The 56,631-nt window shown below is 69.1% G+C and carries 57 protein-coding genes and 2 pseudogenes (1 of these 59 only partly in view); 30 read left to right on the top strand and 29 right to left on the bottom strand.

Annotated features, from left to right (window positions below):
* The 5 genes from A5712_RS01010 to A5712_RS00990 all read left to right on the top strand — a co-directional run.
* Positions 1-725 carry the 3' portion of an RND family transporter gene (locus A5712_RS01010; RefSeq protein ID WP_068100262.1) on the top strand. It extends 2,140 nt beyond the left edge of the window, so only the last 725 of its 2,865 coding nucleotides appear in the window; its start codon lies off the left edge, out of view; its stop codon occupies positions 723-725.
* A 134-nt stretch (positions 726-859) separates the two neighbouring features.
* Positions 860-1,774 carry an NADP-dependent oxidoreductase gene (locus A5712_RS01005; protein ID WP_068100260.1) on the top strand — a complete coding sequence of 305 codons (915 nt, stop codon included), beginning with the start codon at positions 860-862 and terminating at the stop codon, positions 1,772-1,774.
* Positions 1,771-2,763 (top strand): AraC family transcriptional regulator, encoded by a 993-nt coding sequence (locus A5712_RS01000; protein WP_068100258.1) that lies wholly within the window; start codon positions 1,771-1,773, stop codon positions 2,761-2,763. The genes A5712_RS01005 and A5712_RS01000 overlap by 4 nt, the downstream gene beginning before the upstream one ends.
* Positions 2,764-2,835: 72 nt before the next feature.
* Positions 2,836-3,573, top strand: coding sequence for a TetR/AcrR family transcriptional regulator (locus A5712_RS00995; protein WP_156766343.1), 738 nt, complete (start codon positions 2,836-2,838; stop codon positions 3,571-3,573).
* 117 nt (positions 3,574-3,690) lie between these two features.
* Entirely contained in the window at positions 3,691-5,232 is a 1,542-nt protein-coding gene (locus A5712_RS00990) for an NAD(P)/FAD-dependent oxidoreductase (protein WP_156766349.1), read from the top strand.
* On the opposite strand, the gene A5712_RS00985 is transcribed toward A5712_RS00990, so the two are convergent.
* A complete protein-coding gene (locus tag A5712_RS00985) occupies positions 5,194-6,102 on the bottom strand; it encodes an SDR family NAD(P)-dependent oxidoreductase (protein WP_068100252.1) in 909 nt (302 codons plus the stop codon). The genes A5712_RS00990 and A5712_RS00985 overlap by 39 nt on opposite strands.
* Before the next feature lie 100 nt (positions 6,103-6,202).
* On the opposite strand from A5712_RS00985, the gene A5712_RS00980 reads away from it, so the two are divergent.
* On the top strand, positions 6,203-6,775 hold the full coding sequence (locus tag A5712_RS00980) for a TetR/AcrR family transcriptional regulator (protein WP_068100250.1): 573 nt from the start codon (positions 6,203-6,205) through the stop codon (positions 6,773-6,775).
* Here A5712_RS00980 and A5712_RS00975 read toward each other — a convergent pair.
* From A5712_RS00975 to A5712_RS00965, 3 genes are read right to left on the bottom strand one after another with little or no spacing between them, the layout of a single operon-like run.
* Entirely contained in the window at positions 6,747-7,295 is a 549-nt protein-coding gene (locus tag A5712_RS00975) for a TetR/AcrR family transcriptional regulator (RefSeq protein WP_068100248.1), read from the bottom strand. The two genes, A5712_RS00980 and A5712_RS00975, sit on opposite strands and share 29 nt — an antisense overlap.
* Positions 7,279-7,725 (bottom strand): SRPBCC family protein, encoded by a 447-nt coding sequence (locus A5712_RS00970; RefSeq protein WP_068100246.1) that lies wholly within the window; start codon positions 7,723-7,725, stop codon positions 7,279-7,281. Before A5712_RS00970 ends, A5712_RS00975 begins: the two co-directional genes overlap by 17 nt.
* 33 nt (positions 7,726-7,758) lie before the next feature.
* Positions 7,759-9,339: an NAD(P)/FAD-dependent oxidoreductase gene (locus A5712_RS00965; protein ID WP_068100244.1), complete on the bottom strand. Its 1,581-nt coding sequence runs from the start codon at positions 9,337-9,339 to the stop codon at positions 7,759-7,761.
* A gap of 95 nt (positions 9,340-9,434) precedes the next feature.
* On the opposite strand from A5712_RS00965, the gene A5712_RS00960 reads away from it, so the two are divergent.
* The 4 genes from A5712_RS00960 to A5712_RS00945 all read left to right on the top strand — a co-directional run bounded on the left by A5712_RS00960 (position 9,435) and on the right by A5712_RS00945 (position 13,028).
* Positions 9,435-10,076, top strand: coding sequence for a TetR/AcrR family transcriptional regulator (locus A5712_RS00960; protein ID WP_197519262.1), 642 nt, complete (start codon positions 9,435-9,437; stop codon positions 10,074-10,076).
* A 112-nt stretch (positions 10,077-10,188) separates the two neighbouring features.
* On the top strand, positions 10,189-11,163 hold the full coding sequence (gene nrdF / locus A5712_RS00955; protein ID WP_197519261.1) for a class 1b ribonucleoside-diphosphate reductase subunit beta: 975 nt from the start codon (positions 10,189-10,191) through the stop codon (positions 11,161-11,163).
* Positions 11,164-11,501: 338 nt separating this feature from the next.
* The gene (locus tag A5712_RS00950; protein WP_231981896.1) at positions 11,502-12,497 is read left to right on the top strand and encodes a GGDEF domain-containing protein; all 996 of its coding nucleotides are present in this window, start codon (positions 11,502-11,504) and stop codon (positions 12,495-12,497) included.
* A 39-nt stretch (positions 12,498-12,536) separates the two neighbouring features.
* Positions 12,537-13,028, top strand: coding sequence for a hypothetical protein (locus tag A5712_RS00945; protein WP_068100238.1), 492 nt, complete (start codon positions 12,537-12,539; stop codon positions 13,026-13,028).
* A gap of 119 nt (positions 13,029-13,147) precedes the next feature.
* Here the strand turns inward: A5712_RS00945 and A5712_RS00940 are convergent, their stop codons facing one another.
* On the bottom strand, positions 13,148-13,384 hold the full coding sequence (locus tag A5712_RS00940) for an ANTAR domain-containing protein (protein ID WP_068100236.1): 237 nt from the start codon (positions 13,382-13,384) through the stop codon (positions 13,148-13,150).
* Between the two features lie 151 nt (positions 13,385-13,535).
* Between A5712_RS00940 and A5712_RS00935 the strand changes: the two genes are divergently transcribed.
* Positions 13,536-13,748, top strand: coding sequence for a CsbD family protein (locus A5712_RS00935; protein ID WP_068100234.1), 213 nt, complete (start codon positions 13,536-13,538; stop codon positions 13,746-13,748).
* A gap of 190 nt (positions 13,749-13,938) precedes the next feature.
* Complete coding sequence (locus A5712_RS00930; RefSeq protein WP_068100232.1) at positions 13,939-14,355, top strand: DUF3349 domain-containing protein; 417 nt, start codon at positions 13,939-13,941, stop codon at positions 14,353-14,355.
* Here the strand turns inward: A5712_RS00930 and A5712_RS00925 are convergent.
* Positions 14,344-15,384 (bottom strand): NAD(P)-dependent alcohol dehydrogenase, encoded by a 1,041-nt coding sequence (locus A5712_RS00925; RefSeq protein ID WP_068100230.1) that lies wholly within the window; start codon positions 15,382-15,384, stop codon positions 14,344-14,346. The genes A5712_RS00930 and A5712_RS00925 overlap by 12 nt on opposite strands.
* Positions 15,385-15,462: 78 nt before the next feature.
* Entirely contained in the window at positions 15,463-16,590 is a 1,128-nt protein-coding gene (locus A5712_RS00920) for an iron-siderophore ABC transporter substrate-binding protein (protein ID WP_082973199.1), read from the bottom strand.
* 107 nt (positions 16,591-16,697) lie between these two features.
* Between A5712_RS00920 and ctaD the strand changes: the two genes are divergently transcribed.
* From ctaD to A5712_RS00880, 8 genes and pseudogenes are all read left to right on the top strand, one after another.
* The gene (gene ctaD / locus A5712_RS00915; RefSeq protein WP_068100335.1) at positions 16,698-18,458 is read left to right on the top strand and encodes a cytochrome c oxidase subunit I; all 1,761 of its coding nucleotides are present in this window, start codon (positions 16,698-16,700) and stop codon (positions 18,456-18,458) included.
* Between the two features lie 15 nt (positions 18,459-18,473).
* Positions 18,474-19,709, top strand: a complete 1,236-nt coding sequence (serB, locus tag A5712_RS00910) for a phosphoserine phosphatase SerB (protein WP_068100226.1) — start codon at positions 18,474-18,476, stop codon at positions 19,707-19,709.
* Between the two features lie 52 nt (positions 19,710-19,761).
* Positions 19,762-20,637: an ABC transporter ATP-binding protein gene (locus A5712_RS00905; RefSeq protein WP_068100224.1), complete on the top strand. Its 876-nt coding sequence runs from the start codon at positions 19,762-19,764 to the stop codon at positions 20,635-20,637.
* A complete protein-coding gene (locus A5712_RS00900; protein WP_068100222.1) occupies positions 20,634-21,467 on the top strand; it encodes an NUDIX hydrolase in 834 nt (277 codons plus the stop codon). Before A5712_RS00905 ends, A5712_RS00900 begins: the two co-directional genes overlap by 4 nt.
* Positions 21,464-22,135: pseudogene (locus tag A5712_RS00895) on the top strand (enoyl-CoA hydratase); the annotation flags it as partial. The gene A5712_RS00900 and the pseudogene A5712_RS00895, both read left to right, overlap by 4 nt.
* Before the next feature lie 22 nt (positions 22,136-22,157).
* Entirely contained in the window at positions 22,158-23,141 is a 984-nt protein-coding gene (locus tag A5712_RS00890) for a class I SAM-dependent methyltransferase (RefSeq protein WP_068100220.1), read from the top strand.
* Between the two features lie 39 nt (positions 23,142-23,180).
* The gene (locus A5712_RS00885) at positions 23,181-24,377 is read left to right on the top strand and encodes a class I SAM-dependent methyltransferase (protein ID WP_231981895.1); all 1,197 of its coding nucleotides are present in this window, start codon (positions 23,181-23,183) and stop codon (positions 24,375-24,377) included.
* A gap of 58 nt (positions 24,378-24,435) precedes the next feature.
* Complete coding sequence (locus A5712_RS00880) at positions 24,436-25,119, top strand: esterase (RefSeq protein WP_068100218.1); 684 nt, start codon at positions 24,436-24,438, stop codon at positions 25,117-25,119.
* A gap of 82 nt (positions 25,120-25,201) precedes the next feature.
* On the opposite strand, the gene A5712_RS00875 is transcribed toward A5712_RS00880, so the two are convergent.
* The gene (locus A5712_RS00875; RefSeq protein ID WP_068100216.1) at positions 25,202-25,540 is read right to left on the bottom strand and encodes a hypothetical protein; all 339 of its coding nucleotides are present in this window, start codon (positions 25,538-25,540) and stop codon (positions 25,202-25,204) included.
* Positions 25,537-26,907, bottom strand: a complete 1,371-nt coding sequence (locus A5712_RS00870; RefSeq protein WP_369830340.1) for a PQQ-binding-like beta-propeller repeat protein — start codon at positions 26,905-26,907, stop codon at positions 25,537-25,539. The genes A5712_RS00875 and A5712_RS00870 overlap by 4 nt, the downstream gene beginning before the upstream one ends.
* Positions 26,908-26,947: 40 nt before the next feature.
* Between A5712_RS00870 and A5712_RS00865 the strand changes: the two genes are divergently transcribed.
* Complete coding sequence (locus tag A5712_RS00865) at positions 26,948-27,685, top strand: acyltransferase (RefSeq protein ID WP_068100214.1); 738 nt, start codon at positions 26,948-26,950, stop codon at positions 27,683-27,685.
* Between the two features lie 6 nt (positions 27,686-27,691).
* Here the strand turns inward: A5712_RS00865 and A5712_RS00860 are convergent, their stop codons facing one another.
* From A5712_RS00860 to A5712_RS00845, 4 genes are all read right to left on the bottom strand, one after another.
* On the bottom strand, positions 27,692-28,234 hold the full coding sequence (locus tag A5712_RS00860) for a DUF4333 domain-containing protein (RefSeq protein WP_068100212.1): 543 nt from the start codon (positions 28,232-28,234) through the stop codon (positions 27,692-27,694).
* An 83-nt stretch (positions 28,235-28,317) separates the two neighbouring features.
* Positions 28,318-29,649, bottom strand: coding sequence for a deoxyribodipyrimidine photo-lyase (locus A5712_RS00855; protein WP_068100210.1), 1,332 nt, complete (start codon positions 29,647-29,649; stop codon positions 28,318-28,320).
* Between the two features lie 3 nt (positions 29,650-29,652).
* The gene (locus A5712_RS00850; protein WP_068100208.1) at positions 29,653-30,132 is read right to left on the bottom strand and encodes a TspO/MBR family protein; all 480 of its coding nucleotides are present in this window, start codon (positions 30,130-30,132) and stop codon (positions 29,653-29,655) included.
* The gene (locus tag A5712_RS00845; protein WP_068100328.1) at positions 30,129-32,192 is read right to left on the bottom strand and encodes an MMPL family transporter; all 2,064 of its coding nucleotides are present in this window, start codon (positions 32,190-32,192) and stop codon (positions 30,129-30,131) included. Before A5712_RS00845 ends, A5712_RS00850 begins: the two co-directional genes overlap by 4 nt.
* Before the next feature lie 75 nt (positions 32,193-32,267).
* Between A5712_RS00845 and A5712_RS00840 the strand changes: the two genes are divergently transcribed.
* Complete coding sequence (locus A5712_RS00840; protein ID WP_068100207.1) at positions 32,268-32,741, top strand: MarR family winged helix-turn-helix transcriptional regulator; 474 nt, start codon at positions 32,268-32,270, stop codon at positions 32,739-32,741.
* On the opposite strand, the gene A5712_RS00835 is transcribed toward A5712_RS00840, so the two are convergent.
* The gene (locus tag A5712_RS00835) at positions 32,692-34,935 is read right to left on the bottom strand and encodes an MMPL family transporter (protein WP_068100205.1); all 2,244 of its coding nucleotides are present in this window, start codon (positions 34,933-34,935) and stop codon (positions 32,692-32,694) included. The genes A5712_RS00840 and A5712_RS00835 overlap by 50 nt on opposite strands.
* Before the next feature lie 192 nt (positions 34,936-35,127).
* On the opposite strand from A5712_RS00835, the gene A5712_RS00830 reads away from it, so the two are divergent.
* The 4 genes from A5712_RS00830 to A5712_RS00815 are packed head-to-tail and all read left to right on the top strand — an operon-like array spanning position 35,128 to position 38,541.
* Positions 35,128-35,718 (top strand): heme-binding protein, encoded by a 591-nt coding sequence (locus A5712_RS00830; RefSeq protein WP_156766346.1) that lies wholly within the window; start codon positions 35,128-35,130, stop codon positions 35,716-35,718.
* 2 nt (positions 35,719-35,720) lie between these two features.
* Positions 35,721-36,224 (top strand): TspO/MBR family protein, encoded by a 504-nt coding sequence (locus tag A5712_RS00825; RefSeq protein ID WP_068100201.1) that lies wholly within the window; start codon positions 35,721-35,723, stop codon positions 36,222-36,224.
* 17 nt (positions 36,225-36,241) lie between these two features.
* Complete coding sequence (gene fni / locus A5712_RS00820) at positions 36,242-37,267, top strand: type 2 isopentenyl-diphosphate Delta-isomerase (protein ID WP_197519265.1); 1,026 nt, start codon at positions 36,242-36,244, stop codon at positions 37,265-37,267.
* A gap of 11 nt (positions 37,268-37,278) precedes the next feature.
* Positions 37,279-38,541, top strand: a complete 1,263-nt coding sequence (locus A5712_RS00815; RefSeq protein WP_068100196.1) for a glycosyltransferase — start codon at positions 37,279-37,281, stop codon at positions 38,539-38,541.
* Here A5712_RS00815 and A5712_RS00810 read toward each other — a convergent pair.
* The 11 genes and pseudogenes from A5712_RS00810 to A5712_RS00760 all read right to left on the bottom strand — a co-directional run bounded on the left by A5712_RS00810 (position 38,506) and on the right by A5712_RS00760 (position 47,632).
* The gene (locus tag A5712_RS00810) at positions 38,506-39,045 is read right to left on the bottom strand and encodes a MarR family winged helix-turn-helix transcriptional regulator (RefSeq protein ID WP_068100195.1); all 540 of its coding nucleotides are present in this window, start codon (positions 39,043-39,045) and stop codon (positions 38,506-38,508) included. The genes A5712_RS00815 and A5712_RS00810 overlap by 36 nt on opposite strands.
* 52 nt (positions 39,046-39,097) lie before the next feature.
* A pseudogene (locus tag A5712_RS00805) lies at positions 39,098-39,528 on the bottom strand (DUF2784 domain-containing protein).
* A 47-nt stretch (positions 39,529-39,575) separates the two neighbouring features.
* Entirely contained in the window at positions 39,576-40,568 is a 993-nt protein-coding gene (locus A5712_RS00800; protein ID WP_068100193.1) for a DUF5914 domain-containing protein, read from the bottom strand.
* Positions 40,565-42,073: an FAD-dependent oxidoreductase gene (locus tag A5712_RS00795; RefSeq protein WP_068100191.1), complete on the bottom strand. Its 1,509-nt coding sequence runs from the start codon at positions 42,071-42,073 to the stop codon at positions 40,565-40,567. Before A5712_RS00795 ends, A5712_RS00800 begins: the two co-directional genes overlap by 4 nt.
* The gene (locus tag A5712_RS00790) at positions 42,070-42,795 is read right to left on the bottom strand and encodes a trans-aconitate 2-methyltransferase (RefSeq protein ID WP_068100189.1); all 726 of its coding nucleotides are present in this window, start codon (positions 42,793-42,795) and stop codon (positions 42,070-42,072) included. Before A5712_RS00790 ends, A5712_RS00795 begins: the two co-directional genes overlap by 4 nt.
* Entirely contained in the window at positions 42,782-43,093 is a 312-nt protein-coding gene (locus A5712_RS00785) for a lycopene cyclase domain-containing protein (protein ID WP_068100187.1), read from the bottom strand. The genes A5712_RS00790 and A5712_RS00785 overlap by 14 nt, the downstream gene beginning before the upstream one ends.
* Positions 43,090-43,413: a lycopene cyclase domain-containing protein gene (locus A5712_RS00780; protein ID WP_068100326.1), complete on the bottom strand. Its 324-nt coding sequence runs from the start codon at positions 43,411-43,413 to the stop codon at positions 43,090-43,092. Before A5712_RS00780 ends, A5712_RS00785 begins: the two co-directional genes overlap by 4 nt.
* Complete coding sequence (locus A5712_RS00775) at positions 43,410-44,351, bottom strand: phytoene/squalene synthase family protein (RefSeq protein ID WP_068100185.1); 942 nt, start codon at positions 44,349-44,351, stop codon at positions 43,410-43,412. Before A5712_RS00775 ends, A5712_RS00780 begins: the two co-directional genes overlap by 4 nt.
* Complete coding sequence (gene crtI, locus A5712_RS00770; protein WP_068100320.1) at positions 44,348-45,877, bottom strand: phytoene desaturase family protein; 1,530 nt, start codon at positions 45,875-45,877, stop codon at positions 44,348-44,350. Before crtI ends, A5712_RS00775 begins: the two co-directional genes overlap by 4 nt.
* On the bottom strand, positions 45,874-46,950 hold the full coding sequence (locus tag A5712_RS00765; protein ID WP_068100321.1) for a polyprenyl synthetase family protein: 1,077 nt from the start codon (positions 46,948-46,950) through the stop codon (positions 45,874-45,876). Before A5712_RS00765 ends, crtI begins: the two co-directional genes overlap by 4 nt.
* A 244-nt stretch (positions 46,951-47,194) precedes the next feature.
* Positions 47,195-47,632, bottom strand: a complete 438-nt coding sequence (locus tag A5712_RS00760; RefSeq protein ID WP_068100319.1) for an STAS domain-containing protein — start codon at positions 47,630-47,632, stop codon at positions 47,195-47,197.
* Between the two features lie 351 nt (positions 47,633-47,983).
* Here A5712_RS00760 and A5712_RS00755 point away from each other — a divergent pair, with 351 nt between their 5' ends.
* Positions 47,984-48,658 carry a phosphodiesterase gene (locus tag A5712_RS00755; protein ID WP_068100183.1) on the top strand — a complete coding sequence of 225 codons (675 nt, stop codon included), beginning with the start codon at positions 47,984-47,986 and terminating at the stop codon, positions 48,656-48,658.
* Between the two features lie 9 nt (positions 48,659-48,667).
* Here A5712_RS00755 and A5712_RS00750 read toward each other — a convergent pair whose 3' ends face one another.
* From A5712_RS00750 to A5712_RS00735, 4 genes are all read right to left on the bottom strand, one after another.
* The gene (locus tag A5712_RS00750; RefSeq protein ID WP_068100181.1) at positions 48,668-50,023 is read right to left on the bottom strand and encodes a TIGR01777 family oxidoreductase; all 1,356 of its coding nucleotides are present in this window, start codon (positions 50,021-50,023) and stop codon (positions 48,668-48,670) included.
* Between the two features lie 10 nt (positions 50,024-50,033).
* Entirely contained in the window at positions 50,034-51,278 is a 1,245-nt protein-coding gene (locus A5712_RS00745) for a glycosyltransferase family 4 protein (protein WP_068100179.1), read from the bottom strand.
* Positions 51,279-51,372: 94 nt separating this feature from the next.
* Positions 51,373-52,935 carry a glycoside hydrolase family 57 protein gene (locus tag A5712_RS00740; RefSeq protein ID WP_068100177.1) on the bottom strand — a complete coding sequence of 521 codons (1,563 nt, stop codon included), beginning with the start codon at positions 52,933-52,935 and terminating at the stop codon, positions 51,373-51,375.
* 20 nt (positions 52,936-52,955) lie between these two features.
* A complete protein-coding gene (locus A5712_RS00735) occupies positions 52,956-53,774 on the bottom strand; it encodes a bifunctional 2-polyprenyl-6-hydroxyphenol methylase/3-demethylubiquinol 3-O-methyltransferase UbiG (RefSeq protein WP_068100175.1) in 819 nt (272 codons plus the stop codon).
* Positions 53,775-54,002: 228 nt separating this feature from the next.
* On the opposite strand from A5712_RS00735, the gene A5712_RS00730 reads away from it, so the two are divergent.
* The 3 genes from A5712_RS00730 to A5712_RS00720 all read left to right on the top strand — a co-directional run.
* Positions 54,003-54,803 carry an electron transfer flavoprotein subunit beta/FixA family protein gene (locus tag A5712_RS00730; protein WP_068100173.1) on the top strand — a complete coding sequence of 267 codons (801 nt, stop codon included), beginning with the start codon at positions 54,003-54,005 and terminating at the stop codon, positions 54,801-54,803.
* A gap of 40 nt (positions 54,804-54,843) precedes the next feature.
* Entirely contained in the window at positions 54,844-55,800 is a 957-nt protein-coding gene (locus A5712_RS00725) for an electron transfer flavoprotein subunit alpha/FixB family protein (protein ID WP_068100171.1), read from the top strand.
* Between the two features lie 246 nt (positions 55,801-56,046).
* Positions 56,047-56,631, top strand: a 585-nt coding sequence (locus A5712_RS00720; protein WP_156766342.1) for a GNAT family N-acetyltransferase, incomplete at its 3' end; no start/stop codon positions are given.

Here is a 56,631-nt window from a genome sequence, read left to right as displayed (position 1 = left end):
AGGCGCTCACTGCCGAAGGTATCCGTCACGACCAGACCTATCTACCCGCCGCCGAGGAGGCGCTGAAAGGCACCACGCTCGGCGGGGCACGCGTCTATCTCGGCGGCGCCGCGACGACCTACTGGGACATCCAGGATGCGGCCAAGACCGACCTGATCATCGCGGCCACGGCGGCATTCGCGTTGATTTTCCTGGTAATGCTGCTCATCACCGGGAGCATGATCGCGGCATTGGTGATCATTGGCACCGTAGCGTTCTCTTATTCGGGAGCGTTTGGCCTATCGGTGCTGATCTGGCAGCACATGCTGGGCATCCCGATCAGCTGGCTGGGCCTGCCGCTCACGTTCATCATCTTGGTGGCGGTCGGCTCGGACTACAATTTGCTGCTCATCGCCCGCTACCTGGAAGAAAGCAAGGCGGGTCTCAACACAGGTCTGATCCGAGCGGTGGCCAATTCCGGCAAGGTGGTCACCACCGCCGGGCTCGTCTTCGCCGTCACCATGATGGCAATGGTTTCCGGCAAATTGGTGTCGGTCGGCGAAATGGGATCCACAATCGGCATTGGCCTGCTGCTCGACACGTTGATCGTGCGTTCGTTCATCACACCCGCCATCGCCCGGTTGCTCGGACCGTTCTTCTGGTGGCCCCGGCTGATCTGGTCCAGACCGCCGCGCACGACCACCGCACGACGCGTTGCCGCGACCGAATACGCGGACATCCGTTGACCCGCACGTGTCGCATTTTGTGGACAAGACGGCTCAATGGCCATGGGTGAACTGCGCCGCGGCCGTGCAGGCTTGGTGACGTTGTCCGGACGGGCCGTGGCTGAGCGTCCGTCGGCATTGGGGGTGAGACTGCCATGCAAGCGATTACCGCGCGTGACCGCGCCGCCGGTTTCCGCGGGCTTTCCCTGGTCGAGATGCCCTATCCGCTTGCCGCGGAAAACGACGTCATCGTGCGGGTCCACGCCGCCAGCTTCACGCCGGGGGAACTCGACTGGCCGGCGACGTGGACCGACCGCGCCGGGCACGATCGCGCGCCCAGCATCCCGGGGCATGAAGTCTCGGGGGTCGTCGCCGAGTTGGGCTACGGGACAACCGGTTTGATTGTGGGCCAGCGGGTCTTCGGGATCACCGACTGGGCCCGCAACGGCTCCCTCGCGGAATACGTCGCGGTGGAGGCCCGCAATCTTGCGCCATTGTCGGCAAGCATCGAGCACACGGTGGCCGCCGCGGTGGCGCTCCCAGGACTGACCGCGTGGCAGGGGCTGTTCCTGCACGCACAGCTCGGCACGGGCCAGACCGTTCTGGTGCACGGCGCCGCCGGCGCCGTCGGCAGTATGGCGGTGCAACTTGCCCGCGATGCCGGGGCTCGCGTGATCGGCAGTGGCCGCGGCAAGCACCGGGAGACCGTGCTGGGCCTGGGCGCCGACGCTTTCGTGGACCTGCAATCCGATCGGCTGGAGGATGTCGGCTCGGTCGACGTGGTATTCGACGTGATCGGCGGTGAAATCCTCAAGCGTTCAGCGGCATTGGTGCGGCCCGGCGGTTCGCTGATCACCATCGCCGAACCGCCGGAGGTTGAACCGGAGCACGCGCGCTCGATCTTCTTCGTCGTCGAACCCGACCGGGCGGGCTTGGCCGCGCTGGAACGGATGCTGCGCGACGGAAGGCTGCACCCGATCGTCGGAACGGTATGTTCACTGGCCGAAGCACCCCGCGCGTTCGACCCCGCGTGCCGCGGCCACGGCAAGACGATCGTCGCAGTCACATGAGCCCTGGCCTGGCGATCGAGGGTCTGCGCATCCGAACCGATACCAAAGATCCGGAAGAGGCGCGAACCCAAATCGCGTCCGTCTACTGTCCCCACCGCCTCACCGTCCGCGGCAGCTTGTCGGCGTTCCGTGCGCGGCATGCCGAGGGAGGCACCCACGGCCTGGGCGTCTACTCCCTGTCGTATGGATCGGGCATCACGCTTCTGGAATCGTCGACGTTCGACGACTTCTTCCTGGTATCCCAGCAGATCAGCGGGCGGTTCGCGGCCCGCGCCGCAAGTGGGGAACGGCTCCTTTCGCCCGGCGAACACCTGGTGCTGGACGCGCACACGGCGTATCGGCTGCGCTGGGAAGAAAACTGCAACCTCTTCCATGTGCGAATCCCCCGCACCGATTTCGAGACGACCGCTGCCGAGTTCACCGGCGCGAGCCGGCCGGCGGCCATCCGATTCCCGCTGAGCTGGCACCCGTCCAAACCGGCATCGAAGGCCGTAGCGAAGGTGATGCAAATCCTGCTCCAAAACGCCGGACCGGACGGGCTCTTGGCATCCGGGCCTCTGCTGACCGCGCAGATGCGGCGGATGTTGATAGCAAGCCTCGTGGAGGCCTATCCCGGGATTCTCCACACGGCCGGCGGGGGCCCGAGCGGTGGCGTCAAGTCGCCGGCCGTTCGGCGCGCGATCGCCTACCTTGAGGAATCCGCAGCCGAGGACGTCCGGATCGGTGACGTCGCCGCAGCGGTGCGCTTGAGCACCCGTGCCCTGCAGGAGGCCTTCCGGAGGCACCTGGACACGACGCCCATGGCATACCTGAGGGCAATCCGTCTCACTCGGGCGCACGCGGACCTGCGGCGGTCGTCCATCGAGGACGGAACGACCGTCGCGGCCGTCGCGTACCGCTGGGGGTTCGGCAATCTGGGCCGGTTCGCGGCCGACTACCGCCGGGAGTTCGGCCGATCTCCGAGCGAGGTACTGCGCGCGCCACGGTGACGCGTCGGCGCGCCGAGCCGCGGATGGCCGGTCTGCCCAGGTCAGCGGCGCCACCGGGGTAAGGTGCTTGGTGTGGTGAGAGTGCCTCGACCGTCGAGACCGCATCCGAGCGTGAAACCCGGGGTCAAGGTCGACGCGCGCAGTGAACGGTGGCGCGAACACCGCAAGAAGGTGCGCGGCGAAATCGTGGACGCGGCGTTCCGCGCCATTGACCGCCTGGGCCCAGAGCTGAGCGTGCGGGAGATCGCCGAGGAGGCCGGCACCGCCAAGCCCAAGATTTACCGGCACTTCCACGACAAATCCGATCTGTTTCAGGCGATCGGCGAGCGGCTGCGCGACATGCTGTGGGCGGCGATCTTCCCGTCGATCGACCTCAAGACCGATTCGGCCCGCGAGGTGATCCACCGCGCTGTCGAGGAGTACGTCAACCTGGTCGACCAGCATCCCAACGTGCTGCGGGTCTTCATCCAGGGCCGTTCCGCGGCGAGCCCCAAGATCCTGGAGGAGGGCCGCGGGATCACCCTCGCCGTGGCCGACATGTTCGACAACGAGCTGCGGGAAATGGAGCTGGACCACGCGGCGATCGAACTGGCCGGGCACGCCGCCTTCGGATCGGCCGCGTCGGCCACCGAGTGGTGGCTGGGCCCCGAAGCCGACAGCCCGCGGCGCATGCCGCGCGAGCAGTTCGTCGCCCACCTGACGACGATCATGATGGGCGTCCTCGTCGGCACGGCCGACGCGCTGGGCATCGCGATGGACCCCGACCAGCCGATTCACAGCGTGGTGCCCAGCAACCCCGCCGCTAGCTGAGGACCTTTGGCACGTTGACATCGTCCCGGCGATCGTCAACACTCGCCCTATCCGATACCCTGGGTACTGGGTATTTGCGCTAACAAACAGGAAGACCGATCCGCCGTGACCGATGCCATGACACAAGCCGATCCGACACAACAGGCGCAGGAGCCGGTGCACACCCGCGCCCTGATCATCGGGACCGGATTTTCCGGCCTGGGCATGGGCATCAAGCTGCAACAGCAGGGCGTGGACTTCGTCATCCTGGAGAAGGCGGACGACGTCGGCGGCACCTGGCGCGACAACAGCTATCCCGGCTGTGCCTGCGACATCCCCTCGCACCTGTACTCCTTCTCCTTCGAGCCCAAGCCCGACTGGAAGAACCCGTTCTCGTATCAGCCGGAGATCTGGGACTACCTCAAGGGGGTCACCGAGAAATACGGGCTGCGCCGCCACATCGTGTTCAACTCGCTGGTCGACCGGGGCCACTGGGACGACGACGAGAACCGCTGGCACGTCTTCACCACCGACGGGCGCGAGTACGTCGCGCAGTTCCTGATCTCCGGGGCCGGCGCGCTGCACATCCCGTCGTTCCCCGACATCGAGGGCCGCGACGAATTCGCCGGTCCGGCTTTCCATTCCGCGGAGTGGGACCACAGCGTCGACCTGACCGGCAAGCGCGTCGCCGTGATCGGCACGGGCGCCAGCGCGATCCAGATCGTGCCCGAGATCGTCGGGCAGGTCGCCGAACTTCAGCTCTACCAACGCACCCCGCCGTGGGTGGTGCCGCGGTCCAACCCCGAGTTGCCCGTGGCGCTGCGCCGGGCCATGGAGAACGTTCCCGGCCTGCGCGCGGCGGTGCGCCTGGCGATCTACTGGGGCCAGGAGGCGCTGGCCTTCGGCATGACCAAGCGGCCGAACGCGCTGAAGATCATCGAGGCCTATGCGAAATACAACATCCGGCGCTCGGTCAAGGACCGCGAGCTGCGCCGCAAGCTGACCCCGCACTACCGCATCGGTTGCAAGCGAATCCTGAACTCCTCCACGTACTACGGCGCCGTCGCCGACCCCAAGACCGAACTGGTCACCGACGGCATCACCCGGATCACGCGCGACGGGATCGTCACGGCGGACGGCAAAGAGCGCAAGGTGGACGTGATCGTCTACGGCACCGGCTTCCACGTCACCGACTCCTACACCTACGTCCAGATCAAGGGGCGGAACGGCGAGGACCTGGTCGACCGGTGGAACCGGGAGGGCATCGGCGCGCACCGGGGCATCACCGTCGCCGACGTGCCGAACCTGTTCTTCCTGTTGGGGCCGAACACGGGGCTCGGCCACAACTCCGTGGTGTTCATGATCGAATCCCAGATTCATTACGTCGCCGACGCGATCGCGAAATGCGACAAGCTCGGTGCCCAGGCGCTGGCCCCGACCCGCGCCGCGCAGGACCGGTTCAACGACGAACTGCAGCAAAGGCTTTCGCAGTCGGTGTGGAACAGCGGCGGCTGCAGCAGCTGGTACCTCGACGAGCACGGCAAGAACACCGTGCTGTGGGGTGGCTACACCTGGGAATACTGGCGGGCGACCCGCGCGGTGAAGCCGGAGGAATACCAGTTCTTCGGGGTCAACACGGGCTCACGCGCCAACCGCCGCGCGGCGGCCGTGGGGGGCTGAGCTTTTCGCGAAGGACCGAAGGTTCAGGCGCACAATGCGGTCCAGAACCTGGTCCGATACGACACGGCTGATCCGCAGCAGGACCGCGGCGTCCCGGCCGATCGTGTAGCGAGTCCGCGGGCGCGACGCGGTCGCGGCCTTGACGATCACTTTGGCGGCGTGCTCGACCGAAACGCCGTCCTCGCCGAACGATCGGGCTTGGGCGGTGACGGCTGCGGCGAGATCCTCATAGCGTGCGAGCTGGGCGGCGGTCATGCTGGCCATCAGCCCCTCCGCGGTGGCGATCCCACGCTCCGCCATCTCGGTTTTGACGGCGCCGGGTTCGACGACGACGACCTTGATACCGAGCTCGCCGACCTCTCGGCGCAGGGCATCGCTGACCGCCTCCAGCGCGAACTTCGAGCCGGCATATGCGCCGTACGTCGGCAACACGACCTTCCCGCCGATGGAACTGATGTTCACGACGGTGCCCGAGCTGAGCAGCAGCGCCGGCAACAACGCCTGGGTCATCGCGATGTGTCCGAACAGGTTGACCTCAAACTGCTTGCGCCACTCGTCCATTGGCAGCGCTTCCACCGGCGCGTTGATCGCGATCCCGGCGTTGTTGATCAGCGCGCGCAGCGGACGGCGCAGCGGATCGGTCGCGACGCGTTCGGCGATCGCGGCGACGTCCGATTCGACGGTGATGTCCAGGATGCGCGGCTCCAGCCCGTCGGCCGCCAGCGCTACGGCGTCGGCTTCGCGGCGTACGCCGGCGAGCACGTGAAAACCCTTGCGCGCCAGTTCACGAGCCGTCGCCGCGCCCATCCCCGTCGACGCGCCCGTGACGACGATCAGCTCGTTGCGGTCGGCGCGATTCGAGGAATTCATGGCGGCTCCATCCGGTGAATGCATCTGAGTTGACGTTGTCAACTGAAGCTAGGCGTTTGAGTTGACGTTGTCAACTGGTCGTCGGGCTTATGCTCTGCGGGTGACGAGTCGAGCGGAGAGCGCTGCGGCGACACGTCGTTCGCTGCTCGAGGCCGCCGAGGTCTTGCTGGACCTCGGCGGAGTCGAGGCGGTGACGCTGCGCGAGGTCGGTGCGCGCAGCGGCGTGTCGCGTTCGGCGGCGTATCGCCACTTCGCCGACAAGGAGGCTCTGCTCGCGGTGGTCGCGACCAACGCCTTGACCGACCTGGGCGATGCGCTGGAGGCATTGGCCAACAGCGGGGACCCGCCGGAGGAGTCGTTGCGCTCCGGCCTGCTATCGCTGATCGCCATCGGCCGCACCCGGCCTCACTTGTATCGCTTGATGTTCACCCCACCGGCGGGTGATCCGGCCGCGGCGATGCGGTCCGCCGAACGCGCGCAGGATCTGTTCCTCGAAATCATGGGCCGCATTGTCGGCCCACAGCAGGCGCGCCGTTATGGGGCCCTGGTGCTGACCAGCGCCCACGGCATCACGGGCCTGGATCTGAGCGGCCACATGGATTTGGACAAGTGGCACACCAACGCCGAGGAACTCGTCGACACCCTCATCGCGCTGTTGCCAAAAGCTCGATGAACGCTTGCGCGGCCGCGTCGACGCCGGCCTCGTCTTCGGTGGCCACCAGGTCCAACAGCAGCCCACGGGTGACGGCCAGCCCGAGCCTCGCCATCGCGCCGTCGTAGGCAACACCGGCGGCGGCCGATTCCACCTCGCGCAGCCAGCCGTCGACGGCGCCGGGAACCATTCGCGTGAAGGGCTTTTCGCCCTGGGCCGCCCGCGAATAGCACTCGAAGAAGAGGCGCTCCAGTTGGCGCAATTCGGGGCGACGGAGGTCGGCCCACATCGCGGCGAAGCCCTCGGCCGGGTTTTGCGGCAGGTCGGGGACGAGGGCCATCTGGCGACGCTCGGCCTCCTCGACGATCGCGATCAACAGGTCTTCGCGAGAACCGAAGTGGTGCAAGAGCATCCGGTGGCTGGTGCCGACCGCGGCGGCGACATCGCGAAGCGACCGATCGCCGATCCCGTTCGCGGCGAACTCGTCGAAGAGCGCATCCAGTAGTTCGCGGCGCCGCTGACGGTCAGGCGTGCGGGCCATTGGCGCGGCTGACCTGTTCAGACCGGGCCTTGAGGCCCTTGGCCTCCATCTCGAGAAAGCGCTGGGTCCGTTTGACCGTCAACCGCCCGACCAGCGCGCCGAGGAAGCCCCGCTGGTCGAGTTCCTGGCGCACCAGGGTGCGGCCGCCGGGCAGGGCGGTGACGTAGTGGCGCGCGGTCACCTGCACGCCGGGGGAGCGGGTCACCCAGGTCCAGGAGGTGCCGGGATCGATCTCGGCGACCTTCCAGATCAGCTTCTGCAGGCCGGGTTGCTTGATCGCGAACCGCCTGCCGGCGGCCAGGGCAGAACCGTCCCGCCCGGTCAGGGAGGTGACCGACGCGGTCCACTCGGGCCAGCGTTCGACGTCGCTGAAGACGTCCCAAACGACCTGCGGCGGCGCGTCGATCTCGATGCTGTCTTCGGTAAACATGTACCAAATGGTACATCTAAATTTGGGCTTTGCCTATGCCCTTGCGACGCGCGCGTTGAGGTGCTTGAGGGCCGCCTCGGCGCCGTTCCAGCCGGGGATGCCGGTCACCCCCGGGCCGGGGTGCGTGCACTGGCCGCACAGGAAGAGCCCGTCGACCGGGGTGGCGAACTTGTCGGCGCCCTCGACGACGCGGCCGGTCCACAGCTGGTTGGGCTGCAGCAGGCCGTGCGAGTAGTCGCCGGCGTGCGCGCTGAAGGTACTGCCGAAGTAGCGGTTGGAGAACACGACGCGGTTGGTGACGGAGTCCGCGAACCCGGGCGCGAAGCTGTCGAAGATGCGCACGCAGGTGTCGGCGTATTGCTCCTTCCAGCTGCGGTTTTCGTCGGCGTCCAGCCCGGTGGGGAAGTAGGGGGTGAAGATCGTCGCGCTGTGCTTGCCCGCCGGCGCCAGCGACGAGTCGACCATGCTGGGGATGTACAGGTAAGTGGGCGGCGCGTCGGGAAGCTGTCCCTTGCGGTATTGCTCCCACGCGTCGCTGATGTACTCCGGCGACGGGGCGTAGGCGACGGTGGGACACCATTGGCCATTGTCGTGCATGTAGGGCTGCAGCCGCTCGATCCATTGGGGCGCTTGGTCGATGGTGAGATGCGCCTGGATGTAACCCAGGTTGAAGTTGATCTCCTTGATCTTGCGGATGTAGTCGGGCGGAAAGTTCTGTGCCCCGGCCAGATTCACGAAGGTGGTGTACGGGTCGAGCGACGAGAGCACGGCGTCGGCGGAAATCGTTGTGCCGTCACGCAATTGCACCCCGGTGGCGCGCCCGTCGGTGACCAGGATGTCCTTGACGTGCTGCTTCATCTGCACCTCGGCGCCCAGTGACTCGGCGCGCCGGCACAGCGCGGCGCTCAGCGAGCCGATGCCCCCGCGCGGCATGATGTATTCGACGTTGCCGCCGCCGATCAGGTAGTGGTACAAGGTCGATGCGTTCGAACCGGGGGTCCAGGGCCCGCCGTCGAACGCGTCGATCGACATCGCCGCCAGCGAGCCCTGGATGCAGCGGGCCTGATCGGGCGCCAGGAATCGCCGGACCGTGTCCATCGTGCTGCCGTACCACATCTGGGCGAAATCGTGGCGGTCCTCGGGCGTCGGCTGGGAGGCGATCACCTCGATGATGTCCAGCGGCGGTCCGAACGCGGAATCGACGAAATACGGTGCGAACCGGCCGATGTGGGCGAACAGGGACCCCAGCGCCGCCGCGGTGTCGGCGCCGTGGTCGTCGAGCAGGTGGCGCGCCATGCGCTCGAGGTCGTTGTACATCACGAACGGGGTGTCCGCGGCATCGCCGAACGTGCACGTCGACGTCCACTGATCCATCAGCTCGAAGCCCCACTTGGTGAGCTCGAGCCGTTCGGTCATCTCTTGCCGCCAGATCAGCACGGCCCAGGCGCCGACGCTGTGCTTGTATCCGTCGAAGAGTTCGCGGGTGGCGGCCATCCCGCCGAGGAAGTGTGCCCGTTCCAGGACAAGCACTTTCGCGCCGCCCTTGGCGAGCACGTTGGCGGCGACCAGACCGTTGTGGCCGGCCCCGATGATGATCGCGTCGTAGTCAGCCATTCCGATCCTCCGATCAGGTGATCCCCGCCTGACCCGCACAATGTCACAAATGACATATTTGCGTCAAGGGTGACATTGGGTGCATGCTTGCAGCCGTGGCACCGTCAACCAGCGGCCAGCGTGTTGGCACGTCCGAAGTGAGCCGCAGCGCACGCACGCGTCAGGCACTGCACGAGGCGGCGATGCGCCGCTTCGTGGCCGACGGCGTGAACCAGACCAGCGTCGCCGACATCGCCGCCGACGTCGGCGTCACCGAGCGGACGTTCTACCGGCACTTCGTGTCCAAACATGCGGTGCTCTTCGCCGACTACGACATCGGCTTCGAATGGTTTGCCCGCGCCCTGGCACTGCGGCCGCACGGGGAGCCCATCACCCAGTCGGTGCGAAAGGCCGTGGACGCCTTCCCCTTTGACTTCGAGATGGTCCGTGAGGCCGCCATCATCCGGTCGCGCGACTTGGACCAGGAAATCATCACCGGCCACATTCGGCGGCTTCGTGATCAGCTTGCGGCCGAGATCCAGCGCTTCATCCGGCGGCGATCCGCGATCACCGCCGACGGCGCGATGATCGCCGACATCGCCGCGCACAGCTTGGCCAGCGCGGTGTTCATCGCGCTGGAAACGTGGATGGCCAAGGGCGTGCACGAAACCGACGACCTGAGTCGGCTGACCGACATGGCGCTGAGCGCGCTGGAGGACGGCCTGACGCACACGTTGCGCAAGGCCGGGTTGGACTGACAGCGCGACACGCAAACACAACTTATTGTGTTGCCGGGGGTTGTCGGACCCCAGGGGTAGTGTTTGTGGCCTAGACATAGAAGTCAAAACCGGCTGGTGAAGTGGGGTTCTGGTGACCGAAAACATGAAGCTGATCGATCGGACCTCGGCGATCAACTGGAACCGGCTGCAAGACGACAAGGACTCCGAGGTCTGGGACCGGCTGACGGGCAACTTCTGGTTGCCCGAGAAGGTGCCGGTCTCCAACGACCTCCCGTCCTGGGGGACGCTGACCGCCGGCGAGAAGCAGCTGACGATGCGGGTGTTCACCGGGCTGACGCTGCTGGACACCATTCAGGGCACGGTCGGGGCGGTCAGCCTGATCCCCGACGCGCTGACCCCGCACGAGCAGGCCGTCTACACCAACATCGCGTTCATGGAGTCGGTGCACGCCAAGAGCTACAGCTCGATCTTCTCGACGCTGTGCTCGACGGCCGAGATCGACGACGCCTTCCGCTGGTCGGAGGAGAACCCCAATTTGCAGCGCAAGGCCGAGATCGTCATGCAGTACTACAGGGGTGACGAGCCGCTGAAGCGCAAGGTCGCCTCCACGCTGCTGGAGAGCTTCCTGTTCTACTCCGGGTTCTACCTGCCGATGTACTGGTCGAGCCGCGCGAAGCTGACCAACACCGCCGACATGATCCGGCTGATCATCCGCGACGAGGCCGTGCACGGCTACTACATCGGCTACAAGTTCCAGCGCGGCCTGGCCCTGGTCGACGAGGCCAAGCGCGCCGAGCTGAAGGACTACACCTACGAGCTGCTCTTCGAGCTCTACGACAACGAGGTGGAGTACACCCAGGACCTCTACGACGAGGTCGGGCTGACGGAGGACGTCAAGAAGTTCCTGCGCTACAACGCCAACAAGGCGCTGATGAACCTCGGCTACGAGGCGCTGTTCCCGCGCGACGAGACCGACGTCAACCCGGCGATCCTGTCGGCGCTGTCGCCCAATGCCGACGAGAACCACGACTTCTTCTCGGGTTCCGGGTCGAGCTACGTCATCGGCAAGGCCGTCGTCACCGAGGACGAGGACTGGGACTTCTAGAGCTGCGGTTGTCGGCGTAACGGCGACGCTGCGAGGCCCGCGCGGCCCAAGAGTTCACGGGGTTGGAGTCGACTAAAACTCCCCAAACCAAACTTTTGCCCTTCTTTATCTGGTCTACTCATGACGTCGGGCCCAAAGTTTTCCTACGACCTTCTCGCGCTGCGCGCGGCGACGCATTTGGGGGGGTTTGCCGACCGATGTCCGGTGCGAGGTATCGGCCGAATAGGCCTGACAAGTACGAGCGGATCAGGGCCTTGCTATGCCAGCGGGGACGGTTACGCGCCGCACAGCGGATCATGGCCGTTGTCTGCGCGGCGGCGGCGTTGCCGCCGTTGACCGTGTTGATCAGCCAGCACCGGCCGAGCGCAGCCGCGGTGGTCATCGGCGTGCTCACCGCCGCGTTCGCCATCGGCATGACGGCTTTCTGGCTGACGCGTTGGCCAACGCGACGGCAGTCAGAGGCCGCCGCCGCCGCTGGCGTGCTGTTGGTCGGTGGATGGAGTCTGGTCCAGCCCACTGCGGCGCTCTCCATCCTGGCCTGTACCGCCACGACGGTCACGGGGGCCTACAGCGCAATATTTCACCGACAAAAGGTGGTGGTGTTCCATTCCGCGGTGGCAGGCGCGGTCGCGCTGGCGGCGCTGGCGCGCCTGGCCGGTCACGTCGGCATCGCCGCGGCGATCGCGGCGTTCTGGCTGATCACATTCGTCAATGTGTCTATGGTGCTTGGCGCTTGGGGCATGTCGCAGGCGATGGGAGGGTACGCGCAGCGCTCGGAAGAGGATGCGCTCACCGGCCTGTTGAACCGGCGCGCATTCGTCGAGACGGTCGCTAATCGGGTTGCGAACCCTTCGCGTGCGCACACCCATCTGACCGTGGTGATGCTCGATCTGGACAACTTCAAACGCATCAACGACACCCACGGTCATTGCGTTGGCGACGATGCGCTCCGAGCGGTGAGCGGGCTTCTGATCGAGCACACCCCTCCCGACGCCGTCGTCTGCCGCGCCGGCGGCGAAGAGTTTCTCATCGCGCTGACGTGCGCGACTTCCGAGATAGAACCGCTGGCGGCGCGGATTTGCGCTGCCCTGACGGGCCTTTCCCCGAAGATGACGGCGAGCATCGGCACTGCCAGCGCCGAGTTGACATCGTTGAGCGTTCGCGAGAGTCACGCCCGCATCGAGGAGCTGATCGCGATCGCTGACGGCGCGATGTACGCCGCCAAACGCAGCGGCGGGAACCAGGCTCGCCACGCGAGCCGGGCAGCCGGGACGAGCACGGCCAGGCAGACGCGAAGCGCCACTTCGTCGGCGGCTCCCGCTCGCGGTGCGTGATCGGCAAGGCCGTGGTCGCGGTCGGGCAGTATGTGTGGAATGAGCGGTGACGACAGTGTGGGCGCGGCAGACTTCCGTCGCGCATTGGCGCTCATCCAGCACGGCGAGCGCGGCGACGAAGCGGGCATGCGCGTCATCGTCGACGATGAAGTCATCCCGGCTGGCCGGCTGCCACAGCTGATCCGCGCCACCGTGTCGATCTTCTGGCAACTGGTGGCTCAGCTCTGCGACCCGGACGAAGTCGCCGAAATCGGCGAAACCCTGGCCTTGGCGTCGACCGACGACGAGATCGGTCTCGACCGTGACAACCGGCTCGTGGCCCGGATGTCCATGGCACAGCATTCGGGGGATCCCAGCGCCGAGTATGCGGTGCTCCGCGACGCCGCCACGGCGCCCGACGGTCTGATACGCCTCGCGCTCACCGCCGCCGGTGTCGTCTCCGCGATGCTGCCTCAGCTACGCACTGCCGCCGGCCGGCAGTTGATCAACAACTTGGCGATGCAAGCCCTGCGCGAGGAGAACAGTTGCTAAGTAGGCGCGGGACCGATTGATGCTCGTCGTACCCGATCGGCAAGGCGTCGTCACCGCGGACGAGGATTGGACTTCTAAATCCGCTGGCGCGCAACGTAACCGAGAGTGACCGTCAGGGGTCAATCGGGGTTCAGCCCGTCCTCTTCAAGGCGCTGGAAGGCCCGGACGGGGTCGTTGTGCCGGACTACCTCCTCGGCGACCTGCCACATGGGCCGCTTGCAGCGTTGTGACATTCTGCGCAGCACGTCCAAGGCTTGCTCGGTGTCGAGATCGAAGCGGTTCATGATGATGCCCGTGGCTTGCCAGACAACGGAATCCGCGGGCCAGACCGGGCGCGGGTGGGCGGTCGCAATCATTAAGTTGACCAATCAATTCAAAGCCGCCCCTGCAGACACCCCATTGTCCTCTGCCGATGTGGGGAATGGAAGGGCCCGGGTGGGCCGGACCGAAAAGGGGTAACCGCGTCCTAGCGCACGATTCGGAACCCGGGAAGGGAAGGACACGCCAGTGAGCGGTGCGAATAAAGCCCGGAACAAAGTCGACCAGATCACCGGCAAGGCCAAAGCGGCAATCGGTCGTGTGATGAACGATCCGTCGCTGGAAGCCGAGGGCAGGGCCGATCAGCGCGCGGCCCACCTGCGAGACGCCGGCGAAAAGGTCAAGGACGCCTTCCGGCCGCGACGCCGTCGGGCGACGCTTCGACGGCGTCGACAGGTCTAGCACGAAGTCACGGCCGGCTCGGCGGCGGACACGACGCAGCCGATTCGTTTTCCTCGGCTGCGAAAACGCTATCCCCGACGCGGCCCCGTAAAAGTGGACCTGAAAGGGCAAGATGTTCGCGTCGTGAACGGCGCATGAATTGTGGGTCGGCAGCGACGCCCCCGAAGCGCGCCAACGTGAGACTTATTGGGTGACTTCAACCCACGCGAACCACAAGCACGCCAAGTTTCTCAAGTCAGTGATCCGTTGGCTGGACGTCGGGTACCCGCAGGGCGTTCCCGGGCCGGACCAGGTGGCTCTGTTCGCCCTGCTCAGGAGCACACCGCTGACCCAGGATCAGCTGGAAGAAGTGGTGGAAAACGTCATCGCCAAGCACCGCGCCGAAGGCGACGGGCCGATCAGCAAGGACGAGATCGGCGAGTTCATCACCAAGACCACCCACCACGACCCCGGCCGGGAGAACATCATCCGGGTGGCCGCGACGCTGGCCGCCGCCGGCTGGCCGCTGGCCGGCATTGACGTCAGCGAAGTGTGCCCCGGCGACGAGCATGGCGAGGCCGCCGAGGAGGTCGCCTGCCGGCGAGAAGAGGCCGCCTCACAGGGTTGAGATGTCGATGACGAAGCGGTAGCGCACGTCGCTGGCGAGCACCCGCTCATAGGCCTCGTTGACGTAGGCCGCCTCGATCACCTCGATCTCGGGCGTCACGTCGTGCTCGGCGCAGAAGTCCAGCATCTCCTGCGTCTCGGCGATCCCACCGATGTTGGACCCCGACAGGCTGCGTCGCGCCAGCGCCAGCGGGAACGCCGGGACCTCCATGGGGTGCTCGGGGATGCCGAGCTCGACGAGCGTGCCGTCGACGTCGAGCAAGTTGAGGTAGTCCCCGAGGGGCAGGTTCGCCGACACCGTGTTCAGGATCAGGTCGAAGCTGCCGCGCAGGTTGCGGAAGGTATCGGGGTCGGCCGTCGCGTAGTAGTGGCTGGCGCCCAGCCGCAGGCCGTCCTCCATCTTCTTCAGCGACTGGGACAGCACGCTCACCTCGGCGCCCATCGCGGCGCCGAGTTTGACGCCCATGTGCCCCAGCCCGCCCAGGCCGATGATCGCCAGGCGGGTGTCCTTGCCGGCCTTCCAGTGCCGCAGCGGCGAGAACAGCGTGATGCCGGCGCACAGCAGCGGGGCCGCCTTGTCCAGCGGCAGCGAGTCGGGGATGCGCAGGACGAAGTTCTCGTCGACGACGATCGCCTGGCTGTAGCCGCCCTGCGTCGGCGTGCCGTCCTTGTCGATGGAGTTGTAGGTGAAGGTCGCGCCCGGCTTGCAGTACTGCTCGAGCCCGGCCTTGCAGCTGCTGCACTGGCCGCAGGAGTTCACCATGCAGCCCACGCCGACGTGGTCGCCCACCTTGTACTTCGTGACCGCGGAGCCCACGGCCGTTACCACGCCGGCGATCTCGTGGCCGACGACCACGGGATAATTCGGCACGCCCCATTCGCCTTTGGCGGTGTGGATGTCCGAGTGGCAGATCCCGGCAAACTTGATGTCGATGGCGACGTCGCGCGGGCCGGGGTCGCGGCGCTCGATGGTGGTCTTGGTCAGCGGTGCGGTCGCCGAGGTGGCGGCGTACGCCGAAACAGTGCTCATGAATATCCCTCTTCGAGTTTCGATGCGTCCTACGAAAGTTTAGCTAAGGTAATGTTCTCGGGCCAATTGGCGGGTGAGCTAGTTGATCGGGGCGTTGAGCAGGCGCAGGTCGTCGACGATGCCGCGGGCCGCGATCAGGCCCTCGCCGGTCTGCCATACCTCGTCGTTGACGACGTAGACCCGGTTGTCGTGATTGGCGGACAGCTTGCGCCAGGGGTTGCTGTCCAGCACGGTCGCCGCGCGGTCCGCCGCGGCCGGGGTGGCGCATGACACATAGACCACGTCGGCGTCCGCGGCGGAGAGGTCCGGGTTTTTCGCGAGGTCGGCGTCGGTGGCGCCGATCTCGATGTAGGGCTTGTCGGTGAAGCGCTGGGCGGCCGGCCGGTCCACCCCGACGGCCCCGAGCACACTGGCCGGGAAGTTGTTGGCGCCGTACACCCGGATCGCGGTGGTGGTCAGCTGCACGATCGACGCTTGGAAATGCGACGCGTCGTGCGCCGTGCCGATCTGGGTGGCCCGCTGCGTGAACCCGGCGATCAGGGCGTCGACGGCGCCGGTGCGCGCGGTGGCGGCGCCGACGCCGCGCAGGTTGGCCTCCCAGGCCGCGCCGGGCGCCGCCGTGAACACGGTCGGGGCGATCGCGGCGAGCTGCGGGTAGAGCTTGGGGGTCAGGCCCTGCGATCCCAGGATCAGGTCGGGGTGGGCCGCGGCGATGCCGCCCAGGTCGGGATTGGTGCGGGTACCGACGCCCGGCAGGCCGTGCACCGCACCGCCCAGATACGACGGCTGGCCCGACGACCCGTCCGGCAGCGCGGCGGCGACCACCCGCGATTGCAGGCCGAGCGCGCACAGGGCGTCGAGCTGGTCACCGGAGAGCACCACGATGCGCTGCGGCTCCGCGGGAACGGCGACCGTGTCGGGGGTGACGCCGGCGGCGTTGCGGGCCTGCCGGGTGGGCGGCCCCGGATCGGCCGCGGCCGCGTCGCGCGGGCACGACTCGTCGGGCTTGCGGTCGTTTCCCAGCACGCCGGCGCCCGCGATCTGGGTGGTGGGCGTGATCAGGGACCGGGTCGATGCGTTGCTGCCCGAGCCGCCGCCACCGCATGCGCCGCAGGCCAGGACGGCCACGGCCAGAACCGCTGCGGCCACGGTCGATCGCCTTGCCAGCACGGGTCCGACGCTAACATCCGGCGACTTCGCAGCCATTTACGACAGTTTGTAGGACTGCCCCTGACGGCGAGTTGTCGGAAGGATAAGATTTCGGAGCAATACTGGGTTCGGGCCCTGTCCGATACGGATGTTTGGAGGAGCTGTTGACAGCCGAAGCCCCCCCGTTGGGAGAACTCGAGGCCGTCCGTCCGTTCCCGGCCCGGACGGGTCCCAAAGGGAACCTCGTCTACAAGCTGATCACCACCACCGATCACAAGATGATCGGCATCATGTACTGCGTCGCCTGCTTCATCTTCTTCTTCCTGGGCGGGTTCCTGGCGCTGTTGATGCGCAGCGAGCTGGCGTCGCCGGGCCTGCAGTTCTTCTCGAACGAGCAGTTCAACCAGCTATTCACCATGCACGGCACGATCATGCTGCTGTTCTATGCGACCCCGATCGTGTTCGGCTTCGCCAACCTGGTGCTGCCGCTGCAGATCGGCGCGCCGGACGTCGCCTTCCCGCGGCTGAACGCGTTTTCGTTCTGGCTGTTCCTGTTCGGCGCGCTGATCGCGACCGCCGGGTTCATCACGCCGGGCGGGGCGGCGGACTTCGGCTGGACCGCCTACACCCCGCTGTCCGATGCGATCCATTCGCCCGGCGCCGGCGGTGACCTGTGGATCATGGGCCTCGCGGTCGCCGGCCTGGGCACCATCCTGGGCGCGGTCAACATGATCACCACTGTGGTCTGCATGCGCGCGCCGGGGATGACGATGTTCCGGATGCCGATCATGACCTGGAACATCTTGGTGACGTCGATCCTGGTGCTGATCGCCTTCCCGCTGCTGACGGCGGCGCTGTTCGGTCTGGCCGCCGACCGTCACCTGGGCGCGCACGTCTACGACCCGGCCAACGGCGGAGTCCTCTTGTGGCAGCACCTGTTCTGGTTCTTCGGCCACCCCGAGGTGTACATCATCGCGCTGCCATTCTTCGGCATCGTGTCCGAGATCATCCCGGTGTTCTCCCGCAAGCCGATCTTCGGTTACACCACGCTGGTGTACGCGACGCTGTCGATCGCGGCGCTTTCGGTCGCGGTGTGGGCGCACCACATGTTCGCCACCGGAGCCGTTCTGCTGCCGTTCTTTTCGTTCATGACGTATCTGATCGCGGTGCCCACCGGGATCAAGTTCTTCAACTGGATCGGCACGATGTGGAAGGGCCAGTTGACCTTTGAGACGCCGATGCTGTTCTCGATGGGCTTCATGGTCACGTTCCTGCTGGGCGGCCTGACCGGCGTGCTGCTGGCCAGCCCGCCGCTGGACTTCCACGTCAGCGACAGCTATTTCGTGGTCGCGCATTTCCACTACGTGCTGTTCGGCACCATCGTGTTCTCCACCTTTGCCGGCATCTACTTCTGGTTCCCGAAGATGACCGGCCGGCTGCTGGACGAGCGGCTGGGTAAGCTGCACTTCTGGCTGACGTTCATCGGCTTTCACACCACGTTCCTGGTGCAGCACTGGCTGGGCGATCAGGGCATGCCGCGCCGCTACGCCGACTACCTGCCCACCGACGGCTTCACCACCCTCAACGTGATCTCGACGATCGGCGCCTTCACCCTGGGCGCGTCGATGTTCCCGTTCGTGTGGAACGTGTTCAAGAGCTGGCGCTACGGCGAGGTCGTGACGGTCGACGACCCGTGGGGTTACGGCAACTCGCTGGAGTGGGCGACCAGCTGCCCGCCGCCGCGGCACAACTTCACCGAGCTGCCCCGAATCCGTTCGGAGCGCCCGGCATTCGAGCTGCACTATCCGCACATGGTGGAGCGGCTGCGCGCCGAGGCGCACGTCGGCCGCCACGCGACGGCGCTCGAGTCGCCGAAGGGCTTCGGTCCGCGGACCGAACCCGATCGCTCGACCGCCGACCAGTAGCGGCGGCTGCCGGGAGTGAACTCACCACTCAAGGTGTCGGTGCTGATCACCGTCACCGGCGTGGATCAGCCGGGCGTGACGTCGGCGCTGTTCGAGGTGCTGTCGCGGCACGGGGTGGAGTTGCTCAACGTCGAACAGGTGGTGATCCGCGGGCGCCTGACGCTCGGGGTCCTGCTGTGTTGTCCGCCCGAGGTCGCCGACGGCCCGGCGCTGCGGGATGACGTCGAATCCGCCATTCGCGCAAAGGGTCTCGACGTCAGCATCGAACCCAGCGACGACGTCCCGATCATCCGGGATCCGTCGACCCACACCATCTTCGTGCTCGGCCGTCCGATCACGGCCCGGGCGTTCGGCGCGGTGGCGCGGGAGGCGGCGGCGCTGGGCGTCAACATCGACCTCATTCGCGGTGTCTCCGATTACCCGGTGACCGGCCTAGAGTTGCGGGTGTCGGTGCCGGCGGGCGCCGACGGGCCGCTGCGCAACACGCTGTCGCGCGTCGCCGGCGACGAGCGCGTCGACATCGCCGTCGAGGGCTACAGCCTGGAGCGGCGCGCCAAGCGGCTCATCGTGTTCGACGTCGACTCGACGCTGGTTCAGGGTGAGGTCATCGAGATGCTGGCCGCGCGGGCGGGCGCGCAGGGCGCGGTCGCCACGATCACCGAGGCCGCCATGCGCGGCGAGCTCGACTTCGCGCAGTCGCTCGAGCAGCGGGTGGCGACCTTGAAAGGCCTGCCCGCCACGGTGATCGACGAGGTCGCCGCCCAGTTGGAGCTGATGCCCGGCGCCCGCACGACGCTGCGCACGCTGCGGCGCTTGGGTTTTCGCTGTGGCGTCGTCTCCGGCGGCTTCCGGCGGATCATCGAACCGCTGGCGGAGGAGCTGGCGCTGGACTACGTCGCCGCCAACGAGCTGGAGATCGTCGACGGGACGCTCACCGGGCGGGTCACCGGACCGATCATCGATCGGGCCGGCAAGGCGCAGGCCCTGCGGGAATTCGCGCAGCAGGCCGGGGTGCCGATGGAGCAGACCGTCGCGGTCGGTGATGGCGCCAACGACATCGACATGCTTGCCGCTGCCGGGCTGGGGGTGGCGTTCAACGCCAAACCGGCGCTGCGCGAGGTCGCCGACGCGTCGTTGAGCCACCCCTACCTGGACACGGTGCTGTTTCTGCTCGGCGTGACGCGCAGCGAGATCGAGGCCGCCGACGCGGTCGACGGCCAGGTGCGCCGCGTGGAGATCCCGCCGGATTAGTGGTGACCGCGGTACGGCACGATGAGCGGGTGCCCGAAAACGGAAGTCGGCTGTGAAGCCCGAGGATTCGAGAGAATCCGAGGGTGGAACCGACCAAGCTAACGAGGCAGCGGACCCCGATCTGCTGATCGACTTCAGGAACGTGTCGCTGCAGCGCGATGGACGCACCCTGGTCGGACCGCTGGATTGGGCCGTGGAACTCGACGAACGCTGGGTGATCATCGGCCCCAACGGCGCGGGCAAGACGTCGTTGCTGCGCATCGCCGCCGCGAGCGAGCACCCGTCGTCGGGCGTGGCGTTCGTGCTCGGCGAGCGGCTGGGCCGGGTCGACGTGTCGGAGCTGCGGTCGCGGATCGGGCTGAGCTCGTCGGCGCTGGCGCAGCGGATCCCCACCGACGAAGTCGTGCGCGACCTCGTGGTCTCGGCGGGCTACGCGGTGTTGGGTCGTTGGCGCGAGCGCTACGAGGACGTTGACTACCGCCGGGCGATCGACATGCTGGAAAGCCTTGGCGCCGAGCACCTCGCGGACCGCACCTACGGCACGCTGTCGGAGGGGGAGCGCAAGCGGGTGCTGATCGCCCGCGCGTTGATGACCGACCCCGAGCTGCTGCTGCTCGACGAGCCCGCCGCCGGCCTGGACCTGGGCGGCCGGGAGGAGCTGGTGGCCCGGCTGGCCGACCTGGCCGCGGACCCCGACGCGCCGGCGCTGGTGCTGGTCACCCACCACGTCGAGGAGGTGCCGCCCGGCTTCAGCCACTGCATGCTGCTGTCGGAGGCCCGGGTGGTCGCGGCGGGCCTGCTGTCCGACGTGCTGACCGCCGAGAACCTGTCCGCGGCGTTCGGCCAGTCGATCGCCCTGGACGTCGTCGACGGGCGCTATTTCGCCCGGCGAGTCCGCACCCGCGCGGCCCACCGGAGGCAGCTATGAGCACACCGCAGGATCCGCCGCCCCTGGTCCCGCGGCCGGCGGCGACCGTGATGCTGGTCCGTGACGACCCGGAGGGCTCAGAAACCGGGTTAGAGGTCTTCCTGATGCGCCGGCACGCCAAGATGGAGTTCGCCGCGGGGACGATGGTGTTCCCCGGCGGCGGCGTCGACGACCGCGACCGCAACGCCGACATCGCCTGGGCGGGGCCGCCGCCGCAGTGGTGGGCGCAGCGGTTCGGCATCGAACCCGACCTGGCCGAGGCGCTGGTCTGCGCCGCCGCGCGGGAGACGTTCGAGGAATCGGGGGTGCTGTTCGCGGGACCGGCCGGAGACCCGGACGGGATCGTCGGCGACGCGTCGGTGTACGGCGACGCGCGCCGCGCGCTGGCCGACGGGACGCTGTCCTTCGCCGACTTCCTGCGCCGCGAGAACCTGGAACTGCGCTCGGACCTGCTGCGGCCGTGGGCGAACTGGGTGACCCCGGAGGCCGAGCGCACCCGCCGCTACGACACCTACTTCTTTGTCGGGGCGCTGCCGGAGGGGCAGCGGGCCGACGGGCGCAACACCGAGTCCGACCGCGCGGGCTGGACGACGCCGCAGGCCGCCATCGACGACTTCGCCCACGGCCGGTGCTTCCTGCTGCCGCCGACCTGGACGCAGTTGGACTCGCTGACCGGCCGCACGGTCGCCGACGTGCTGGCCGTCGAGCGCCAGATCGTCACCGTGCAGCCGCACCTCGAAATCCGGGGCGACAACTGGATTTTCGAGTTCTTCGACTCCGACCGCTACCACCAGGCCCGCGAGGCGGGCGGCATGGGGTGGCGGCATTGAGGGAATTCGTCAGCGTCGTGGTCAGCGACGGGTCGCGCGACGCCGGCCTGGCCATGTTGCTGCTGTCGCGGCCGCCCACCAACGCGATGACGCGGCAGGTCTATCGCGAGGTCGTGTCCGCGGCCGACGAGCTGGGGCGCCGCGACGATGTCGCCGTCGTGATCCTGTTCGGCGGCCACGAAATCTTCTCCGCCGGCGACGACGCGCCCGAGCTGCAAACGCTGACCGCGGGCGAGGCGCAGACCGCGGCCCGGGTGCGACAGGAAGCCCTGGACGCCGTCGCGGCGATCCCCAAGCCGACCGTGGCCGCGATCACCGGCTACGCGCTGGGCGCCGGCCTGGCCCTGGCCCTGGCCGCGGACTGGCGGGTCAGCGGCGACAACGTCAAGTTCGGTGCCACCGAGATCCTGACCGGCCTGGTGCCCGGCGGCGGGGCGATGACCCGGCTGGCCCGCGTCACCGGCGCGAGCCGGGCCAAGGAGCTGGTGTTCAGCGGGCGCTTCTTCGACGCCGAGGAGGCCCTGGCGCTGGGCCTGATCGACGAGATGGTGGCCCCCGACGACGTCTACGACGCCGCGGCGGCGTGGGCGCGCCGCTTCCTCGACGGGCCGGCGCACGCGATCGCTGTGGCCAAGGCCAGAATCAACGCCGTTTTCGATCGGTCACCCGACGCCGATTAGGCTGCCCTGCATGACGACGAGTACCGGGATCTCAGGCGACGCCGTTCCCAACCCGCATGCCACCGCCGAGCAGGTGGAGGCGGCGCGGCATGACAGCAAGCTGGCCCAGGTTCTCTACCACGACTGGGAAGCGGAGAACTACGACGAGAAATGGTCGATTTCCTACGACCAGCGGTGCGTCGAGTACGCCCGGGACTGCTTCGACGCCACCGTGCCGGACCAGGTGCTCAGGGAGCTGCCCTATGATCGGGCGCTCGAATTAGGTTGCGGGACCGGCTTTTTCCTGCTCAACCTGATCCAGTCCGGGGTGGCGCGGCGCGGGTCGGTCACCGACCTGTCGCCCGGCATGGTCAAGGTCGCCACCCGCAACGGCCAATCGCTGGGCCTGGACATCGACGGCCGCGTCGCCGACGCCGAGGGCATCCCGTACGAGGACAACACCTTCGACCTGGTCGTCGGCCACGCGGTGCTGCACCACATCCCCGACGTGGAGCTCTCGCTGCGCGAGGTGGTCCGGGTGCTGCGTCCCGGCGGCCGGTTCGTCTTCGCCGGCGAGCCGAGCAATGCCGGCGAGGTCTACGCCCGCGCCCTCTCGACGCTGACCTGGCGGGTCGTCACCAACGTCACCCGGTTGCCCGGCCTGCGCGGCTGGCGGCGCCCGCAGGCCGAGCTGGACGAGTCGTCGCGCGCGGCGGCGCTGGAGGCGCTGGTCGACCTGCACACGTTCGCGCCGGGAGACCTGGAGCGGATGGCGGAGGGTGCCGGCGCCGTCGACGTCCGGACCGCCACCGTCGAGTTCACCGCCGCGATGCTGGGCTGGCCGCTTCGCACGTTCGAGTGCGCGGTCCCGCCGGGGCGGCTGGGCTGGGGCTGGGCGAAATTCGCCTTCAACGGCTGGAAGACGCTGAGCTGGGTGGACGCCAACGTGTGGCGGCACGTGGTGCCGAAGGGCTGGTTCTACAACGTGATGGTCACGGGGGTCAAACCCTCCTGAGTGGGCGCCGCCCGGCGACGATGCAGGCCGCGCAGCGGCGTGAGGAGGAGTCGGGCAATCGAAATCAGCACCGATGACGTCAGCTACCTGCGCTCGGAACCGGGTGCCGCGGCCCTGGCGGCCGTCGCCGAACTCGAGCTGACCGACGCGACGCGGGTCGCCGACATCGCGGCCGTGCGCACCCGGTTCGGTGACCGGGCGCCGGTGCTGGTCGAGACGACGTTGCTGCGTCGCCGCGCCTTGGACAAACTCGGGCAGCTGGAGGTCTCCGGCTGGTTGTTCACCGACGAGGCGCTGCAGCAGGCCACCGCCGCGCCGGTGGCGTTGCACCGCGCGTCGCGGCTGGCCCAGGCGGGCGTGGCGGTGCACGACGCGACCTGTTCGATCGGCACCGAGCTGGCCGCGCTGCGCGCCGCGGGTGTGCGCGCGGTGGGCAGCGACATCGACGCGGTGCGCCTCGCGATGGCGCGGCACAACCTGGGCGCCGCGATCGGCCTGTGCCGCGCCGACGCGCTGCACCCGGTGACCCGCGACACGGTGGTGCTGGTCGACCCGGCGCGCCGCCTCGGGGGACGGCGGCGGATGCGCGTCGACGACTACGCACCCGCCCTGGGCCGGGTGCTGGACACCTACTCCGACCGTGACCTCGTCGTAAAGTGCGCCCCTGGAATAGATTTCGACGAACTGAGCCGTCTCGGTTTCGACGGCGAAATCGAGGTGACGTCGTATCAGGGGTCGGTGCGGGAAGCGTGCCTGTGGCCGGCCGGGCTGTCGCGGGCGGGGGTGCGCCGGCGGGCGAGCGTCCTAGATCGCGGGGAACAGCTCACCGACACCGAACCGGACGACTGCCCGGTGGGCGCGCCCGGGCGGTGGATCGTCGACCCGGACGGAGCCGTCGTGCGGGCCGGTCTCGTGCGCCACTACGCCGCCCGGCACGGGCTATGGCAACTCGACCCCGAGATCGCCTACCTGTCCGGGGACCGGCTGCCGCCGGGGGTCCGGGGTTTCGAGGTGCTCGAGCAGCTGGCGTTCGACGAGCGCCGGCTGCGGCAGGCCCTGGCGGCGCTGGGCTGCGGGGCGCTCGAGATCCTGGTCCGCGGGGTGCGCGTCGACCCCGACGCGCTGCGGCGCCGGCTGCGTCCGCGCGGAGACCGGCCGCTGTCGGTTGTCATCACCCGCATCGGCGCCGGGGCCGCCGGCCGCGCGACCGCCTTCGTCTGCCGGGCGTCCCGGTAGGCTGGCTGCGTCACACCTGGTAGGCGCCCCGCCCTAAATCTCGCGAGGACAATTCACGATGCGTTACCTGATAGCGGCCGCGGTGCTGGCTGCCGCGGTGGCTTTTATGGTCCCGGCGGGCGCGGAACCGGCGTCGTGCGCCAGCCTGGGCGGCACCGTGGAGGCCGGCCAGATGTGTCAGGTGCACGCCACCGGCCCCACCTACATGCTGAACATGACGTTCCCCGCCGACTACCCCGACGAGCAGGCGCTGGTCGACTACCTCACGCAGAACCGCGACGGGTTCGTCAACGTCGCGCAGGGCTCCGGCACGCGCGACCAGCCCTACCAAATGGAGGCCACCACCGAGCAACACACCGCCGGACAGCCGCCGCACAACACCCGCAGCGTCGTGCTGAAGTTCTTCCAGGACCTGGGCGGTTCCCGGCCGACCACCTGGTACAAGGCGTTCAACTACAACCTGGGGGCCAAGCAGCCCATCACCTTCGACAACCTGTTCGCGCCGGGCACGACGCCGCTGGACAGCATCTTTCCCATCGTCCAGCGTGACCTGAACCGGCAAAACCCGCTGGGCGCGGTGATCTTGCCGTCGACCGGGCTCGACCCGTCGCACTACCAGAACTTCGCGATCACCGACGACCAGCTGATCTTCTACTTCGCCCCCGGCGAGATGCTGCCGTCGTTCGGCGGCCCCACCCAGGCGCAGGTGCCGCGCAGCGCCATCCCGCCGCTCGCCGTGTGAGTCCTGGGCGGCGACACGCCGACGCGCGTCGCCCCAGCCGCACAAGCAAAGCCGCGAATTCGCACTCGAAGGTGTAGCCGGCTCAGACGGGCCCGGCCAGCGTCTCGATCGCCGCGGCGCCGATCGCCAGCACGACCTGCGCCACACAACCGACGATCGGGACGAAAAAGGCCGTTCGGCGCCGGATGAGCAGGGCCACCGCGACGGCGACGTCGGCGACCAGGACGGCGGCGCCGCCCCAGACCCCCAGCATCATGGCGCGGTCGATCCAGGCGGGGTCGCCGCACTTGACGGCGCCGCACGGGTCGGTGCCCATCACGAACAGGCCCAGCAGCACATACGTCGCCGCCAGCAGCAATCCGTGCACGATGAGCAGGACGACGGTCGCGACGACGTCGGCGGGGCGGCTGCGCGCGCTCATGCCGGCCCGAATCCATAGACCTGACCGTCGCTGGTGGCGGCCACCACCCGGCGATCGTTGCCCACCGACACCCCGACGGGATACCCGCTGGCCGCCGGAAGCGGATAGCTGCCCAGCGTGCGCCCGTTGCCCGGATCGAACACCAGCACCGACATCCCGGGCGCGCCGTCCGCGGGTGGACCGCCGACGACCACGTACCCGGCGCCGCCGCCGGCCAGGCTCGACGACGACAGCGGCGTCGCGTCGTCGCGGCGCCACGCCGGGTCGGCGTGATCCCCGGCGTCCTTGAACGCCGCCAGCCGCGTGTCGGGGCCGCCGCCCGACACGATCAGCCCCTGCGGGGTGACCGCGGGCGGCGTCTGCGCCAGAAAGCCAAGTGGCGCAGACCATTTCGGCTTCCCGTCGGCCGCGTGCAGGGCCCACAGCCGTTGGTCGCGGCCGTTGACGTAGACGGTCGAGCCGTCGGCGGACAGCACCGGGCTGGCGATGACACCGGCGCCGACGGCGTCGCTGGTCCAGTCCCGGGTGATGAGCGGCGTCTGGCCCGGGTGGTACTTCAGCCCGACCAGCCCGGCGGCCGGGGCGCCGGGCTGCCAGACGCCGAGCACCGCGGTCCCGTTGACCGGTGAGTAGGCCGGAGCCGCGGCGACCGGGCAGCCCGGCCGGGCGGGCGCGCAATCGGCCAACCCGCGCGTCGCGTCGGTGGGGTCGACGCCCTCGACCAGATCGAGTGGGCTGCCGACCACCTCGCCGCGGTGCGAGTCGAAAACCAGCACCTGTCCCAGGTGCGTGGTGACGAGCAGCTGGCCGTGGCCCAGAAACCTTGGGGTGGTGGGCATCCCGATCACGGGCTGGCGCCACCGCGTCCACTGGGTCACCGGAAACGAGAAGAAGGTGCCCGGCTGGCCGACGTACAGGTTGTCGAAGCCGTCGAACAGCGGGCCGGCGAAGCCGCCGCCCTGCACCAGCCGCACACACCAGCGTTGGCGGCCGTTGTTATTGGCCTCCCACTCCATCAGCGAACAGCCGGCCGGGGTCTGCGCGTTCACCGCGAGATAGCTGCGCGCGCTCAGCGCGGCGCCGGACCCGAGGCTGCCCTTGACCGACCGCGTCCACTGCAGCGACAGCTTGGTGGCGCCGCCGGTCGCGGTGTAGCTGCTGTTGGCGGCGTCGCCGTATTGCGCCGGCCAGCCCTGCGCGGGCGAGGCGTCCACCCACGAGTCGGTGTTGCCGCAGCCGCCGAGCCCGACCGCGAGCCCGGCCGCCAAGGCGGCGCACGAGCCACGCCGAAGCCCACGCAGGAGATGTCGGGCAAGCACCTCGGGTTTCCAAGTCCTTCTACGTTGCGGGGCAGCGAGCGAGTACAGGTGAGGGTAACCCCTGACGGCTCCGATAGGCTTTCCGGCCATGACGAGCATGTGGAATGCTCCGCTTCACCGCCGCTGGCGTGGATCGAACCTGCGCGACCCCCGCCAGGCCAAGTTCCTCACGCTGGCCTCGCTGAAGTGGGTGCTGGCCAACCGGGCCTACACCCCGTGGTACCTGGTGCGCTACTGGCGGCTGCTGAAATTCAAGCTGGCCAACCCGCACATCATCACCCGCGGCATGGTGTTTTTGGGCAAGGGCGTGGAGATCCACGCGACACCGGAGCTGTCGGAGATGGAGATCGGCCGCTGGGTGCACATCGGCGACAAGAACACCATCCGCGCGCACGAGGGCTCGCTGCGGTTCGGCGACAAGGTGGTGCTCGGCCGCGACAACGTCATCAACACCTACCTCGACATCGAGCTCGGCGATTCGGTGTTGATGGCCGACTGGTGCTACGTCTGCGATTTCGATCACCGCATGGACGACATCAACATGCCGATCAAGGATCAGGGCATCGTCAAGTCCCCGGTCCGGATCGGGCCGGACACCTGGGTCGGGGTCAAGGTGACCGTGCTGCGCGGCACCTCCGTCGGGCGGGGCTGCGTGCTGGGGTCGCACGCGGTGGTGCGCGGCGTCATCCCCGACTACTCGATCGCGGTCGGCGCACCGGCCAAGGTGGTCAAGAACCGCCAGCTGTCCTGGGAGAGCTCGGCCGCGCAGCGCGCCGAACTGGCGGCCGCGCTGGCGGATATCGAACGCAAGAAGGCGGCGCGCTAGCCCGCTTTATTCGGGATGATCGTCGACCTTGTAGTCGAAGCTGACGTCGCCCGCGTCGACGCCGGTGACGGTGACCGCAATGCCGTACTTCTGTCCGCCGTCGGTGAGCTCGCAGCGCAGCGTCGCGCCCTCGACGCCCTTCAGGTTGTCCGGGCACGTCACCGAGTCGGGCTTGCGGCCGACTTGCTGGGTCAGCTTGTTGCTGAGGATCTTCGCGACCTGGTTCTTGTCGACCGTCTCGACCATGTCGAACTTGACGTCGTTGCCGTTGACGCTGGTCACCGTGACGTTGACGTTGAAGGTCTGGTCTTTGACCTTCATCGTGCAGTTGAGCTGCGCCCCGACCGAGGCCGGCAGGTCGTTCGGGCAGTCGACCGATTCGGGCTTGTTGCCGGCGGCGTCGGTCAGCTTGGCGGTGATCTGGTTGGCGACGTCGCCCTTGCTGACGGCGTGCTTCGATGAGACCGAACACGAACAGGCGCCGGCGCCGGCCATCACCCCGGCGGCCGCGCCCGCCACCAACAACGTCCGAACGATCGAGCGAGCCATGGCGCCTCCCGTGGGCGAAATCGACGACAACTGTGAGTCGGCTGATAATTGCATGCCAACCAGCTTCGGGTCCAAGGAATCGCTCAGATGCTGTGATAGCGCCTTAAGGCTTCGGCGCGTTCGGCGCCGTGGTCGACGATCGGTGCCGGGTATCCCTGCGGCCGTTCGCCTTTCCGCAGGTGCGGGTCGTCGGCTCCGCGCAATTCGGGAACCCAGCGCCGGATGTAGTCGCCGGACGGATCGAACTTCTCGCCCTGCGTGGTCGGGTTGAAGACCCGGAAGTACGGGGCCGCGTCGGTGCCCGATCCGGCGCACCACTGCCAGCCGTGCTGGTTGTTGGCCATGTCGCCGTCGACGAGCTGATCCAGGAACCATTCGGCGCCCCACTGCCACGGCAGGTGAAGGTCCTTGACCAGAAACGACGCGGTGATCATCCGGACCCGGTTATGCATGAAGCCGGTCTCGCGAAGCTGGCGCATTCCGGCGTCGACGATGGGAAACCCGGTTCGGCCGGACGTCCAGGCCTCGAAGCGGCGCTTGGCGTCGGGCCCCGTGTCGGTGGGGATGTCGTCGAACCGCGCGTTCCAGTTGCGCCACGCGCTGGCCGGCCGGTGGAACAGCACGTCGGCGTAGAAGTCGCGAAATGCCAACTCCCGCAGGAAGGCTTGCGCGCCGGCGCCACGCAGGTCGAGGTCGGCGACCATGGTGCGGGGATGGATGCAGCCGAATTTCAGGTACGCCGACATCCGGCTGGTGCCCGCCAGGTCCGGCCGATCGCGGTCCTGGCCGTAGCGCTGTAACGCGTTGTCCACGAACGACTTCCAGAGCCGGCGCGCCGAGGCCTCGCCCGCCGCCACGTCGAGCGCGGCGCCGGGGTCGGGGATCTCGCACTGCTCGATCCCCAGCCGCCCCGGGTCGAGCCAGCGCGCGGAGGCGGCGCCCGATTTCGCCGGCGTCCGCCAGCCGACGTCGCGCCACTGGCGCAAAAACGGTGTGAACACCTGATAAGGGGAGCCGTCCTGCTTCGTGACGCGCCCGGGTGAAACCAGGTACGGCGAGCCCGTCGCCACCAACGGCACGGAATCCAGTGCTGCGCCGACACGTTGGTCGCGGCGCCTTCCGTAGGGCGCGAAATCCTCCGAGATGTGCACCGAGGAGGCGCCGATCTCCTTGGCGATGCGGGGGATCAACGTCTCGGGCCGTCCGCGGGTCACCAGCAGCCGACCGTCGAGGTCGTCGCGCAGGCGGCGCAGCGAGTCACCCAAGAATTGCAGCCGGCGCCGCCCCGACGAGGCCTCCAGCCTCGGATCGAGGACGAAGCAGGCGAGCACTTCCTCGCCGCTTTGGGCGGCGGCGGCCAGTGCGGGGTGATCGCGCAACCGCAGGTCGCGGCGAAACCATAACAGCGTCGGCATGATTCAGCGGTTGAGCCGCCAGATGTGGGTGGACAGGACGGTGGCGAAGGCGCACCACAGCGGGTAGGGGGACAGTGCTGCTCCGGCCTTGCCGTCCGCCCGCGCGGCCCGGCGCGCGAGGTCGGCGCTGCTGACTGCCAGCACCGCGGCGCCGAGCGCGGAGGCGCCGAGCTTGTGATAGCGGAAGAACAGCCAGCTCCATCCGGCGTTCAGCGACAGGTTCAGCCCGAGCGCCGCGGCGTAGCGGCGCGCCTCGTCGTGCCGCCCGGCCGCGCGCAACCGGTCGATGGCCACCGCGGACGTCGCCGCGATATCGGTGTACAGCGCGGTCCAGACGACGGGGAAGGCGACGCCGGGCGGCTGATAGGGCGGCTTGCGAAGCCGGGAGTACCAGGCGGGCACGCGGTTTGGGCTGGCGATGCTTCCGGTGCCGGCGGCAACGGCGACGGCCAGGGCCGTCGCGGCCACGGTCGAAGGTTTCACGCTGTGCTTCCTTTCGGTTGGGTGGGATCGGTGGGCCACCAGATGCGGTCGCCGATAAGGGTGAACAGCGCGGGGATGACCAGGGTGCGCACGACGAAGGTGTCGAGCAGGATGCCGAGACCGACGATGATGCCCAGCTGCGTCAGCACGATCAAGGGCAGGATCCCCAGCACGCAGAAGACGGCCGCCAAGACGATGCCCGCGCTGGTGATGACGCCGCCGGTGGCCGATACCGCGCGCACCATGCCGTCGCGCGCGCCGTGGCGCGCGGCCTCCTCCCGAGCGCGGGTGACCAGGAAGATGGTGTAGTCCACGCCGAGGGCGGCCAAGAAGAGGAACGCGTACAGCGGGGTGCTGTTGTCCAGCGCGGGGAAACCGAAGACGTGCGCGCTGGCCCAACCGCCGAGGCCCAGCGCGGCGAGCGCGCCGAGAATCGTCGCGGCGAGCAGGGTCGGCGGCGCCAGGGCCGATCGCAGCAGCGCATACAAAACGGCCAGGATCACCGCCAGAATCGCCGGGATCAGCACCCGCCGATCGTGCGCGGCGGCGTCGCGGACGTCCAGCGCCTGCGCGTCGGCGCCGCCGACCAGCGCTGCGGGAGCGGCGGCCCTGGTCGAATCCCGCAGCGCGGTCACGATTTCGAAGGCGCGGCCGGATGACGGCGGCGCGTCGATCACGACGGACCACTTGGTCAACCCGGTCGTCGACCGCCCCGTCTCGGACGCCGACACCACACCGGGTGTGGAATCGATCGCCCGCTGCACCCGGCCCGCGTCGGCGGAAGGCGCCATCACCAGCGTGGGGCCGGACACACCGCCCGGAAAGTGCTCCGCCACAATCTGATACCCGCACACCGAGTCGGCCCGGACCCGGAACTGCTCGATCTGCGACAAGCCGACCCGGGTGCCCAGCAGGCCGGTCGCGAGCACCGCCAGCAGCGCCACCGCGAACGCCGCCACCACGGCCGGACGCCGGGCCACCCATTGCGCGACTGCGTGCCACGGCCCCGAATCGAGCGTGGCACCGTCACCCGCCCGCGGGACGAAGGGCCAGAACAAGCGGCGTCCGCACAGGGCGAGCACCGGCGGCAGCACCACCAGGACCGACAGCGCCGCGACCGCGAGGCCGCACGCCGCCAGGGCGCCCAGGCTGCGGGTACTGGGTGTCAGCGCGAACAGGAGGGTCAGCAACGCCAGCACCACCGTGGCGTTGCTGGCGAGGATGGCCGGTCCGGCCATCCGCACCGCCCTCCGCAGCGCCTGTCGATGCTCGGGGTGGCACGAAAGCTCTTGCCGGTAGCGGGAAATCAGCAGCAGCGCGTAGTTGGTGCCGGCGCCGAACACCAGCACGCTGGTGATCCCGGAGGTGGCACCGTCGAAGCTGAGCCCGGTCAGTGCCGCGACCCCGGTGCCGACCGCCGCTGCGACTCGGTCGGCGAACCCGATCACCAGCAGGGGCGCCATCCACAGCAGCGGTGAACGGTAGGTCGCGATCAGCAGCAGTGCCACCACCGACGCCGTCACCGCCAGCAGGGTGATGTTGGCGTCGGTGAACGCGTTGGCGATGTCGGCGCCGAAGGCCGGACCCCCGGTGACAAAAGCATGAAGGCCGGCGGGCAGGCCGTCGCTCGCCGCGGCGCGAAGGGCCACCACCGCGTCGTTCAAGGCCAGCCCGGACAGGCGGGCGTCCACCGCGACCGTGCCGATGGCCGCCCTGCCGTCGGCCGAGACGACGACCGGTGCGGGGTCGGCGTCGTGGCCCTGCCCGCGCATCCGGTCGTGGGCAGCTTGGGCGGCACCGACGTCCGGCGGGCCCAGCACCGCGCCGTCGGCGCGGCTGACCACGAGGATCAGCGGGCTGCGGTCGCCACCCGGGAACTGCCGGGACAGCGCGTCGACCTTCGCGGAATCGGACGCCGAAGGCACCGACAGCGGCGCCCGGCCCGCCGCCGCGTTTCCGCCGATGAGCACCATGAAGCCAATACCCAGCAGGAGCGCGGCCAATCCGGTCAGCCAGGAACGCCGGCCCGTTACGGCAGCGGCGAGGGCGTCCCAACTCACGATCGCGAGTATTTCAGTCACTTAACCATTAATCAAGTTAACAATCTCGGTTTGGCGCGGTATGCTGCGATTCTGATGGAAGCCACCACCGACCGTGTTCAGCTCGAGGCGCTGATCGCGGCCGACGCGCGTGCCCTGACCGCCGAATCCGACCAGATGGGTCGCGTCTTCGCCGCGGCGCACCAGTTGGGCCCCAGCGACTTTCGCGCCTTGCTGCATATTCTGGTGGCCGAGACGGCGGGAGCCCCGCTGACCTCGGGGGAGTTACGTCAGAAGATGGGCCTGTCGGCGGCGGCGATCACCTACCTGGTGGAGCGGATGATCAATTCCGGGCACATTCGCCGCGACACCCACGCCGAGGACCGCCGAAAGGTCATCCTGCGCTACTCGGATCCCGGGCTGGACACCGCCCGCTCGTTCTTCACCCCCCTGGGACTGCACACCCGAGCCGCGCTGGGCGACCTGTCCGACGAGGACCTGGCCGCGGCCCACCGGGTCTTCACTGCGCTGATTGCCGCAATGCGCCACTTTCAGAGCGAATTGAGTTGAGCTCCCTGAACGTTCGGCGGTGCCACCGCGCCAGCGAGTCGGGCGCCCACCAGTTCCGGCCGCCCAGCACGTGCATGAAGGCCGGAACCAGCAGCATCCGCACCAGCGTCGCGTCGACCAGGACCGCGATGGTCAGGCCCACTCCGAACATGCGCATGAAGGACACCCCGGCGGAAGTCAGGGCCGCGAACGAGATCGACATCAGCAGCGCCGCGGCGGTGATCACCCTGCCGGTGCGCGCCAGACCCAGCGCGATGCTTTCGTCGTTGTCCGCGCGCGTACGGGGTGAGTCCAGCCAGTACTCGCGGATCCGGGAAAGCAGGAACACTTCGTAATCCATCGACAACCCGAACGCGATGCAGAACATCAGCACCGGGACGTTCGCCGCCAGCGTGCCGGTCGACGTGGTGCCGGCCGCGCCCAGGTGCCCGTCTTGAAAGATCCACACCAGGGCGCCGAACGCGGCCGTCAGCGAGACCACGTTGAGCAGTACCGCCTTGATCGGCAGCAGCACGCTGCCGGTGAGGAGGAAGAGCAGCACCAGCGTCACGACGGCAATGAATCCGAACACCAACGGCAAGCGGCTCGTAATGCCGTGCACGCAATCACGATTCGTTTGGGCCATCCCGGTGAATTGCACCGGTTGGTTTCGCGGCGGTTCGATCGCGTGCAGCCGGTCCAATTGCGCCTCGGACGCCCGGGTGTAAAGGGGCGCGGCGCTCTCAATGGTCAGATAGGCGCTGCCGGTTGCCATTCCGCTTGGGGCCGACGGCGGGCCGCTTGGCTTACCGGCAACGAAGGTGCCGGTCGGCGCGGATACCGCCGCGACATCGGCAACGAGGGACAACCGCATGGCGTAGTCGTCCAGGTCGCTGGTGGTGAGGCCGGCTGCGTCGGGCAGGACGACCTTGATCTCGTTACCGGTGCGGAAGTCGCTGCGGATTCGGTCGCTCACGGCCCGCGCCGACGAGGACGTCGGCAGTACCCGATCGTCGGGATAGCCCCACCTGACGTTCAGGAACGGTGCGCCCAGGGCAAGCAGTACGGCGCTGATCGCCAAAGCGACCGGGATCGCCTGCCGCATCACCGCTTTGGCAATCCGATACCAGGCGCTGTGTTCCAAGGTCCGCGGCGGGGGTGCGGGGCGCCGGAGGAGCCGGCGGCCCAGCGTCCAGATGTTGAGCGCGTCGAGCCGGTCGCCGAGCAACGCGATCGTGGCCGGCGCCAGGACCGTCGCCGCCAAGGCGGCGAACGCCACCACCGCGGTGCCGGCGTAGGCGAAGGACTTGAGGAAGTACATCGGGAACAGCGCGGTTGCGGCGAGTGCCAGGGCCACCGTGATCGCCGAGAACAGCACGGTGCGGCCGGCGGTCGTCACAGTCCTCACCAGCGCCTCGTCGGGGCCGGCTCCTTGCGCCAGTTCGTCCCGGTACCGGCTGATGATCAGCAACGTGTAGTCGACGGCCAGGGCGAATCCCAACGCCGCCGTCACGTTGAGAGCAAAGATCGACACGTTGGTGACCAGGGCGATCGCGCGCAACACGGCGAGCGACCCCACGATCGCGACTCCGCCCACCGCCACGGGCAGTGCCGCCGCGAGCAAGCCGCCGAAGACCCACACCAGCGCGACGAAGCTCAGCGGTATCGCGATCATTTCCATCCGCAGCAGGTCTTTTTCGGTCTGTTGGTTGACTTGTTGGTAGACCAGCGCCGACCCTCCGGCTCGCACCGTGACGCCCTGATGGTCGCGCGTGAAACGCTTCGCCAGCGTCCGGGCGTGGTCGGGTGCGCTGTTTTCGTCGCCCTTGAGCGCCGCCAGGATCATCGCGGTCTTTCCGTCGGCGCTGAACAAGCCCGGATTGGCCTGCGCGGCCCAGGGCGAGGTGACCTGTGCGACGAAGGGTGATTGGGAAAGCTGCTGGACGATGTCGGTGCCCACGGCTTGTGCGGCGCCGTCTCGGGCGCCCTCCGACGAACTCACCAGGACAACCAAATCCATGCCGCCCTGGTTGAACTTCTCGGCCAGCGTCGCGGCGGCGCGGGCCGATTCGGATGCCGGGTCAAGAAATCCCCCGGCGGACAGCCTGGATGCGGCCGGTATGCCGAAAACCGCCGCGGCAATCATGAATACGACGGTGATGCCGATGATCCGTCTCGGCGCGGCGACGGCGAGTCGGGCGATTCGCGTTAGCATGTACCGCCCTCGTGGTGATCCGCGCTGAATGGCGTGGGCCGGCGCTTCCTACTGGGGAGATTACGTTAAGATTCTTAACCATTCAAGTACTTAAATAAATTCGGAAGTTGCACTAGGCTGGCGGCCTGGGATGGGGGATTGCCCGGCGCGGCCCTGGGTACTACCCGATACGCAAGGAACGAGGTGAGCGGTGTGTTCGGATCGATGGGAGCCATGATCGGCGAGGTGATCGATGCGGCGGGGTCGGTGGTCGGCTACCGCCACGGCACCAAGGAGCCGGACTACACCGCAGAGCAGCTGACCCGGGATGTCGAGCTCCGGCACTACGGTGCCCGGATCGCCGCGGAGACGACCGTCGTCGCGGACGAGGAGGCAGCCCGCTATGCCGGGTTTCGCCGACTCGCCGGTTACATATTCGGTGGCAACCGCGTCCACGAGAAGATCGCCATGACCGCCCCGGTGGCCCAGGAGGCGGCGGGCGAGCGCCGATGGGTGATCCGCTTTTTCATGCCTGCCGAAAAGACGCTGGACTCACTGCCCGAGCCTGACGACGGAGAAGTCAGGCTGGCGACGGTGCCGCCGGAGACGGTTGCCGTGCACCGCTTCACGGGCAGCCGCAGCCGCCGTGCCGTCGCTGCGCACACCGCCCGATTGCTGACCGCCCTGCGCGAGACCGGATTCGAGGCCGTCGACACGCCGACCGCCTGGTTCTACGATCCGCCCTGGACCGTTCCGGCGCTGCGCCGCAACGAGATTGCCGTGCCGGTGGAGCCGAGCGCCTGACCATGCGCCCATCGACACTTTTTGCCCCCGCCGCGGCGGTGATCGCGACGGCGACGGTGGGTGGCCTGGCGACCCGCCCGGCAGCCCAGTCGGTGTGGTACCGCCAACTACGCAAACCCACCTACCAGCCGCCGCGGTCGGTGTTTCCCGTCATCTGGCCGGCGTTGTACGCCGACATCGCGGCGGTGTCCGCGGTCACCCTCGACCGGCTGCGCGACGGTGGGAACGCGCCGGCGGCCCGCTCCTACCTCGGTGCTCTGGTGATCAACCTGCTGCTGAATGCCGGCTGGTCATGGGTGTTCTTCAATCGTCGCCGCCTCGGGGCGGCGGTCGCGGTGAACGCCGCGCTGACCGCGAGCAGCGCCGACCTGACCCGGCGTGCCATCGCCGTGCGCGGGAGGCGCGCGGTGTGGCTGTCGGCGTATCCCGCCTGGTGCGCGTTCGCCTTCGCCCTGTCCGCCCACATCTGGCTGCTGAATCGCCGCCGCAGGATCGACCCGCCGTGACGGCCGACCGCGGCGAGATGACCACCCGCAAGCGCCGTCACATCGACGTGTGCCTCGAAGGGGACGTCGGCTATCACGGCCTGACGACCGGCCTGGAACGCTACGCCCTGCCCTACAACGCCCTGACCCAGACCAACCTTGACGACATCGACCTGCGCACCGAATTTCTCGGCGCGCGGCTGCGGGCTCCGATTCTGATCGGCGCCATGACCGGCGGGGCGAAGCTGTCGGGCACCATCAACCGCAACCTGGCCACGGCCGCGCAACGGCTCGGCATCGGAATGATGCTGGGCTCGCAGCGGGTGATGCTGGACAGCGCGCTGGGGGAGCGGGCCGCCTCCAGTTTCTGCGTGCGCGACGTGGCGCCGGACGTGCTGTTGCTGGGCAACATCGGCCTTTCCCAGTTCACCAAGGACGCGGTGCCGGACATCGTTCAAGCCCTCGACCGGGTGGGCGCGAATGCGCTTGCGGTGCATACTAATCCGCTGCAGGAGGCCATCCAGCGCGATGGCGACACGGACTTCGCCGGGTCGCTGGACCGGCTGCACGACGTGGCCGGCATGCTGGGCTACCCGGTGCTGTTGAAGGAGGTCGGTCACGGGATTGGCGGCGCCGCGATCGGCCAACTGCTGCGCTCGTCCGGGGAGCTCCCGGTGGCGGCCATCGACGTTGCCGGCGCCGGCGGCACCTCGTGGTCACGCGTCGAGCAATTGGTCCGCTACGGCGAAGTGCGCTACCCCGACCTGGCGGACTGGGGCATACCCACCGCGCAGGCGATTTGTGAGGTGCGGGCGGCGCTGCCCGAGATCCCGCTGGTCGCCTCGGGCGGAATCCGGACGGGCATGGACGCGGCCAAGGCGCTGGCGCTAGGCGCCGACGTGGTGGCCGTCGCCCGGCCGCTGTTATCCGCGGCGATCGAGTCGGCGGCCGCGGCGACCGCATGGCTGCAGCGATTCATCGACGAGTTCCGCATCTGCCTGCACGGGTGCGGCGCGGCGGAGGTGACGGCGCTGCGAGACGTTGGCCTGACGCCTCTTTCGTAGCGGGACGGCGGATGGCGGTGATACTGGCGTACGGATCGCCCGCGCTCGGTCATGCCTATCCCATGGCGGCGCTGCTGACCGAACTGGTCGGGCGGGGCCATCGGGCTCACCTGCTGACCCTGGCCGGCGGGGTTTCCGCCATGCGCGCCGCCGGCATCCATGCCGAGGCCGTTGACCCGCGAATCGAGGCCATCGCCGGCCGGGATTGGCTGGCGCCCAACGCGTTAGGGGTCCTCAAGGAGACGATCGAGGTGCTGTGCCGACGCGCGGTGATCGAGGTCGACGATCTTCGTCGCGCGCTGGCGCGGGTCCGTCCCGACGCGGTGTTGGTCGACGCGAACTGCTGGGGAGCCATGGCGATGGCCGAGGCGAGTGGCGTTCCGTGGCTGGTATTTTCGCCGTTCACGCCCTACCTGAGGTCTCGTTCGGCGCCGCCGTTCGGCCCCGGCCTGCGCCCGCTGCCCGGACCGGTCGGGATGGTCCGAGACGCGTCCATGCGCCCGGTTGTGCGCCACCTGTTCGACCGCCGGATCGTGCCCCGGGTCAACGCCGTCCGCGCGGAACTCGGGCTACCGCGGGCGAAGTCGGTAGACGGGCTGATGCGCCGCGCGCCGCTGATGCTGGCCGTCGGCGGCGAGCCGTTCGAGTATCCGCATCCCGATTGGGGCCACGTGCACTTCATCGGTGCGTGTGAGTTCGAGCCCGGCCCCGCCGCCGCGCCGGAGTGGATCACCGGCATCGACCGGCCCATCGTCTTGGTCAGCACCTCCTCGATCGCGCAGGCGGACGCCAAACTGGGCCGAATCGCCTTGCAGGCGTTGGCCGCTGAAGCGGTCCACGTCGTCGCGACGTTCCCCGCCGGCGTGCCCGACGGGCTCCCGCACACCTCCAACGCCACGGCATGCCGCTTTGCGCCGCACGGCGCGGTCCTCGACCGTGCGGTCTGCGCCGTCACCCACGGCGGGATGGGCACCACGGTGAAGGCCCTGGCCCGGGGTGTCCCGGTCTGCGCGGTGCCCTTCGCCCGCGATCAGGCCGAAGTGGCGCGCCGCGTACAGGTGGCCCGCTGCGGGACGCGGCTGCCGGCCAAGAAGCTGACCGCGGCGCGCCTGCGCCTCGCCGTGCGGGAGGCGACGGCCATGGCGGCGGGCGCGCGCCGGGTGGCCGCCGGTTTCGCCGCGACCGGCGGCGTGGCCCGTGGTGCGGACCTCATCGAGCAGCGCCTACTGGACGGGGCGCTACGGCGCGGCCTTTTGCCGCCGGGCGCCCGCTGACGGGCTGGCCGGCCGGCCGGAAAGCTCGCCCTCGAACGTCGACATCGCCCCGATCATCGCCGTGAAAACCCGATGAGCCGCGATCAAATCCTTATCGCTCAGGTCCGCCATGGCCTTGCTGAGGTGAAGACCGAGCGGCCGGAAGAAAGCGTGCGCCAACGTCATGCCGCTTTCCTCGTAGCGCAGCAACCACTTTCGTCGGTCCTCGGGGTCCGCCTCGCGGCGAATGTGGCCCGCTTCGATCATCCGATCGACGAGATAGGTGATCGCCGCGGGGGAGACGTCCATGCGCTGCCGCAATTCGGCCAGGGTCAACGGTTTTCCCGCGGTCTCGCTGACCATGATGTGCAGCAGGGCGTGAAAATCGCTGCTGCCGACCTCGTTCGTGCGCGCGAAGTGGCGGCCGATGCGATCCGATTGCGCCGTGATCGCTCGCATGTCGGCCGACAACTGCCTTTCCAGCTCAGCCCGGTCGGGCGAATCTTGCGCGCGGCGCTTGCTCACCTACCCGCATCCTTCATCAGACCACCAGCGTATCCGTGCCCCTGTCGGGGACCTAGCGCGACGTGCTGCGCGCCGGGAAAGAACCTACCGGAGCCGTCGCCTGACCACTTCTCGAGTTCCGGCGCTTTTTCGCCAGGGCGATCCATGACGTCACGGCGGCGAGAAAGGCGATGGTCTGCACGGTACCGGTTCGGCCGGCCGGGTAGACCACACCCGCGACGTAATGGTCGACGAACCCAGTGCTGGGCAGCGGCGTCATGCCGGCTCGTAATCGTGCCCAATCTTCCAGGGAAGTCAGCGGACACGCACGGGCAGCATCACGACCGCCAGGCCCCAGCACACGCTCGCCAGGTGCAGCCAGATGGTGCGTGGCCACCGCAGCGCGAGGAAACCACCGCAGGGCACATAGCAGAGATAGGCGAAGTGCGCGCCCACGCTGACCGTCACGAGGTACTTAAAGCAGGCGAAATGCGCTTTCGTCATCGTCGGTTCGGACTTCCGCTGGCGGCCCGTGCTGAGGTAGGTCCATGTTAGCCACCCGCGCGAAGTCGATAGCGGCGTTCGGCGTAGGCCAGGTCGTCGCGCCACAGCCGGTTCGAGGCGTAGCGCATCAGCGGTGTGATCAATGGGGCCGCCCGGCGCGCCGCCTTGAAACCCGGGCGTTGCGATGTCGCGATAGTGGCCTCCAGGACGGCAACGCGCGGCCAGCCGTCGTGTCCCAAACCCATTGGCGTGGCGTGGGTTTCGACGACACTTCCCGTCCCCTCACCCTCGATGATGCGCATGACGACCGTGCGCGCGTCCGGAGTGGTGAATTCGGCGATGACGGGCACGCCGAGGCGACCCATTCGGAAGGTGACCGAGACCAGGAAGCGGTCGTCTTCCTCGGTGGGGGTGGTGAGCACCTCCAGCCGGGTGAACGAGTAGGGGTGGAACCACGCGCCGTGCCAGGGGTCGAGCCGGTTGGCGACGACGTCGGACGGTTCGCAGCGACCGACCACCCGGGTGACCGCCGTCAGGGTGTCAACGGAAGGCCTCGGCACGACGACCGGCCGATCCGTCGGGGCCTCTGTCCCAACCGAATCGAGGCGCACCCACGCCAGCGCGCCGTCGTCGTGGCTGGGCAACGGCTGCCAACGCAATTCGCACGTTTTGCCGTCGAGCGCCAGCCCGTGCCACCGGCAGTACAGGACGCCCTTGCGCACCAGGCCGGTGGCCAGGTCGGCGCCCAGGTGCGGGCAGGTGGCCGGACCCACCCACAGCCGGCCGTGCTCGCCGCGCCAGGCGACCAGGTCGATGCCGGCGACCCGCGCCCCGTGGGCGTGGCCGGTGCGCACGTCGCGGCTCGCGGCGAACGCGAACCAGTTTCCGGTCGCCCGGCGCCCCGACCGCGCCAACGCTGCGTTGATGATGCCCGGCTGCGCGTCCCGGTAGGTCGGGCGCTGCTGTGTCCATGAGACACGCGGGATTACGCCGACCGGCCAGTCTTTCCAGCGCCGGCGCAGGCGATCGCCGACGCTCATCGTGGCCGCGCCAGTGACCGCAGCAGCGCGGACCGCCCGTGGATCGGGACGGTGCACAGCGCGTGGCCGGCAATGCCCCACGATGCCAGCAGCTGGTTGGCGGCCGACCATCCGGTGGTGGCCGCCCGTTCCATCAGCGCGACCGGCAGGTCGACACGGATCCCGTCGCCGGCCAGCACCAGCCCGGGCTGCGGCGTGGCCACGGTCGGCCGTTGCAGGAAGGTTCCCGGTGCGAACAGGGGGCAGTCGTCGCGGCGCAGCACGCGTTCGTAAGCGACCCGGGCCCCGACCGTTTCGGGATACAACTGGTGCAGCCGGCCGATCGCGGCCCGATCGGGGGATTGGGAACTGGCCGCGTACGAGTGCAATTCGACGACCGACCCGCGGTGTTGGCGTGCCCACACCGCGGCCTCCCGCTCGTAACGCTCCAGCACGCTGATGTTGTCGACGGGCGGATGACCGGCCGTGCCGAGAAAAGCGGGCCGGTCCGAATCGACGGCTTTCTCCAGCCACAGCCGGTGCACCACGAAGGACGGCGCGGTGCGCAACCGGCGTATCCGGGCGCGCCACGGATCGTCGCCGAGGCCGGCAGACGCCGCCACCACGCGCTGCAGGCCGCCTACGTCGAGCGCCAGCACCACCGCGTCCGCGTCGAGCCGATCGCCCGACTCGGTATGGACGTCAAAGGCTTTCGTGGCTCCGGGCGTGACACAGGACGCTTGGGTGCCGAGGTGCATTCGAACGCCCCGGTCGTGCAGGTACTCGCGCAGCGGATTCCACAGGCTCACTTGGAAGTTCGCAGTGGCGACGTCGAAGATCAGGCCCTCGCTGGAACCGAGGAAATAGATGTGGAACATGGCCGCCAGCTCCGCGGCCGACAATTGTGCCGGCTCGGCGAAGAAGCTGCGGGAGAACACCTCGAACGCCAAATGGCGCGCCGACTCGGGAAAGTTGATGCTCTTCAGGAAGGTTTCCGCGTCGATGTGGTCGAGCCGCCGGTAGATGTCGGGCACCGACACCGCCGCCAGCGGTGCGGCGGCCCGGCCGTTGATGCGCACCAGGTCGCCGACTGAAAATGTCGGGCTGCGCAATGCGAATGCCAGCGCGTTCCAGGGCGGGGTGCGTGGCAGTCCGCGGAAGGTGTCGCGCCGTCCGGCGCCGTCGATCAGTGGGTAGTCGCTGACGGGGGCGAGCATGCGCAGCCGCGGATCGACCCGGCGGAGCAGCGCGCGCAGGTTGTAATACTGGCGGAAGAAGGCGTGGAATCCGCGGTTCATCGCGAACTCGGCGCCGTCGTGGTGTTCGGTCCAGCCGCCTACCCGGCCGCCGAGGTAGTCCTCCCGTTCGACGACGTCCACGGAGACGCCGCGTTCGGCGAGCGCGGTGGCGGCCGTCAGGCCGGCGATCCCGGCGCCCACCACGACGGCGCGCGGCCGCGACGACAGCGCGCCCGCGTCGGGCAGGCCGGGTATCGCGGGGTGAACGCGCCGGCGGCGGTCGGTCATCGCGGCGCCTCCCCGACAAACGTGTGGACGACGTTGTGCTCCCAGCCCGGCATCGTCTCGCTACGCACCCCGGTGAAGCCGGCGTCGCGCATCCGGCGCCGCAACCGCGCCGCCCCGTCGAACGCGAGGACGCTGCGCCACAGGTGCCGGTAGAGCGCGGTGTCCCGGGTATGCCACCAGCCGGCGGGGACGATGATGCCCCAACACACCGCGTGCCAGACCAACCTCGCCGCGACCGAATCGCGCACCGAGTACTCGTGCATCGCCAGGGTGGCGCCGGGGGCGAGCAGGGCGCGAAACGCCCGCAGCTGACCGTCCGGGTCCGCGAGGTTGCGCAGCAGGTAGGCGGCCAGGATGCCGTCGAACGGTCCGGTGACGCCGCCTTCCTCCAGTTCCTCGACGCGCGCGTGCACGAACCGCACCGACGGCGGCCACGCCTTCGCCCGTGCCACGTCGAGCATTCCGTTCGCGGCGTCAACCGCGACGATCTCCGCCTCGGGCGCCGCCGCCAGCAGCGCGGCCGTCGACGCGCCGGTGCCGCAGCCCGCGTCGAGCAGACGTAGGCCCCGGCCGCGTGCGGGCAGCCGCATGCGGCGCGCCGAGCGCGCCAGGTTCGCGTGGTAGTACGGGTTGGCCCCGACCAGCCGGTCGTACGCCGCGGCGCCGACGTCGAAGGCGCCGGGCACCTCGTTGCGGGGCAGGCCCGCCTTATCGACTCGCACGTTGTCGCTCCCACAACAGCAGCACGGCGGTGACCAGTGCGAAGCCGAACAGGAAGTCCTCGACGGGAATGTCGAACGGAAACCGCACGCCGCCGGTCTGCCGCTCGTTGTAGACCACGATCGGCGCGGTGCGTTTCGTCAGCCAGCCATCGACGGGAACCTGGAAGCCGAGCACGATCACCATCGACAACCAGTAGGCCGGCCGCCGGAACAGCCCCGTGTGCAACAGCGCGAGCTCCAGCGCGACCACGACCAGGACGGCCGCGACGGCCGGCACCGTGTAGCCGAGGCCGGTCATCGGTTCCTGACCCGTTCGAGGATGGCGCTCACCGCGTTGTAGGTCAGCAGCCCGCACACCGGAATCACCAGGAAGAACAACACTTCCTCGATTGGCACCCCGAAGGGGATGTGGACGCCGCTGATGTACTCGCAGTTGTAAGCCCACACCTCGGCGCCGATCGCCACCGTGTCCCAGACGAGGAACACCGCCGCGACCGGAAGGACCGCGCGGGCCAGGCGGCGCGGTTGGCGGTAGACACCGGCGCCGAACAGCTCGAGCGGCGCGGTGATCGCCAGGCACAGGCCCAGGACGATCAGGTACTGCCACCGGTCGCTCACGACGCGGTCCTCATCCGGGCCCGCCACGCCCGCACTAGCCCGCCACCGGCGACCCGAAGCCGCCGCGCCGTGCCGACGGTGGCCCGATGCGTGAATACCGAGAAATCGCTGGCCTCAATGCGATCCAGGATTTCGGAGTACAGCGTCAACGCGGTCGCCACGCACGGCCGGGACCGGGGCGCGAGCAGGGCGATCCCGTCGGCGGCGAAACGGTAGATCTCGCGGGTGATCTGGTGCTGAGCCGCCAGGGCGGAGCGGACGCGGGGATCCGTGCGCCGGTGCAGGTGACACCACATCATCAGGTCGCGGTCCACGCCGAAGGCGGCGAGTTCGTCGGCCGGCAGGTAGATCCTGTTGCGCGCCAGATCTTCGTCGACGTCGCGCAGGAAGTTGGTGAGCTGAAACGCGCGGCCCAGCGCCGCCGCATACGGGGCGGCCACGCCGGTGGGGACCTCCGGACCGGCGGTCCCCAGCACCGGAAGCATCTGCAGGCCAATGACTTCCGCGGAGCCATGCATGTACCGGTTGAGCGCCGCCCGGTCGGGATAGTCGGTGACGGTGAGATCCATGCGCATGGAGTCCAGAAAGTCCGCGAACAGGTCCGCGGGAATCTCGTAACGACGCGCGGTGTGGGCGACGGCGGCGAGGATGGGCTCGTCGTCGTGGTCGCCCCCGTCGAAGAAGCGATCCGAGAGCCGCTGCAGCCGGTCCGCCCGCTCGGACACATCCAGGGCCGGGTTGAGCTCGTCGAGGATGTCGTCGGCGTGGCGGGCGAAGCCGTACAACGCGTGCACGGCCGGGCGCTGGTCGGGGGCGAGCAACCGGGTGGCGAGGAAGTAGGTGCGGCCGTTCTCGGCGGCGATCTGCCGGCACCGCCGATAGGCCGCGCGCAGCCGCTCTTCGTCGATTCCGGCGGCGTCCAATTCCGTCCGGATCATCGCGATCCCGCTTTCAGGTCGAGCGTTCGGGTCGTCGTCCGCGTTGGGGCGCCGGTGATGCGGTCGGCGGCCAACCGCCCGGAGATCAGCGTGGTCGGCACGCCCACCCCGGGCAGGGTCGACGTCCCGGCCAGCACCGCGTTGTCGATGCCGCGCACGGTGTTGGCCGGCCGGAAGGGCCCGGTCTGGGCGAACGTGTGGGCCCACGCGAACGGCGTGCCCGCGGCCATGCCCTGGCGGGCCCAGTCGGCCGGGGTGTCGACGTGCAGCAGTCGGGCGCCGTCGCGCACGCCCGGCAAGAGCCGGTCCTGCACGATGTCGAGGAGGGAGTCCGCGTATGCGCCACCGATGGCCGACCAGTCGATCTCACCGCGCGAGAGGTTGGGGGCCGGTGCCAGCACGTAGAGCAAGTCGCGGCCGGCGGGGGCCAGGCTCGGATCGCCGGCCGTCGGCCGGGTCACCAGCAGCGACGGATCGGCCATCAGGCGGCCGTCGCGGATGATGTCGGTGAACGTCTGCTCCCACGCCGAGCCGAAAAGGATGCTGTGGTGGGCGTTCTGGGACGCCACGGCGCGGCAACCGAGGTGCAGCACCACCGCCGAGGGCGCCGCGCGCAGCGGCAGGATCCGGCGTGGCTGCCGGCCCAACAGGCGGTAGGTCTGCGGCAGCTCGGTCGTCAGTACCACCGCGTCGCAGTCGATGCGCGCATCCCGGTCGGTGTGGACCGCGGTGATCCGCTGCCCGCTGCGCTCCAGCCCGGTGACCGTCGACCCGTAGCGGAACCGCACCCCGGCGTCGGCGGCCGCGGCCGCCAGGGCGTCGGGCAGCGCGCGCACGCCCCCGCGCGGGAAGAACACCCCGGCGACCGTGTCCATGTAGGCGATCACCGCGTACACCGCCAAGGCGTGTTGCGGCGCGACCCCGGCGTAGAGCGACTGGAAGGTGAACACCCGGCGCAACCGGGGATCGCTGATGTGGCGCTTGACCATCGTGTCCCACCGGCGGAACCCGCCGAGTGCGGCCAACCGCGCCAGCTGGGGAGTCAGCAGCGACAGCGGGGAGTCGAAGTTGGCGGCGATGAAGCCGTCGAATTCCGTGCGATACAGCCGGTTCAGCCAGTCGCGCAGCCGCCGGTAGCCGTCGGCCTGCTGTGGTCCAGCGAACTCGCGCACCGCGGCGGCCATCCGGTCGGCGTCGGTGTGCACGTCGATGGCGCTGCCGTCGGCGAACAGCGCCCGGTAGGCCGGGTCGACCGGGAGCAATTCGACTCTGTCCGAGGCGGTTTCGCCCACCGCGGCGAACGCCTCGTCGATGATGTCCGGCATCGTGAGCACCGTCGGGCCGGTGTCGATGTGGTAGCCGTCGACATCGCGCCGCCCCGCCCGGCCGCCGGGCCAGGCTTCGCGCTCAACCACGGTGACCTGACGGCCCCGGCCGGCCAGGTGCAGCGCGGCGGCAAGCCCCGCGAATCCCGCGCCGACCACGACGACGTGGTCGGTGCGCCCGGACACCGTGCGGATGCTCATGCGGCCCGCCGGGTGCACAGGCCCGCCATGTCGACGAGCGCGGCGGTGAGCGCGCCGTCGACGATGTTGCCGTCCAAGGCCTTGAGAGCCGCCTCGACGCGATCGGCGATCAGTTCTTCGATCAGCCGCACCGCCCCGGTGGCCAGGATGAGGTTCCGCCACTGGTCCAGTGCGGAATCGTCGAGCTCCTCACCGCTCATGAATTGGCGAAACTGTCGACGGGTCGACGCGTCGGCCAACTCGTGCGCGGCCACCACGACGCTGGTGGCCTTGCGCTCGATCAGGTCCCCGCCGTTGGGCTTCCCGGTTACCGCGGGCGACCCGAAGATGCCCAGGATGTCGTCGCGCAGCTGGAAAGCTTCGCCGATGGCGGTGCCGTAGTCGCCTAACGCGTCGAGCACCCGGACGTCGCAGCCGGCCATCGCGGCGCCGATCTCCAGCGGTCGGCGCACGGTGTAGTTCCCGGACTTGCGCCGCGCCACCTCGAGAACGGCCTCCATCGTCGGCAGGTCCCGCATATCCGTTGCCAGGTCGGCGAACTGGCCGACCGCCAGCTCGGTACGCATGGCGTCGTAGCGCGGCCATGCCTTGAGCAGGTGGTGGCGCTCGAGGCCGCTGTCGCGCAGCATCTGCTCGGCCCAGATCAAACACAGATCACCGAGCAGGATGGCGGCCGATTCGCCGAACCGACGCGAGGAGCCGGACAGCCCGCGTCGGCGATGCCAGGTGGCGAATTGCAGGTGCGCGGCCGGGCGGCCTCGCCGCGATGGCGAATTGTCCATGACGTCGTCTTGCAACAGCGCAAACGCGTGCAGCAACTCGAGGCTGGCGGTAGCCGACAGTGCCGCATTGCTTGGCCGTTGGCCGCACAACCAGCCCAGATACATGAACATCGACCGCAGGCATTTGCCGCCGTCGACGAACTCCAGCAAGATGTCGCCGGCCACGTCGACCCCGCAGTCACCCAAGGCGTCGTGGCATCGCTCCGCGACGAATCCGGTGACGTGGTCCAGCACCGCCCGCCGCAGACTCGTACGCCAGGCGTCCAGTTGGTCTTTGTCGGGCAGGCACATCGGGCCGACCGCCTCCCACGAAACGTCCGCCAGCCGCCGGCTCGAAAGGCTCGGATTCACGCGTAGATACCCCTCTGGTGACGAAACAAACACCGGGCGACGGCCAACGACTCGGGCGCCGCTCAGTTAAGTTATTGAAACATTAACTTACTGAATGATCGAGCGGTACGCCAGTGCTGGCGGACATGCGCTGGTTGGTCGCTAGCCCGTGCGGTGAGGTGCGTCGCCGGACGCCGTTATGGCCTCAGGAGGGGATGGCGGCGGGTTGCGCCGGCTCGTGCCGGTGTCGCCGATCGGCGACGATGCCCGAGAGCAACTGGCGCCTGGCCTTGACGATGTCGTCGAGGAGCTGAAGGGCTTCGGCCACCGATCCCACCACCTGCAAACCGTGGTCGGTGATGATGTGCAGCAGCGGGCGCATCGCAGGGCCGGCGACGACGCTGCAGTGCACCCGGGACTGGCGATGTTCGTGGTTGAGCGACAGCAGCGCCCGGAAACCGTCGAGGCTCAAAAAATCCAGCTGGCTCAGGTCGAGGATCAACGGGGTTTTCAGGCGGGAAAAACGACGGATCGTCTGGGCGAACTGGTCGGCATTCGACGCGTCGATCTCGCCATCGACGCGCAGGACGGTGCCCAGGCTGCGCGCATAAACGTAGAGCCGCGCGCCGTCGAAGTCGGCCATGTAGCGGCAGCTGGCGGGTTGTTTGTGCTGGGGAAAATCCATGGAACGGTGAGCAGTCATCTGGCGGGCCAATCGGCTGGTGAGGGGGAGCGGCAGGTGCGCCATGCACCGCGCTCGAAAAAGAAGCTGTGAACTCAACCTGGTTTACATGCTAGCCGCCGCGGCGCCCGGGCGTGGCGGAATGCGAGTGCGGATTTTCGGGGCCGCCCCGCGGACCAGGCGGGACCGCGGAGGTGGCGCGGCAACTTCCCTTGAATATTCGTTTACTGGCCGGGACGCATCCGCCTCTCGTTCGCTTTCGGACCCCTGCGGCCGGGGTTTCTCGCGGACAAGAACGGGAACCCGGCGCCGGTGGACGTTTCTGATCTTCTGGCCAAGCCCTTTCAATGGGGATCCGCACTGCGCGGTCGCCGGTTTTTCCATCCGGTCGGCGTTCTCGCCGACGGCTCGCTCGAACGCGTAGCCCCCGCGGCCGACGGGCTGCCCGTCCCGTCCTCCGGCGTCGTCGCCCGAATCTCCAAAGCCGCCGGCACCCCTGGGTTGCTGCCCGACTTCATCGGCCTGGCGCTGCGCGTCGCGCCCCAGCAGGTGGTGGCGTCGCCGTGGGACATCCTGCTGGTCTCGGCCGGTTCGGGTGTGCTGGCCCGGGCCGTGGCGCTGCGTCCGACCACGTCATGGTCCGGCCAGACGCTGACCAGCCTGATGCCCTTTCGCTATCAGGGCAGCGTTTGGTGGCTGAGGGCACGAATCATGAGTGATGTCAATGGCTTTGGATTGTCGCTGGACACCGTCGAGCAGGCCATCGGCAATACCGGCATCGACTTTGCGATTGACCAGGCCTGCGGCCGGGGCGATTTCACGCCACTGGCCCGGCTGAGCTTGACCGGCGTCCTTGACCCCGAGCCGGACGTGTCGTTCGATCCCGTCGCCAACACCGCTCCCGGGGTGAGCCTCTACCCCGATTGGCTCGCCGATCTGCGGGCCCGCGCCTACCGGCGCAGCCGCGACGGCCGGGACGCCGAGTGAGGCCCTGAACTATCGGACGCGCCCGAGCAGGTGCCGCAGGGCGGTGTCGAGGTCCGGCTGGCGAAACCGATGCCCGGCCGCGGTGAGCTTGTGGGGAAGCACTTTCTGGCTGGCGCAGGCGAGTTCGCGGGCGCCCTGCTCGCCCAACAGCAGGCGGGGCCCCAGGGACGGCACGGGCAGCAGTGCCGGCCGGTGCACGACATGGGCGAGGGTGCGGGTGTACTCGCTGTTGCGGACGGGTTGCGGCGCAACGGCATTCACCGCACCCGACAGGCCGGTGTCCCACACCGCGCGGTGGTAGACGTCGACCAGGTCGTCGATCGCGATCCAGGACAGCCACTGCCGGCCGTCGCCGAGCCGTCCGCCCAATCCCGCGCCGAACAGCGGACGCATCAACTTCAGGGTGCCGCCGCGGGGTGATTGCACGATGCCAGTGCGCACCCGCACCACCCGCGCACCGGCCGCCTCCGCGGGCGCCGTTGCGTCCTCCCACTCGGCGACGACGTCCGCCAAGAACCCGTCCCCGCGATCGCTGTCCTCGGTCAGGGATTCGTCGCCGCGGTCGTAGCCGTAGTACCCGATCGCCGAGGCCGAGACGAATGCGGCGGGCGCGGGGTGGGTTCGGGCCACCAGTTCGGCCAATCGTCGGGTCGGGCCGATCCTGCTGTCGCGGATCGCATTCCGGTGGGCGTCGGTGAACCGGCCGGCGATCGAGGCGCCGGCGAGATGGATCACCGCGTCGACCCCGTCGAGCAGGCTGGGATCCGGGTCGTCGGGATTCCACCGACGCTCGTCGTCGCCGCCGGCAGTCCCGCGGACCAGCGTGATGACGCGGTGGCCGCCCGTGCGCAGGAACGCGGTCAGTGCCGAACCGACCAGCCCCGACGCCCCCGTGACGGCGATGGTTGCGGCGCCCAGACCGGCCTCGCGGGCCAGCCGGTGCGCAGCCAGGTCGTCGGCCAGCTGGCGGTGCCGGTAGGCGAACATGGGACGCAGCAACGACCCCGGCACCGGCGTGTCGACCCGGTCGATGACCCTGGTGCGGTTGCCGCCGACATCCTCGAAGTCATGGGTGTGTCTCCACCGCACCGCGATCCGCGCCGGCAGGGCCGCCGGCCCACCGCCGCCGATGGCGTCGACGAATCGTCTTGGCGGATCATAGGAATCGGCTTGGTGCTCGGCCACCCAGCGCAGCCCCCCGGGCAGCGCGAGCGTGGCGCGCCCGTTCTCGAGCGAGTCGGCCTCGGTGAGGATGCGCATGGGCTGCCACGGCGGCGAGAGCCGGTTGAAGGCGCCGGGCCTGGCGTGCCAGGCGAATACCTCGTCGCGCGGTGCGTCGATGACGCTCGAATACTGCAGCCCCATCGATGGAACGTTAGCGGTCCGGCAGCGCGTGCTCCACGATGGGCAGGCGCGGCTGCGGCTGGCGCTCGCCGCGCTTGGCCGCCAGGTAGACCTGCGCGGTCTCCTTTGCCACCGTCCGCCAGTCGAAGTCGGAGGTGAGCCGTTCGCGGGCCGCGCGGGCCCGCCGCTGCGCGGCGTCGGGATCGTCGAGCACGGTGCGGACGGCCGTGGCCAGCGCCGCCACGTCACGGGGCGGGAAGGACACCCCGGTCTGGCCGTTGATCACGGCCTCGCCGAGGCCGCCGATGTTCGAGGTCACCAGCGGAGTGCCGGCCGCCGCGGCCTCCAGGGCGACGAGCCCGAACGGCTCGTAGTGGCTGGGCAGCACGGCCGCGTCGGCCCGATGCAGCAGCGCGAGCAGCTCGGCGTGCTCGAGGTGTCCGACGAACCGGATCGCCTTGAGCACCCGGTGTTTACGCGCCTGCTCGATCAGCCAGTCCTGCTGGGTGCCCTCCCCGGCGATGGTCAGCGTGGTGCCCGGGTGGCTGCGCCGGATCCGCGGCAGCGCGGCGATGGCGTCGTGCACGCCCTTCTCGTACTCCAGGCGCCCGAGGTAGAGCAGCTCGGCCGGGCCGGTGCGCGGCCGGCGGGGCGCGAACGGCCAGCGCGCCGCGTCAATGCCGTTGCGGATCACCGTGATCTCGGCCAGGCCGGGACCGAACAGCTCGGTGATCTCGTCGGCCATCGACGCCGAACACGTGATCAGCGAATCGGATTCGCGCACCAGCCACGATTCGACCGCGTGCACCTGTCGGCTGATCGCGCCGCTGACCCAGCCCGAATGCCGGCCGGCCTCGGTCGCGTGAATCGTGGAAACCATTGGCGCGTCGTAGAACTGGGCAAGGGCGACGGCCGGATGGGCGACCAGCCAGTCGTGCGCGTGCACGACGTCGGGACGCCACGGCCGGTCGCTGCCGTATTTCTTGAGCGACAGCCCGGCGCGGATCATCGAGTGACCCATCGCCAGGGTCCAGGCCATCATGTCGTTGCTGAACGTGAATTCGTGCGGATCGTGTGCGGCCGCGATGACGCGGACGCCCTCGCTGATCTCGTCGCAGGACGGGTGGGTGCTGGCATCGGTGCCCGTCGGCCGGCGCGACAGGACGACGACGTCGTGGCCGGCGGCGGCCAGCGCGGTCGAGAGGTGATGCACGTGCCGCCCCAGCCCGCCGATCACCACCGGCGGGTATTCCCACGACACCATCAGGATCTTCACGCGCCTACGTACCTCCGCCGCGAGAGTGCGCAAAATGCCGGCTGCAACGGCGTGTCGCTGTGCAGACACGCACGCTCGCGACGGGAAGCGACGTTCACCGGGGCAGCCTACGCGCATCCAGGGCACCGAACAGGCCGTCGGCGCGGTTCCAGCCGTCGGCCAGCCGCTGCGCGGTGTCGCGCCGGCCCGACGCCAGCGCGCCGGCGATCTCGCGGGTGGCGTGCGCGTGCAGGTGCGCGCGGTAGCGGGCGTAGTCGGCGGCCGAGTCCTTGCTGACCATGAACGGCCAGTCGCTGGACACGGTGAGCAGGGTCTCGCGCAGGATCTGGTCGGCGACGTGATCGCGGGGGAGCGGCCCGTCCAGCGACGCCGGCTGCGACCCCGCGTGCGACAAGGCCTTGTCGACCGTGCTCAGCGCCGTGTCGACCACCTCATTGTTGAGCTGCACCAGGTCGGCCACCTTCTCGCCGGCCCACACCTGCCAGTCCTTGCCCGAGCCCCACGAGCTGGGCGGCAGCGCGACCGCGTCGCCGACGAATCCGCCGGCGATCGCGTCGCTCAGGGTGCCGACGCGCACGCCGGCGGCGGGCAGCGCCCGCAGCACCCGCGCCAGCCACGTGGGGCCCTCGTACCACCAGTGCCCGAACAGCTCGGTGTCGAAGGCGGCGACGACGTGGGCGGGGCGCCCGATGCGCTCGGACTCGCTGCACAGCCGGCTGCGGACCACCTCGACGAAGTCGGCGACGTGGGCGTCGACCGCGCGGTCGGCGCGCTCGGGATCGTAGGGCGCCTTGCCTTCCGACGGCACGTTGCGCCCGGTGACCCGGGCCGGCTTGAGCCCGGTCAGGTGGTCGTAGGTGTGGAAGTCGCGGTAGGCGGCGTGACCGGGGTAGCCGGATTTCGGTGACCACACCCGGTAGCTGACCTGCAGGTCGCGCCCGAACGCGACCACGTCGGTGTCGCCGACGGGCCGGCCCAGGGCGGTGTCGCCGTGCAGCGACGGGCCGTCGACCATGAAGTGCGTGACCCCGGCGGCGGCGTAGTCGTGTTCCATGCCGGGGGCGTAGGCACACTCGGGCGCCCAGATGCCGGTCGGGACGTGCGCCAGCCGCTGCTGCGCGTCGGCGAGGCCCTCGCGCAGCGCGAACTCGCGCAGTCGCGGGTTCAGCAGCGGCTGGAACGGGTGGGCCAGCGGGCCGCCGAGCAACTCCACCGTGCCCGCGTCGATCAGCGCGCGCAGCAGCGGGCTGGCGCCGTGCCGCCAGAGGGTGGCATAGTCGTCCAGCGCCTGGTCGGCCTCGGCACATTCGCGAATTCCGAAGGCCCGCAACGCTTCCGGAGTGCAGGATTGGTAGTCCGCCGACTTCGAGCCGCGGACCGTGCGCACGCTGGCGGCTTCGGTTGCCCGCAGCCGCCAGTTCGCGAGCCAGTGATGCATGCCGTCGAGGCAGTACGGGTCGTCGAGCTGGGCGTTGACCACCGGCGTGACGCCGAGCGTGACGAGGCCGTGCCGATCCTCGTCGGCCAGCGTGCGCAGCACCCGCAGCAGCGGCAGGTAGGCCGCCGCCCAGGACTGGTAGAGCCATTCCTCGCCGACCGGCCAGCGGCCGTGGTGGGCCAGCCACGGCAGGTGGGTGTGCAGCACCAGCGTGAACATGCCGGGAACGTGCGGGGCGCTCACGGCCGCACCGCGATCGCGATCAGATCCAGGCTTTCAGCTATGTCGCGGTCGCCGGCGTCGAGGAGGTCGAAGTCGGCGCAGGTGACCGCGGCGACGTCGGCGGCCAGTTCGGGCGGCCACGGCGCGTCGGCAACCGCCCGCCGGATCTGCGCGTCGATGATCGACCCGCCGTGGCGCGCGTCCATCTCGCGCAGGCGCGGGCCATGAAACAGCCCGCAGACCACGACGTCGCGAAAGCCCGCGTCGACGAGCAGCTCGGTCAGCTCGTCGGCGTTGAGTTCGCGGGTGTGGAACGGGTTGACCGGGGTGTCGCGGCCCGGTGAGAACGTGATCCGGTTGGGGGTGGACACCATCAGCAGCCCCGACGGCCGCAGCACCCGCGCACACTCGGCGACGAATTGTGGCTGATCCCACAGGTGCTCGATGACTTGGAAGTTCACCACAACATCCATCGATGCGTCGGGCAGCGGCAGCTCCGCGAGGTTGGCCTGCATGACCTCGACGCGGGGGTAGCGGTTGCGGACGTGGGCCACCGCGGCCGCGTCGTAGTCCACCGCGACGACCCGGCGCGCCACCCCGGCGATCAGGTCGGCGCCGTAACCCTCGCCGCAGCCCGCCTCGAGCACGTCGGCGCCCGCGCAGCGCGGCGCAAGCCGCTGGTAGACGACCTGATGCCGGCGAAACCAGTAGTTCTCGATGTCCAGGTCCGGGATGGTGCGCTCGCCCGTCAGCGTCAACACCGCGTCGACCGCTGCAGGGGCCGATGCCTGCGGGCCGGGCACGTCCGAGGGGACGTCGGGGAGGAATGCGCTCATTGACTAGGCAGGCTAACGCGAAGTGTCCGATTCGCGAACCGGCGAAGTGGGCACCCCGGCCGGGAGGGGCAGACGGGCCGAAAGAACGTGCACTACGACCCGCTATGGTGTGAGAGCAGACCGCACAAAGTTACCCGCCGGTAACACGCCGTGCTGTCTTTTAATGTGCGTGGCCGAGGTCCGCAGTCGAGCGCTGTGTGACCCCTTCGAGGAGGACGAACCAGACTCATGACGAACATCGTGGTCCTGATCAAGCAGGTCCCAGACACCTGGTCGGAGCGCAAGCTCACCGACGGCGATTACACGCTGGACCGCGAGGCCGCCGACGCGGTGCTGGACGAGATCAACGAGCGCGCCGTGGAAGAGGCGCTGCAGATCAGGGAGAAGGAAACCGCCGACGGCGTCGACGGGTCGGTGACCGTGCTGACCGCCGGCCCCGAGCGGGCCACCGAGGCGATCCGCAAGGCCCTGTCGATGGGCGCCGACAAGGCCGTCCACCTCAAGGACGACGGCATGCACGGCTCGGACCTGATCCAGACCGCCTGGGCGCTGGCGCGCGCGCTGGGCACCATCGAGGGCACCGAGCTCGTCATCGCGGGCAACGAGGCCACCGACGGTACGGGCGGCGCCGTGCCGGCCGTCATCGCCGAGTACCTCGGCCTGCCGCAGCTGACCCACCTGCGCAAGCTGTCCATCGAGGGCGGCAAGGTCACCGGCGAACGGGAGACCGACGACGGCGTGTTCACGCTCGAGGCCACCCTGCCCGCGGTGGTCAGCGTGACGGAGAAGATCAACGAGCCGCGCTTCCCGTCCTTCAAGGGCATCATGGCCGCCAAGAAGAAAGAGGTCACGGTGCTGACCCTGGCCGAGATCGGCGTCGAGAGCGACGAGGTGGGCCTGGCCAACGCCGGCTCGACCGTGCTGTCGTCGACGCCGAAGCCGCCGAAGACCGCGGGCGAGAAGGTCACCGACGAGGGCGAGGGCGGCAACCAGGTCGCCCAGTACCTGGTCGCCCAGAAGATCATCTAGCACGAGCACGAAAACCACAGACGAGAAGAGCGAATAACCCATGGCTGAAGTACTGGTGTTGGTCGAGCACGCCGAAGGCGCGCTGAAGAAGGTTACGTCCGAACTGATCACGGCCGCCCGCGCGCTGGGCGAGCCCTCCGCCGTCGTGGTCGGCGCGCCGGGCACGGCGGCGCCACTGGTCGACGGCCTGAAGGAGGCGGGCGCCGCCAAGATCTACGTCGCCGAATCCGACGACGTCGACAAGTATTTGCTCACCCCGGTCATCGACGTTTTGGCGTCGATCGCCGAATCCAGCTCGCCGGCGGCCGTGCTGTTGGCCGCCAGCGCCGACGGCAAGGAGATCGCCGGCCGGCTCGCGGCCCGACTCGGCTCCGGCCTGCTGGTCGACGTGGTCGAGGTCAAGGAAGGCAACAAGGCCACCTACTCCATCTTCGGTGGCGCGTTCACCGTCGAGGCGCAGGCCAACGGCGACACCCCGATCATCACGGTGCGCGCCGGTGCGGTGGACGCCGAGCCGCAGGCCGGCGCCGGTGAAGAGGTCACCGTCGAGGTGCCCGCGCCCGCGGAGAACGCCACCAAGGTCACCTCCCGCGAGCCCGCCGTTGCCGGTGACCGCCCGGAGCTGACGGAGGCCACCATCGTCGTCTCCGGCGGTCGCGGCGTCGGCAGCGCGGAGAACTTCAGCGTGGTCGAGGCGCTGGCCGACTCGCTGGGTGCCGCCGTCGGCGCGTCGCGCGCCGCGGTCGACTCCGGCTACTACCCGGGCCAGTTCCAGGTCGGCCAGACCGGCAAGACGGTGTCGCCGCAGCTCTACATCGCGCTGGGCATCTCCGGGGCGATCCAGCACCGCGCGGGCATGCAGACCTCGAAGACCATCGTCGCGGTCAACAAGGACGAAGAGGCGCCCATCTTCGAGATCGCCGACTACGGCGTGGTGGGCGACCTGTTCAAGGTCGCCCCGCAGCTGACCGACGCGATCAAGGCGCGCAAGGGCTGATTTCGTCCGCGGCCGGGTCCATCCCCGGCCGAGAACCCAAGCGCGGCAAGCGATCCCGGGATGACGCCCGGCGTTTCGCTTGCGGTGACGAGTAATTCGTGCCGCTGCGGCGGCACCCGCGGTCCTGCGTCCGTTAACCGCGCGGTCAATTAGGCCGAAATTTCGCGATATTTCGTCATCTGACGTGCACCGACACGTCACAGCGTCGATGCCGACTAGCTCATCGGTTGCGCCACGTTGTTTCCCATGAGCATTGCTTCTGTCCTGATCGCCGCCGAAGTGCCGGACGGCACGGCGACCAGCTCGGCCGGGCCGCGCTATTCGCTGTTGCTGTCCACCGATCCCACCTTGATCGAGGCGGCGCAGCGGCTCCGGTACGACGTATTCACCAGCACGCCGGGTTTCGCCCTGCCGACCGCCGGTGCCGAGGGCCTCGACGTCGACAGGTTCGACGAATACTGCGATCACCTGTTGGTGCGCGACGACGACACCGGCGAGCTGGTGGGTTGCTACCGGATGCTGGCGCCCACCGGAGCCATCGCGGCCGGAGGGCTTTACACCGCAACGGAATTCGACGTTCGCGCCTTCGACCCGCTGCGGCCGTCGTTGGTGGAGATGGGACGCGCGGTGGTTCGCGACGGTCACCGCAACGGCGGCGTCGTGCTGCTGATGTGGGCCGGCATCCTGGCCTACCTGGACCGCTACGGCTACGACTACGTGACCGGCTGCGTGTCGGTGCCCGTTGTCAGCGCATCGGACGGGGCGGTGGGGATGCACCCGGTACTGCGGCGGCGCGGCGTGGCGGTTCAGGATGAAGTCGCGCACCCCGCG

It is taken from the genome of Mycobacterium sp. E2327, from assembly GCF_001672675.1.
Taxonomy (GTDB): Bacteria; Actinomycetota; Actinomycetes; order Mycobacteriales; family Mycobacteriaceae; genus Mycobacterium.
The sequence above is the reverse complement of the archived record's forward strand: the minus strand, read 5'-3'. Positions and strand labels throughout refer to the sequence as shown.

Bases quoted from the DNA above. Each gene is read 5' to 3' on its own strand.
- A5712_RS00970 (WP_068100246.1), bottom strand. From the start codon at position 7,725: ATGTTTACCGAAGACAGCATCGAGATCGACGCGCCGCCGCAGGTCGTT.
- A5712_RS00975 (WP_068100248.1), bottom strand. From the start codon at position 7,295: ATGGCCCGCACGCCTGACCGTCAGCGGCGCCGCGAACTACTGGATGCG.
- A5712_RS00890 (WP_068100220.1), top strand. From the start codon at position 22,158: ATGACGACGAGTACCGGGATCTCAGGCGACGCCGTTCCCAACCCGCAT.
- fni (WP_197519265.1), top strand. From the start codon at position 36,242: ATGACCACCCGCAAGCGCCGTCACATCGACGTGTGCCTCGAAGGGGAC.
- A5712_RS00985 (WP_068100252.1), bottom strand. From the start codon at position 6,102: ATGAATTCCTCGAATCGCGCCGACCGCAACGAGCTGATCGTCGTCACG.
- A5712_RS00920 (WP_082973199.1), bottom strand. From the start codon at position 16,590: ATGGCTGCGAAGTCGCCGGATGTTAGCGTCGGACCCGTGCTGGCAAGG.
- A5712_RS01005 (WP_068100260.1), top strand. From the start codon at position 860: ATGCAAGCGATTACCGCGCGTGACCGCGCCGCCGGTTTCCGCGGGCTT.
- A5712_RS00990 (WP_156766349.1), top strand. From the start codon at position 3,691: ATGACACAAGCCGATCCGACACAACAGGCGCAGGAGCCGGTGCACACC.
- A5712_RS00725 (WP_068100171.1), top strand. From the start codon at position 54,844: ATGGCTGAAGTACTGGTGTTGGTCGAGCACGCCGAAGGCGCGCTGAAG.
- A5712_RS00815 (WP_068100196.1), top strand. From the start codon at position 37,279: ATGGCGGTGATACTGGCGTACGGATCGCCCGCGCTCGGTCATGCCTAT.
- A5712_RS00765 (WP_068100321.1), bottom strand. From the start codon at position 46,950: ATGTGCCTGCCCGACAAAGACCAACTGGACGCCTGGCGTACGAGTCTG.
- A5712_RS00730 (WP_068100173.1), top strand. From the start codon at position 54,003: ATGACGAACATCGTGGTCCTGATCAAGCAGGTCCCAGACACCTGGTCG.
- A5712_RS00840 (WP_068100207.1), top strand. From the start codon at position 32,268: ATGGAAGCCACCACCGACCGTGTTCAGCTCGAGGCGCTGATCGCGGCC.
- A5712_RS00945 (WP_068100238.1), top strand. From the start codon at position 12,537: ATGAGCGGTGACGACAGTGTGGGCGCGGCAGACTTCCGTCGCGCATTG.
- A5712_RS01000 (WP_068100258.1), top strand. From the start codon at position 1,771: ATGAGCCCTGGCCTGGCGATCGAGGGTCTGCGCATCCGAACCGATACC.
- A5712_RS00900 (WP_068100222.1), top strand. From the start codon at position 20,634: ATGAGCACACCGCAGGATCCGCCGCCCCTGGTCCCGCGGCCGGCGGCG.
- A5712_RS00775 (WP_068100185.1), bottom strand. From the start codon at position 44,351: ATGATCCGGACGGAATTGGACGCCGCCGGAATCGACGAAGAGCGGCTG.
- A5712_RS00875 (WP_068100216.1), bottom strand. From the start codon at position 25,540: ATGAGCGCGCGCAGCCGCCCCGCCGACGTCGTCGCGACCGTCGTCCTG.
- A5712_RS00865 (WP_068100214.1), top strand. From the start codon at position 26,948: ATGACGAGCATGTGGAATGCTCCGCTTCACCGCCGCTGGCGTGGATCG.
- crtI (WP_068100320.1), bottom strand. From the start codon at position 45,877: ATGAGCATCCGCACGGTGTCCGGGCGCACCGACCACGTCGTCGTGGTC.
- A5712_RS00740 (WP_068100177.1), bottom strand. From the start codon at position 52,935: ATGTTCACGCTGGTGCTGCACACCCACCTGCCGTGGCTGGCCCACCAC.
- A5712_RS00750 (WP_068100181.1), bottom strand. From the start codon at position 50,023: ATGGGGCTGCAGTATTCGAGCGTCATCGACGCACCGCGCGACGAGGTA.
- A5712_RS00795 (WP_068100191.1), bottom strand. From the start codon at position 42,073: ATGACCGACCGCCGCCGGCGCGTTCACCCCGCGATACCCGGCCTGCCC.
- A5712_RS00880 (WP_068100218.1), top strand. From the start codon at position 24,436: ATGCGTTACCTGATAGCGGCCGCGGTGCTGGCTGCCGCGGTGGCTTTT.
- A5712_RS00940 (WP_068100236.1), bottom strand. From the start codon at position 13,384: ATGATTGCGACCGCCCACCCGCGCCCGGTCTGGCCCGCGGATTCCGTT.
- A5712_RS00785 (WP_068100187.1), bottom strand. From the start codon at position 43,093: ATGACCGGCCTCGGCTACACGGTGCCGGCCGTCGCGGCCGTCCTGGTC.
- A5712_RS00735 (WP_068100175.1), bottom strand. From the start codon at position 53,774: ATGAGCGCATTCCTCCCCGACGTCCCCTCGGACGTGCCCGGCCCGCAG.
- A5712_RS00760 (WP_068100319.1), bottom strand. From the start codon at position 47,632: ATGGCCGACTTCGACGGCGCGCGGCTCTACGTTTATGCGCGCAGCCTG.
- A5712_RS00835 (WP_068100205.1), bottom strand. From the start codon at position 34,935: ATGCTAACGCGAATCGCCCGACTCGCCGTCGCCGCGCCGAGACGGATC.
- A5712_RS00925 (WP_068100230.1), bottom strand. From the start codon at position 15,384: ATGAGCACTGTTTCGGCGTACGCCGCCACCTCGGCGACCGCACCGCTG.
- A5712_RS00860 (WP_068100212.1), bottom strand. From the start codon at position 28,234: ATGGCTCGCTCGATCGTTCGGACGTTGTTGGTGGCGGGCGCGGCCGCC.
- A5712_RS00800 (WP_068100193.1), bottom strand. From the start codon at position 40,568: ATGAGCGTCGGCGATCGCCTGCGCCGGCGCTGGAAAGACTGGCCGGTC.
- A5712_RS00855 (WP_068100210.1), bottom strand. From the start codon at position 29,649: ATGCCGACGCTGTTATGGTTTCGCCGCGACCTGCGGTTGCGCGATCAC.
- A5712_RS00825 (WP_068100201.1), top strand. From the start codon at position 35,721: ATGCGCCCATCGACACTTTTTGCCCCCGCCGCGGCGGTGATCGCGACG.
- A5712_RS00965 (WP_068100244.1), bottom strand. From the start codon at position 9,339: ATGGCTGACTACGACGCGATCATCATCGGGGCCGGCCACAACGGTCTG.